Origin of the sequence: Rhodococcus sp. 05-2255-1e, assembly GCF_002259025.1 — a bacterium.
Lineage (GTDB): Bacteria > Actinomycetota > Actinomycetes > Mycobacteriales > Mycobacteriaceae > Rhodococcoides > Rhodococcoides fascians.
The window spans coordinates 1-56057 of record NZ_NOZE01000032.1 but is presented as its reverse complement, the minus strand read 5'-3'; the positions used below and the strand labels follow the sequence as shown (position 1 = coordinate 56057).

Sequence of the window (56057 nt, the reverse complement as noted above, 5' to 3'; positions counted from 1 at the left end):
GCCGACTATCCACCAGAGCATCGGGACAGCATGACAGGTTCCGTGACAGTTGACCATCGATTGGCACGTTTACATTGTGCGAAGCCGGTCACGTATGCGGTTTGGCCGACTGCCTCGAACGGGCGCATAGGGCGAGGAGAGGGGGTTGCGTGGTTGCGCGAGCCGACCGACCATTGGGTCACACGATGCTACGCAGGGCTGGCCCCCACGCGCGTTGATCCGCTACCCGCCCATACCTCGCATGTCTTACGCGTGCCATCCTGAAGAGAGCCTGTATTCTGCGACGCATGGGAGACCACCAGTGGCGAGCCTAAGCTCAGTCCGTATACCTAAGGACGCGTTACCGGTACTCGTGCGCATAGCCGAGCTTCCGGATGCGGAGTTCGACGCGCTCGCCGGAGCACTCGCAGGGACTTCGGTCAGCAGTGTGAACGCACTCCAGCGGGCAGTTTCCGATGCCGTCGGCACAGTGTGGCAGCGCGATGATGAGGTTGAGTCCTTCGTCACGCATCTCATGTCCATGTCGTCTTTGGGTGCCAGCCATGACTTTAAGCCCGACGAACTCGCCCGGACGGTCGTCAAGCGAGTGGAGGATTCCGTAGGTGGCGACGCTCGGTTGAGGCTGATAGACCGATTGGCCGCATTGTTGTCAGCACCGAAGTTCTTCGGTTTCAGCAAGGCACTTGATGTTTCGTCTGAGTTCGACCAAGTTTTGCACGTAGCTCGACTCGTAACGGATATACGTCCTGTCTTCGATCCGGACCCGTCGATTGACCCAATCGGTGCCGTCGTCGTACACAACCTTCGACTTGACTACTTTCACGAGGGGCGAATCAAAACTGCGTCGTTCGCTCTGAATGACCACGACTTAGCCCAGCTTAAGTTGGTAGTGGAGCGAGCGCAGGCGAAGCATGCGACCCTCACTCGGCTGTTGTCGTCGTCGAATCTGACCGAATTTGACGTGGCAGGCGAGGGCGATGAGTAGAACGCACACTTCACCCGGATACTTTGTCGATGACCCCAACGATTTTCATCAGCCAGAATATGAGGCGTTCGAGCGAAGCTACGCGGCGCATGACTACCTGACTGTTGTCGGCTTCGGAGCGGCCTCAGAACATCTTCACGGTGTGTTTACGTCGGCGTCGCACGAGCCTGCTGCACGTAGCGCAACGCGGGTTGTCCAAAATCGCTACACCCTCCGTGATGACGCAGCCTGGGCGATTGTGCATTGGCACCCACGTTTCGCAACCACGGAGACCTACACAGCGGGCCTGTGGTCTGGGCGCAGGCTTGCTCAAGCGAACTACGCAGACGCATTGGGTGACGTACGCGACGAATTCAACGCGTACCGCGACGAGTGGAGAAGACAAAGTGAGTATATGTCTTCTGTGACCGAGATGATCTTGCTTCCCGCGTACCAGCGAATCATCGGTCTAGGAAAGCCCGCTGTTCCGTTGATCGTCGACGAGCTTCGCGAGGGGGTCGATCACTGGTTCTGGGCACTCAGTGCAATCACCGGCACCGACCACGCCGCTGGGGCCACAACCATGAGCGAGGCTGCCGCCCGTTGGATTGCGTGGTACGACAGCCAGACATGAGTACCGGATCAGGAAGCCACACCCATCTCGAGGAACAATTCCCACGACTCACGGGGACTGCGTTCGAGGTCACATCGCCACCGACGCCCGAGTACAACTGCATCGCGTGGGCCGCTGGCGATAACAGCCGGTGGTGGTGGCCCGGCGCACCCCCGGTAGCGCCGTACCACTGGCCAGCGGGGTTGAGTTCAGACCTTACGGTGCCCAATTTCCAGCAAGCGTACGAGTCTGTGGGCTATCGCGTATGCGCTAGCGGAATGCTCGAAGCAGACCGTGAGAAGATCGCGGTGTACGCCAAAAATGGAGTTCCCACGCACGCGGCTCGACAACTTGCCGACGGTACTTGGACGAGCAAGTGCGGAAAGTCCAATGACATCACGCACATGGACACCGAACATGTGGGTGGCGACATCTACGGCGAGGTGGCCTTCTACATGGCCCGAGCAAGATAGCGGTCCGCGCCGCGAAATCGCGCCTTCGGCCCAGTTATTCTTGCGCTAAGGCGTGGGCGCTACAGGCGGGGCCTATCTAGCCAACAATCCGCGGGTGCCAGGCTTCGGATCCGTTGTGTTTTAACGGGTTTCGGCTACCCAAAGTTGTTGCACTCATGGTTTTACGTGTTCGGGTACGTGCCAGCATGGCTCCGAACACGATCATCGACCCGGCCCGTATCGTCACTGTGCGAGGCCGTGAACTCGGGAAGTACCGCCTCGGCCATGTGCGCTACGAGACCGAGAAATGGGGCCGGATCATCGCCGCCCTGGATGAGGGGCGGCCCGTTCTCGTCGCTCCGGTCGACGGGGCCGATGGGTTCGATTTGGCTGTGGCCGAGGCCGCCGAGTTCGACGTTCTCCCAGTCGTCTCGGATGGCGTCTAGGCCGTTATCCGTTTTATAGAACCTGCTCGTGGCCGCTTTCGGGGACGGTTCCGATCAGGTCATCAGAGTGGCATCCGAGAGTTTTAGCGAGAGACTGGGCGTCCAGAACCACCGGGATCTGGTCGTGGGTGAGTTCGCGTTCCAAGTCAACGATGCCCGACCGCCTACCCGCTTGGTCCACGGTCATTCCGGCCTCGGCGCACTGCTCGCGTACTGCCCGCTCGTTCCACATAACCACGATGCAACCACAATAGGGAAGGGCTCGGAGGCTACTCGGGGAATGTGCCGACCGGGCGGTTCCACTGTCGTCTGTCTGGATGAACGAGGGGTTGCGATCCGAGCAAACGGTTCCGGCATCGTGCTACGCGGTGACAGACTCGCGACCATGGCAGACACGGTGAAGCATTTCAGGGTTGTGAGCTACGTAGAAGGCGAGCGCAGCGAGCGTGACTACAAGGGGACCTACGAGATTCACGCCTCGGGTGTGCTCGTCGTCAATCCCGCGAGCGGCAAGTTTCAAGATATCTACGGTGCCGGTGGTTGGGTGAAGCTCACTGACTTAACGCCCGATGACCCTGCGGATACTCGGATGGTGGTGTTCCGGTAGTTCGGGATCGGACCCCTGGCGGGTACTGTTTGGAACTCCCAAGGCCTAGGCCCAATTTCCGACCCCCGTCGTATCAGTGTGAGGACGCGGCCTTGGACTTGCAGGCTGCGACGGAGACGACGAAGGCCCGTGCGCCGGACGCAATAGAGCAAGCATTCGCTGGGCTCGGTGGTTGACGAGATGCACTAATCCAACGCGATGGTGAGTCGGCAGACGGCCGCCAACGCGAGCTATGTCCGCGCCACCTGCGCGTCTAGTACCCGAAGCTGAGTGAAAACCCGGAGCGCGCCCTGTCGGCCGGCACGGTGGCCGGTGCTCGGTCGCATATGGTCACTTCGTAGAACTCGCGCCCCTCTACGACAGTGACATTCGCGTAGAAGTGGCAGGCTCCATCGGGCTGGAGTGACCCGCCCCCGAGTGCGGCCGTCCCCACGGTTGTCTCCGATTCGTCTCGCACAAGAACCGGGGAGCCTTTGCTGACACCGTTCGAGTCACAACCGCCTGCAATTGGTGTGACGAACTTGGGTGCAATCTGGGCTGTGACCCTGAGGTCGAACGACTCAAGTTCGGCCGGCGGCTCGGGTCGGTGGAGCAGCCTGCGAGGACAAGTGCGGCCAGCGCCGCCACGAGAACAATCCGCATGGTCGGTCAGGCTATGGCACGGTACAGGTCCAAGCTCTCAATTGACCGACTGAGAAACCCGCCCTGGGATACTTGACAGCATGACCGACGGCAACACGTTCACTCCGCCCGCCGACGAGGGACAGGCAGGTTGGGTCTTGCGTCCGGACGGCCGACTCGGCTACCGCCACGAGGGCTCTGACGAGGCTTGAGTCTGAGCAGTCTGCCGTGAGTGATGGAGTGTAAACGGTTGCGCCGCAACGCCGGCAAACGACACACGGCTGGGTGCTGCGAATAGTGTTTATGGGTGAACCGCCGTAGCGCCCACCAAAGTTGACTCGCCAGTGTCGGAGGTTTTTCCGGGCGTGTGTGGAATGCCGTTGGGGGTCGGAAAAGAATGCACGCCATTTGCTTCTAAAACGGCGATATCGGCTGCCTGCTGGGTGGATTGAGCTGCGACCCACATCGTGAACTGCTTTCCCGCGTCCGCGCCTTCAGTGCCAGCGTAGTTTGCATTACATACAAAGTCGTTGCTCGGCAGGACCTTGCATGGTCCTCTCTCAATGTAAGCGGGTCCGAACTCATCACCATTGGTCAGTTGGTTGAAGGACCAAAGGACGTTGTCCCCGATATCCTCTACCGTGCCCCGTATGGCATATCGGCTGGTTACGCCAACCCATTCAATAGATTGAATACGGATGGATGGCGGACCGCCGTCTGTGTCTGCGTCGCTTCCAATGCTTGTGGCTGCTAGGCCAGCCCCGACCGTGGCCGCACCGCCGAGAATTCCAGTCACGAAGGCAGCCGCGATGGAGGGGTGTTGCCACCATTTTCTGGGCGGCGGCGGTGGGGGAGTCACCCGGAGTACCGTACCTGCACCCGCACGTCCATGGTGGTCTAAGTGTCGCTGCGTATCTAGATCATTCACTCGAATGACGTTGCGAAGAAATGAGAATGCACTCGTTTGATGGTGTCGGACTTTGTCTGGTACTCCTTACCGATGACACCTGCTGGCTGGTACCCGGATCCCGCGAACCCACAAATGATCCGGTACTGGAACAGCCATGAGTGGACAGCGGAAACCAAGCAAACATCGCCACCCATCTCCCAGCTTGCACCCCACGCAATGCAGGTCTCAACCACACCATCCCCGTCGAAGAAGACGACAAGAACGATCTGGAAGGTCTGCGGGGTGGTCGCAGCCATTCTCATTGTCGGCAACATCGTTTCGTCAATAGGAAACGATTCACCCCGCAGAGTTGCTGCGCAATCGCCAGCAACGTACGAGGAACGGCCGTCACTTACGTCTCCAGTCCCAAGCCAACCATCCCAGCCCTCTGCGAGCCCAAGAGAAACCATCACGTTCACTGACGGTTTGGCGGCGACTGTCACCGCCGTCACCGAGGGCACGTCGTCCAATCAATTCGACCCTGACGGCCCCTTTACAGTGATCTCCGTCGAACTACGCAACACCGGTACGGAAACGCTGGACGCCGCAGACTGGTACACCCCGTACCTCAACTACGGCCCTGGTGGACTTGCGGCGGACGATGCGCTCATCGCGGGGACGGTCAATGGTGTGGAGACAAACGACCTGAAGGGGTCGGGGCTAATCCCGCCTGGCGGGGTGGTGACGGTGAACTCGGCGTACGACGTTTCGATTGCTCAGTTGTCGCCGGCGACGATCACCCCGCAGTGGCCGGGACGTCGCCTCTGGACGGGCGATTTCGCGGCCGCGTTTGGCGGATAATTGCGCATTCGCTTCTCCTGTTCCGGCCTGTTGAGGCATCCACGTCACTGGCGTGCGGTAAGCCTCTGACCTGTATCTACGTCGGGATCGGCCTCAAGCCTGGAGGCGAGTTGGTGAAGCTGATTGCATTGACTGTGCTCCATCGCTGTCGTTCATTCGCTACATCTGTTGTGTAAGAGGAATATTCGATAAATTTCACATTTCTCCTTAGCGTCGAATCATGGCTTCTATAAGACGACGCAAGACGACGCAAGACGGTGTGTCCCGGTACGACGTCCTGTGGCGGGAAGGCGGCAAGCAGACGTCGGCAGTGCTCGATGACTATGACAGCCGAGACGAAGACGAGGACGGTGAGGACGGCCCAGAGTCCGCAGTCAGTCCGCAGTTACCCGTTTCTTGTAAACGCGTACCAACCCGACCAATACGCAGAAGGCCTGCTCAGGAGCTTGTCCAATAGCTGCCAGCGTCAACAAACGCCCAGCGATGAGTTCCGCTTCAACGTGTAGCTCTGCTCGAGCGGCCTCGTGTGGTGGCTCGATTCGTATCGGGACAAACCCGGAGTGTGGCACACTCTCGGCGGTGAACAGGTCGCTGACGCTCTACGCCGAAGCCACAGGTGCCAACTGCATCTCATCGCGGATAGAGACACCATCCAGCCCTGAGATTCGCGTGACAACCGAGTCGAACTACAGCCTGGACCACTCCGTGAATCCCTGGCTTCCTCCGCTGTTGGCAGCAGGTATGCGGCACAGGTGGGACGTCGACTTCGACGCTCCCGTGGACTCGGTGGCACTTCGCAATGCGTCGAAGGCTCAGAGTGTTCTTCGCAGCTGGTACCCGAGGCGGTTTCACAAGATATCGATTGCGGCAGAACCCGTACACAGCGTCTCCGAGGCGAAGGGCGTCGGTTGCTTCTTCAGCGGAGGCGTCGACAGCTTCTATTCGGCGATCACCCAGTCCGAACGTATTACCCACCTGATCTTCGTGCATGGATTCGATATCCACATCGACGACGAGGAGTTGGCGTCGAAAGCCTTGGCAGGGGCCCGAGAAGCGGCTGCTGATCTGGGCAAACCGTTGATCGAGATCAAGACCACGGTCAGGTCGGCGCTGGGCGATCCCCTGCAGCTCGAATGGGGTGGGGTCTTCCACGGCCCGGCGCTGGCGCATGTCGGTCTGGCATTGTCGGAGCACCTGAGCACGGTCATCGTCCCGTCGTCCTACAGCTACCGGCAGTTACATCCATGGGGGTCCCATCCGGATCTCGACCCCTTGTGGTCCAGTGGTGCCGTCGCATTCGAGCATCATGAGCTCGAACAAGACCGCTACGGAAAGATCCGTCGCATCGGCGGGAACGAGACCGCGATGAACCACCTGCGGGTCTGCTGGGAGAACCCCAACGGCAGCTTCAATTGCGGGCGTTGTGGCAAATGCACTCGCACGAAAGTCGGTTTGGCACTTGCAGGTGCCGAGAGCGCGACGCTCCCGGGCTCAATCGATAAGGACGCTGCGCGTCGGATGAAACTGATGGTCTGGGACCGACGCCAACTGCGGGACGGTCTTGCGGCGATCCAGAAGTCGGGAACTCTCGACGCCGGCGTGCGCAAGGCTTTGAGGAAAGCCATTCGCCGCAGCTACTTCCATTCGGCCGCTCTGTCTCTTCGTAGCCGCATCTGACCGTCTGAGCGTTTCGGTTCGCGGGACGACGCAAATCGATCAACCGTCTACGGTCCGGGTGACCAGTACCCGCCACCGTTCGCGCCGTCGGAGACGCAGAACATGTCGAATCCGTCCGGCGACAACGCAATTCCTCTCGCTGAGGGGTCACATTCCGACCCTGCCTCCGCATTGCCGTCGATGATCGGTGCCGACTGCACCCAATGCGCGCGAGTCGACCCTGCATAGGTGCACTTCAGGAACGTGCCATCGGCAAAGGTTCCGCGATTGTCGACGCCCGGATCGCATGGTCCGTCCACCTCGGGCAGTGCGGCCGAGGGGGCCTCGGTCGCGTCGACGGTGGTCTCGACCGGAGTCGGTGGCTCCGTAGTGGGAGGAACCGTGAAGAGTGCGGTCGCCGGTAAGGAGTACGGAACAAGTGTTTCGACGGATGCCGACCTGCTCGGCGTGAGAGATCCGAAACCGTAGACGACAGTTGCGACCACGAGCAGTTCGATCGCTCCGATTGCCAAGCCCGCGATGGCAATTCCACGACCGGCAGGTCATTCGGTGCGAACGCTACAGGTATCGGTGTCGGCCAGGTGACAGTTGTCGTCTGCGCGCATGATCGACCGTCGGCTACGCTCCGAAGCAGTCGAACAGGAGGACATGGATGGGCCTGGAATACCTCGAGTCGTTGGTACATCGAACCGCCACAGCGGGGGAGCCTTTCGAGCGTGGAGCCGACGAGTCGGAACTCGGATACCTGTCCGCATTGGCCGCGAGGCCCGGCACGAAGTCGATCTGCGAGGTCGGGTTCAATGCCGGCTTCTCGAGCTGGGCGTTCCTCGAAGCCTCTCCCGACGTGACCGTCGTATCCTTCGATCTGGCCGCATACGCGTACAGCGATGCCGCGAAAGCCCATGTCGACGAACATTTCCCGGGCCGACACACCCTGATCCAGGGAGATTCGCACACCACCATCAAGGCTTATGCCGAGCAACACCCGGACGCGCACTTCGATGTCATCTTCATCGATGGTGACCATTCTGTGGAAGGTGCCCGCGCAGACCTCGACGATCTCCGTGCGCTCGCCACCCCGGAATCGGTTGTCATCATGGACGACATCACGCCGTGGCTCTGGTTCGGCGAAGGTCCGACGCAGGCCTGGCAAGAGGCCGTCGACGCGGGTCGAATCCTGCACACCAACTACTTTCGCGACGGCGAACCCGTCGACGCGGTGACTCCTCCCGCCGCGCGTGCCTGGGCCGAGGGCCGTTACCCCTTCTGAAAACGGACGGGGTGTCGACCAGCGTTCATCGTCGACTGTCGGACACGGCCTGCCGAACCATGTCGGCGGCCGCGTCGGGTGTCGCTGCGAACTGAACGTTGTCGAACCGGTGCAGGTAGGCGTCGTAGATGCCGGACACCTTCCTGTTCGCGTTGTCCATCGCCACGACACGCTTGCCCATCATCGCGGCCAACACGGCAGCATGCAACCGATCGGTGAGTACCACGGGCGCGAGATTCAGAATGCGCTGCGCCACACGGAGGTTGAGCTTCGCTGTCTGCTCGTACGAGCGAACGAGAGCGGGGTACAGCAAACGATTCGCTTTGGGGAAGTTGTATGCGATTCGGGTCGGCAGCGTCACCACCGTCGAGATCGCCAGATCCCTTCCGTGCAGACCCCAGTCGTACTGGACGGACGACGCGTCGACGTTGACCGAAGCATGACCGAGGCTTTCGGAATCCTCGCGCACGAGTTTCACGACGTCCACTGCAGAGCCTTCGGCGCTGTGTGCGATTTCGGCACCGAAAGCCATGTCCGGACAGTATTCGACGCGGTTGTTCGGGAAATGGGCGAGCGCCAGCTCGTACGAACGCTGTTCACGCAGCATGAGGGTGAGGTCCGGGTGCTGTGCGTAGAGGGCCGCGGTCCTGTGCATGGCGTCGGAGTCGGAGTAGTCGATGCTTTGGGGGAGGCACACGATCTTGTTGCGAGGGAACCGCGCAACGATTGCTTCACGAAATTTCTGGTCCATCGGCCAGCGGTCACCGAAATTTCCTCCGCCCTGCAGAAACAGGGTCCCATCACCGACTCGTTGTTCGAGCAGATCGTGGTTGTGGGTGAACGGATCGGACACGTAGTCGACGTGCACGTCCAACCGCTTCAGGTACTCGACCTCACCGGCGTAGATGAGCGAGTCACCGGCATTGAAGTGATTCGGAAAGTCCAAGTGAGCCACCCGATCTCCGGGTTTGGCATGCTGCCGCATGACGGCCATGGTCTCTTCGCGTATCGCGTCGACTATCTCGTATGTCATCGGGGACTCCGTCGCAGGCCGCGGCCGAGCGCGGCCACCCGAATTCGGAGTGCGCCGTAGTGTATTCCGATGTAGTGGGCCCACAGACCGCTGGGCATCGGTCGTAGTACCTTCGGCAACCACGGATTGCGAATTGTCGCGAGATACAAGATTGCCGCAGTGTGCGCGGGAATCCGGGCAAGTGACGACGGATGAGGGCAGCCCGCAGCACGGTGCTTGGTCGACAGTTGGTACGACGTGCGTCCGTACGCGCGGCCTTGCAAGAACGATCGACGAACCGTAGTTCTGATGCGGTAGGCGACCGACGCATCCGCGGCATGTCCGAGAGTGAATCCTGCTTGCTGAAGCCTCCACGAGTAGTCGACGTCTTCGGCACCGCCCACGAGGTCTTCGTCGAAGCCTCCGACCTCGTCGAAGACTCGCCTCCACAGCGCGAAATTGCTTCCCGGGGCATACGGCAGGTAGGCGGTGGGAAACAGGGTGCCGTTCGGCGGGTTGTCTCGCCACGCCGTCACCTCGGGCGGATTGAGGGAATCGTGTTCGATTGCGCCGCCCACGGCGTCGTAGCTGTCGAGTGCGCGCACCATGGCAGTCAGCCACGTCGGAGAAGCGACGTCGTCGTGGTCGACGAAGGCGATGATGTCGCCCCGCGCGGCTTCCACGCCGACGTTGCGGGCGTAGGAGACGCCACGCTTCGCGGAGGCGTCGACGATGCGCATCGACAGAGGTAGAGGCAATTCTTCGAGATGTGAGCGGAGGCCGTCGGTCGAGCCGTTGTCGCTGACGATGAGCTCGACATCGCCTGTGTAGTCCTGCGCAGCGAGCGCGTGGAGCTGCTCGTTCAGTTCGGGCAAACCGTTGTACACGGGGAGGACGATGGAAACCAGACTGATACGCACGTTGTGACCCTACAACGAAATCCGGGTGCTGTTTGGTTAGGCATCCCAACCGTAGGAGTGGGGATCACACAACTCGAAGGGTTGTGTGGCACCGCCATTTACACACACAGTCCGACTGTCACCTCGGACCGATGTGGCTACGACTTTCCGCGCAGTCTCTTCTCCAACGGCGTCGGAAACGACGGGACCACCGCGGTACCGTCGAGCAGGGCGGTGATCCGATCGGCCTCTGCTGCAACCTCTTTCGATACCGCAGACCCGACGTCCTCGAGTACTTCCGTGACCACCGAACCGGTGGAATCCACGGCCCATCCGCCGACGATGCGTCCCTCCCACCAGATGGTCGGACCGATATTTCCGAAGGTATCGAACAGCGGGGCCTTGTGTTCGCCGAGATACCAGTGTCGGTGCTTCCACCCCATCGGTGTGGGATCCAAGGCGGGAAGCAGCATCGCCCGAGATGGGTAATCCTGGAACACTGTGTCGGTCAACATGATTCCGTCACCCTCGGCCAGTTCGACGGCCACGGTGTCGAGTTCGGCGACCGCTCCACGGGTCTGCGTCTTGTTCCATCCCGTCCACCATTGCAGGTCGTCCAAGGTCGCCGGTCCGAACACGTCGAGCCAGCGCCGGGCCGCATCGGCTCGGGCGGAGGGCTCGTCCAACTCGGGAATCCCGTTGGGCCACCACTGATCGATCGGTGCCCAGGCATGTCGGCGCGACGTCCACGCGCCGCGCGGCTCGACCCGCACCAGCTTTCCCTCCGCGGCCATCATCACCAACACTTCGGAGGTCACATAGCGTTTGACGTCGTACACCTTGTCCGTGGTCGGCAGCAGAGCGGTCTTCAGTCCAGGGACTGCTGCGGACAGCTCAGCCCCGGTCGCCGTACCCATCGAGCGTAAAACGGCATCGGTCTCGGCTTCGGTTGCCGCCAGCCAGGATTCGACGTCGTCGATCACCGGTTCGGTCGGCAGCGTCGACACCTGCTTGATCAACCGGGTTCGCATCGTGCGGGCAACTCCGAGGCTGGCGGCAGCGTGGATCATCGGAACGTCGTCGTGCGCGACGACGAACATCGTGCGACGCATCGCCATCAAGCGAACCAAGCTACGACGTTCGTACATCGCGTCACGAACGTCCGACAATCCCAGCGAGCGGGCGCGTGCCAGCACGGAGAGATACACCGTAGCCGGATCGGTGGCATGCAGTGCGAGCAACGACGACACCACGGATTCGGCACTCGGGGCGTCGGACAAGTGCTGCGCGACGAGCCGCTGTCGCCGCTGGACGTCGGTGATCTTCACGGGCTCAGTGTGACTGCTCGCGGGGAGCGGGACCGACGAAACCGGTGAGAAGCGCGTCGGCGATATCGGTCATTCCGTGCGCGCGGGCATCGTCGGCGGCTCCGCCGTGGTCGTACTCGACGCGCTCGAACGACACCGTCCAGCTGCCTGTGTCGTGATCGTCGAGCACCGCGTATCGGGCGTGCGGAGACCCCGATTCCATGACGTGGGGGTAAGGCTGATCGTCGTCGTATGCGGGTGCGCCGACGCTACCCGGATTCACGACGAGCGTGCCGCTGGGGAGAGTCCACTGGCGCTGCAGATGGGTGTGGCCGCAGGCGATGACAGATCGATCCGTGAAACCTGCTGCCCTTTCGATGATTTCGACCTCGGTTGCCTCGCGAGAGCCGTGAGGGTCCACCGAGTGCAGGAAGTACTGCTGATCATCGGTGGGTGTTCCGTGTACTGCGAGGATTCCGTTACCCAGCTCCAGCGAGAACGGGAGCGAACCCAGCCAACGTCGATGCTCGTCGTCGAGTTGATCGTGGGCATGCCGATCCCAACTGCCCATGGAATCGGGCTCCTGCTCGAGGAGGTAGCGATCGTGATTGCCGGCGATGGTGGAGAAACCCAGTGCCATCAATCGATCCGCAGTTCGGCGCGGATGCAGTCCGCCGGAGAGCAGATCGCCGAGGTTCACCACGGAGTCGACGCATTGCTGTTCGATGTCTTCGAGGACGGCGTCGAGCGCCGCGATGTTGCCGTGAATATCGGCAATGAGAGCTACTCGCACAAGCACAGGATCGCAGCGCGGGCATTCGACTGCAACACGGCAACCCTCGTCGAGCGTTGGAGACTTCGCCCTCGGATCTCCGTCTTCGATGGGTGATTTCTCCATAGACCCTTGCCTGATGGGTCCCTAGTGTGGTCCAAGTCACTTCCGTTCGATGGAAAGCCGAGCCCATGCCTGCAGTCACGACGAAGCCCGAGATCGAAACCAGGGTGGTCAAGAAGGTCGCTCGACGCATCATTCCGTTCCTCGGGGTGGCCTACTTCGTCAACTATCTCGATCGCACCAACATCGGTCTCGCCAAGCTGACCATGAGCGACGAGCTGGGGCTCACCGAGACGATGTTCGGATTGGCGTCCGGGCTGTTCTTCATCGGCTACCTGCTGTTCGAGGTGCCGAGCAACCTGGCCCTGCACAAGTTCGGCGCACGCCGCTGGATTGCACGCATCATGGTCTCGTGGGGAATCGTGGCCGCCGCCATGGCATTCGTGCCGACGGCAGGGTGGCTGTACGGGCTCCGCATCGTTCTCGGCATCGCCGAAGCGGGCTTCTTCCCCGGTGTCCTGCTGTACATGACGATGTGGTTCCCGCGGGCCTATCGAGTTCGGCTGATGGGCCTGTTCATGTTGGCTCTGCCGGTCTCCTCGGCGCTGGGTGCGCCTCTGTCCAGTGCGATCATTCAATACATGGACGGGCTGTTCGGACTCTCCGGTTGGCGCGTGATGTTCTTGTTCGAGGGCCTGCCGGCAATCGTTCTCGGTGTGATCACCTGGTTCTACCTGACCGATCGGCCGGCGCAGGCCACATGGCTGGACGACGACGAGAAGAATTGGTTGACAGCGGAATTGGAGTCCGAGGGCTCGTCGAAGAGCACGCACGTCACCGGCTCGGTCAAGCGGGCTCTCACCGACGCACGGGTGTGGATGCTCGGGCTGGTGTACTTCGGGATCACCTACGGCCTGTATTCGCTCAGCTTTTTCCTGCCCAGCATCGTCGCGGGTTTCAAGAAGACGTTCAACACCGACTTCTCTCTCGTGACAACCGGGCTGATCGTCGCGGTTCCGTTCGCGGTCGGTGCCCTTGCCATGGTGCTGTGGAGCAGGCATTCGGACCGTACCGGCGAGCGCACCTGGCATGTCGCGATCCCCACGTTGATCGGCGCGGTCTCCATACCGTTTGCGCTGTACATGGATTCGCCGTTCACCACGATGATCGCGGTGACGGTCAACGCAGTCGGAGTGTTCTGCGCGCTACCGGTGTTCTGGTACCTGCCCAGTGCATTTCTCACCGGGGCAGGTGCGGCCGCGGGCATCGCGATCATCAACTCGGTGGGCAACCTGTCCGGCTTCGGCGCGCCGTACGTGACGGGCTGGCTACTCGACGCAACCGGGAACGCGCGCGCCGGACTGTGGGTCGTAGGCGGCGTCATGATGGTGGCCGTCGGGTTGGTATTGGCGCTGCACCGTCGCACGGTGGACCACAGCACGAGCAGTGATGCGGGAGCGCCGGTCTCGCACTGACGACCGAGTGGATGTGTAGATCTGGGCATCCATGCGCGACAACGAGTCGTGGACGGGTCAGGAGCTGGGGGTTCATGGCGTGCACATGGCTCGGGGGAGCACGGTGCTTTCCGACGGATCAGTTGTCCTGCAAGGATGGCGCAATGACCGGTCAGCGACGTAAGGCCGCGTTCGCGGCGGGGGTAGTGGGTTTGCTGGTGGGGGTAGCGATTGCGATCCTGTGGCACACCTTAGTGGCACCGCGATTCGATTCCGAACGGTTGGCCGCTTCCTCCGAATCCTCGGTGGCAGTCGTGATGGGATATCTGGTCGAGTATTTCGAGCCGGCACCAACGTGGATTCCTACTGTGATCGTGTTCCCGGCGTTCTCGGCCATGGCGTTCTGCCTGCTCGGGTTTGTCTGCGCACGCAGTGTTGTACAACCCCGAGTTTCTATCGGTCTGGTTGGACTTGTCGGCATGATGACCGGCGGTCTGCTCGGCCTCTGCGCGGCTGCCTGGGCACATATTTCGCCGCCTACCTATTACGTACTCACCGATACGCGACCATTTCGTGTCGAGCTCAGCAGTCAGGGGTATTTGTGGTTCATTCTGCCGCTGTGTGGTGGGCTCGTCGGCTTCTTTGTGTCTGTATCGGCTGCAGCGCTTCTCAGGAAGAGGTCCAAAACCGGGACGGATGTCGGATAAGGGGTTTAGTCCCTCGACCGTTTGTGAACGGGTCTCTTTCGACTATGTGAACATTGGTATGCGGGCCCCTGGCGTACTGCTACGCGGCCTGCGAGACTGCGCGGACAGGAACCGACCGGGGAGAGGGTGCTGGACAGCATGTCGATTGCTTTGTGTGCCATCACGTTCGCTGTACTGCTTCACGTCGTGGCAGCTCGGATCGCAGCTCGTCAGAACGACGGCCGTAGGTTGCCTACTGTGAACGGCTCGTATCCGGTCAGACCTGCCCAGCGTGCCCGACGTGTCCAGGCTGCTGGATGGATACTGAGTATCGTCGGTGCGCTACGGATCGGCAATCATTTCTGGCTGACCGAGCCGTGGCTGGCGACAAGCCTCGTGGTGGCCGTTCTCTTGTTGGTCAACGGCCTGCCGAGTCTGCTGGTGACCGCGCTGCACAACGGCAATCTGCGCACTCAACCGTAGGATCTCAGCGCTTTCAGGACGCGAATACCTTGCCCGGATTCAGGATTCCGTGCGGATCCAGTGCTTTTTTCACCGCGCGGTGCATGTCCAGCACAACTGGGTCCAACTCCTGCGCCAGTCCGTCCATCTTGAGCAGTCCCACGCCGTGTTCGCCGGTGACAGTTCCTCCGAGTTCCAGTGCAGCGTCGATGATCTCGGCGAAGGCAGCCTGAGCGCGCTCGCGGGCCGGGATGTCGTCGTGCGGGGTGATGAGCAGCGGATGCAGGTTTCCGTCGCCCGCATGGGCGATGTTGGCGATCGTCGTCTCGTATCGCAGTCCGATCTGTTCGATACGCGACAGCATCTCGGGCACATGCTTCTTCGGCACACAGACGTCCTCGGTCAATACCGGTCCGAGTCGCTCCATCGCGGGATACGCCAACCGCCGAGCAGAGAACAGGGCGTCGGCCTCCTCCTGATCGGTCGATACCGCAGACCAGGTGGCTCCGGCCTCGTCGAAGCACGTCAGCATCTTCTCGGCTTCCTGGTCTCCGATGAGCCCCGGATCGTCGATCCGCCCGAGCAACACCACATTTGCCTCGACGGACAACCCCATGTTCTTCCAGGCGTCGACGGCGATGAGGCACTGCTTGTCGATCAACTCCAACGCCGACGGCGTCAATCCTGCGGCGGCCACTGCGGCCACGGCACGTCCGGCGTCGACGATCGAATCGAAGTACCCGGCAACGGTCCGTTGCGGATCCTGGAGCGGACGCAGTTTCAGGGTCACCTCGGTGATGATTCCGAGTGTTCCTTCGGATCCGACCATCAGACCCGCAAGATCGTATCCAGCAACGCCTTTCGCGGTCTTACGCCCGAGTCGTACCAATTCTCCGGTACCGGTGACGATCTGCATTCCCATGACGTAGTCGCGGGTGACGCCGTACTTCACGCAGCACAGCCCACCGGCGTTGGTGGCCACGTTGCCGCCGATCGTCGACCACGGCGCACTGGCCGGATCCGGCGGGTACCACAGGCCCTGCTCTGCGACGGCTGCTCTCAGGTGATCGTTGACGACTCCGGGTTCGACAACGGCATAACGCTCGAGTGCGTCGATCTCCTTGATGGTGTCCATCCCGTCGAGTGCGAGCACGACGCAGCCTTCGGTGGCGTTGGCTCCGCCGGACAAACCGGTACCCGCCCCGCGAGTGACGATCGGCGTTCCGTGGGCAAGACAGGCTCGAACGACGGTCTGCACCTCCTCGGCGGTCCGGGGCCGCACGACGGCAACGGGCAGCGAATACGGGGCCCACTCCGCCTCGTCGTGCTGGTAGGAGGCAATGACGTCCGGGTCGACCACGATGCGATCGGTGGGCAAGGCCTCGGACAGTTGTTCGACGAGCGTCATGTTCTCGACTCTAGCTGTGAGCTGGGTCTCGGCCAATGTAGGTTCTCTCTATGTCCGCGGAGAAGTCATGGATGGAACTTCTGCTCGACGACGCGTCGATCGATCGTCTCGAGGAGCATCGGAAGGCATTTCCAGGTGCCGAGGCGCACGCAGCTCTGCGGCTACGCGCCCTGCTGGATCAGCGACGTCAACGCAGCACGGAGTTGGCGGCACTCAACGACATCGCCGTGCGACTGACGACGGTGCGAGACAACCGTGCTCTTCTGCAAGAGGTCGTCGATCAGGCACGCAGGCTTCTCGGCGTCGACCTCGCCTACATGGGGTCCGTACAGGGAGACGAGTTCGTCATCGACGTCACCAGCGGAGCCCTGACTCCCCGGCTCGTCGGCCTTCGGCTCGAACAGGACGCAGGGCTGGTCGGACTCATCGTGCGCAGTGCGTCGCCGTCGTGGACCCCCGACTACCAGAGCGAGCCGGCGTTTCAGCACATCACCGGTGCGGACAGCGCGGCCCGCTCGGAGAACATGCGCGGTCTGCTCGGCGTGCCGTTGCGGGTGGGCGATCGAGTGATCGGCGCACTGTTTGCATGCAAGCGCCAGGAACGCGACTTCGCAGACAGTGAGATCGCCCTGCTCTCGGCGCTGGCCGCGCACGCGGCCATCGCCATCGAGAACGTACGGACCATCGATCGGCTAGAGACGCTGAATGCCGAATTATCGGAACGCACAGCCGAACTCGAACAGACACTGCAGTGGGACCGAACGTTGACCCAGGTGGTCCTGCGCGGCGGCGGCGTACGGACACTGGTGCGCGAGATTGCTGTATTGACCGAGCGTCCGGCGTACTTCGTTCCGGATGCCGCTGCGGTTCCCGCGGCACTGGCGGTCCACTCGGCGGAGGTCGACGAACTGCTACGCATGTGTGGCGACGGCAAGGACACCGTGTCGACGACGTCGATGACGGCTCATCGGGTGGCCGCAGCCGGTCAATTCCTCGGCGCGCTGATCTCGATCGGACCGGACGATGCCAGGACGCGTCTGCTGCTCGATCGAGCCGCGCCTGCAGTGGCCCTGTCACTCGCCGAGGAGCGGGCCGCCGCCGATTCCGCGCGGCGCGCCCAGGATGCGTTCCTGGTGGACCTGCTCTCGCACCCGGCGTCCACTCCGGATGCCGAACGGCGACAACTCCATTTGGCCGGACTTGCCCCCGACACGTCGTACTGTGTAGCCGTCGCGCAGGGTGCGTCGAGAACCAAGCTCGGCCGATTTCCGGCAGGATCTGTTGTCGCGGAGCAAGGTTCGCGCCTGATCGTGGTGGTGCCCGCGCACGATTCGGCGACGGTCACACCGATGTTCCTCGCCGGTGCCACCGTCGGAATCTCCGAGCCGAGCACCGGACCCGAGGCGCTGGCAAAGGGCTATCGGGAAGCTCGGCAGACCGTCGACGTGTTGGTCACCCTCGGCCGCGAGGGGGAAGCATGTTCGGCGCGGGGGCTGGGAATCTATCGAATTCTGCTCAGCCACTTGGCGCGTGAACATCTCGACGAACTCACGCAGGAAAAGTTGGGTCCGCTGTTGGCCGAGCAGAACAAGCGCGGGGTTCCGCTGATGGAGACACTCTCGACTTATCTGGCGCGTGGACGCCATCATTCGGCAACCGCGTCGGCTCTCGGGGTGCATGTCAACACGCTCTATCAACGACTCGACGCGATCGACCGTCTGATCGGAACGCACTGGCGCGACCCGGACAATGCTCTCGATCTTCAGGTCCTGATGCGGCTGCGCAGATCGGCCGACCTGCTGGGTCTGTGACGTCGATCGGGCTCTTCGGAACGTGGTCGGTGGGCGAAAGCGGCCGGCAGTCGAGCCCTAACTGACGTCAGATCTCGATTCCCGTTGCCTCGACCACATTCGCCCACAATGCATCTCGCACCCGCGCGGAATCTCCGCGCCAGGAGGGATAGTGCGTCGGCCGCGGCGCTCGGTCGTGCCAGAATGTGCCGGTGCTGGTCAACGCAGGATCAGCGGCCACGAGCCAGACGATGGTGTCGGCACCGTCGTCGGCGCTGCGCAGAATGGGCTTCATCACCGAATCGAACAGTGGCATGGAGCCGGTGACGCCCGGCGTGGACGCCCAGCCCGGGTGCATGCTGTGCACCACCGGATCGTCCTCGAGCGAAAAGCGTTCGGCCAGTTGCTCGGCCACCACCACCTGCATTCGTTTCGTTCGGGCGTACGCCGTCATGCCGGAGTACTTGCCGTTCTCGTACTCGAAGTCTGGGTTCTGAAGGGGCACCGCGTACATGCCGCCGCTCGATACGAACACCACCCGCGATCCGGCGTCGAACAATTCTCTCAGTCCCACCGTCAGTGCTACCGGTCCGAGAAGATGGGTGGCGAAAGCGGATTCGTGACCCTGCGCGGAGAGTCGTCGTGAATCGGGCATCACCCCGGCGCAGTGCACGAGTGCATGCACCGATGTCAGTTCGGACGCCAACGCCGCGATCAGGGCCGCCACCGAATCGAGATCGCTGACATCGCACTCACGCACCACGAGCGAGGCGTCGGGCACTTCGGTTCGGATCACAGCAGCGGCGGCGTCGAGCCGCTCGGCCGATCGTCCGACCAGGTGCACCCGCGCTCCGAGGCGGGCGAGCTGCTTCGCGGTAGCTGCTCCCAACCCCGAGGATGCGCCGGTCACCACCATGTCGATGGGGGAGGCGAACGGTAACGGATCGGCGGCCCAGAATCGCCGACGCACCGTGGCACCGATTCGGGAGTAACCGGGAACGACGGCTCTGTCGAGAATCGTGTCCACCGTGCGGCTCAGCAATGACATGCTGCGCCAGTACCCCAGGGAGTCGGGATGTATGCGCGTCGGCAGCGACTGCTCGATGCCATGATGAGTCCATGGCGCACACCACGGTCTCAGACGTCACCCGCGACATCCTCGCCGAACTGCCCGCCCATCGACGCGAGACGTTCGAGCTCCGCCTCGAACAGTGGTTTCCCGATCTGCACGACGCCGTCACGGCTGTCTACCCCGAGCCTGATGCAGTGGCTGCCACGCTCGTGGAGATCGCCGCCCGTGCGTACGCGGAGCGGTCCGAGGATCTGCACAGACTCGATCAGCGTCGACTGCTCGAACCCGATTGGTTTCAGCAGCCGGACATGTTCGGCTACGCCTGCTATGTGGACCGTTACGGCGAGACGCTGCGCGGAGTCGGTGAACGACTGGATCACCTGACCGATCTGGGTGTCACCTACCTGCATCTGATGCCGCTGCTTCGACCGCGGCCGGGCGACAACGACGGCGGCTACGCAGTGATGGACTATCGCGCGGTGCGAGAAGATCTGGGCACCAACGAGGATCTGCGTACTCTCGCCGAGACTCTGCGCGGACGTGGTATCAGCATGGTGGTCGACCTGGTCCTCAATCACGTTGCTCGCGAACATGAATGGGCTGTCAAGGCGCGAGCCGGTGATCCCGTGTACCGCGACTACTTCTTGATCTACCCCGATCGGACGACCCCGGATTCCTACGAGCGCACCCTCCCCGAGGTATTTCCGGACTTCGCGCCGGGCAGCTTCACGTTCGACGACGAACTCGGCGAGTGGGTGTGGACCACGTTCAACGAGTGGCAGTGGGATCTGAACTGGGCCAATCCGGCTGTGCTGGAGGAGTTCGCGAGCATCGTGCTGCACCTGGCCAACCTCGGGGTGGAAGTGCTCCGCCTCGATGCGATCGCATTTCTGTGGAAGCGGCTGGGCACCAATTGCCAGAACCAGCCCGAAGTGCATGCGATCACCCAGGCTCTCCGAGCGACCGCTCGCCTTGCCGCTCCGGCAACGCTCTTCAAGGCCGAAGCAATCGTCGGCCCACGCGATCTGTTGCCGTATCTGGGGCAGGGCAGACACACCGGGCGAGTATCGGACATCGCGTACCACAACTCGCTGATGGTGCAGGTCTGGTCGATGTTGGCCACGGGCAGTACGGCTTTGGCGCGTCATGCACTGGCGTCGTTACCGCCCACGCCACCGAGTGGCACCTGGGTGACCTACGTGCGATGCCACGACGACATCGGCTGGGCCATCGACGACGGTGACGCGGCGTCGCTCGGATTGTCGGGTGCAGGCCATCGGCATTTTCTGGCCGACTGGTACTCCGGCGAGTTCGATGGTTCCTGGGCCGAAGGGCTTGTGTTCCAGTACAATCCGGACACCGGGGATCGCCGGATCAGTGGAACCGCAGCCGCGCTCACCGGACTGGGCCCGGCCCGCCTGGATCCCGACGGCGCGTTCGGGCGAATCTTTCTGTCGCACGCCATCATTGCCGGATGGGGCGGCATTCCCGTCGTGTGGAGCGGTGACGAGCTCGGCTCCCCGGGAGACCCGAACTGGGCAGACGAACCGGCTCATGCCGAGGACAACAGGTGGGTGCATCGACCCCGCGTCACCGACGCCGACCGCGCCGGCCGATTTCAGCAGGGGAGCGACGCCCAACGAGTGTTCGACGGCATCGCTCGTATCGCGAAGGTGCGCTCCGGTCTACCGATGTTGCACGCCGAGGCACCGGTCGACGTCCAGACCGAATCCGACGACGGTCTGCTCGTGGTGCGCAGACGTCATCCCAGCGGCACCCTGGTGGGGCTCTACAACGTCACTTCTCAGCACCGCCCGTTCCCCCATGCGCAGTTGATCGAGCTCGGCATCCCGGCCCCCACCGAGGTTCTCTCGCAGCACGACCTGGCGGTCGACGACAACGGATCGGTATGGCTGCCGCCGTACGCGGCCTGGTGGATCGTCGACAGCCCGTCGCGCTAGAGGACGCATTACCGTGACCGAGCTGTTACCCTCCCCGGGACGGTGGGGCTGGATACGAACAAGGGGACAATCTCGATGCGCGGTCGGTTACGAAGTACGGTGCTCGCTCTGGTAGCGGTCATGGTCGCCACGATGGCAACGGTGCTGATGGGGACCGGTGTGGCGAAAGCCGACTCCGAGCTGGTCTACGTCTACTCGCCGTCGATGGACAAGAACATCCCGATCAAGGTGCTCCGAGCTGCCGGTGGCGGCCCTGCACCCACGCTGTATCTGCTCGACGGGCTGCGTGCGCCCGAGGACAACAGCGGTTGGCTCATCGAAACCGACGTCGAGAGCTTCTTCGCCGACAAGCACGTCAACGTGGTCATTCCGTTCGGCGGCGGCGGAACCTTCTACTCGGACTGGCAGCGCGACGACCCCAAGCTCGGACGGGTGAAGTGGGAAACGTTCCTCACCCAGGAATTGCCGCCCTTCATGGCCGATCGTTTCGGTAGCGACAACGTCAACAACGCCGTGGCCGGCCTGTCGATGAGCGGCACCTCGGCACTGAACCTGGCGGCTCACCGGCCGGACTTCTACAAGGCGGTGGCGTCGTTCAGTGGCTACCCGACGGCCAGCAGCCCCGGATTCGCTCAGGGCATCTCGGTCGCCGTCGGCGAGATGGGCGGCAACGCGCGCAACATGTGGGGCACCTGGCCGTCGGCAGACTGGATCCGCAACGATCCGTCGCTCAATGTCGGCGCGTTGCGCAACACGGCAGTCTTCGTCTCTTCGGGTAGCGGCTCACCGGCGACGGACCCGGTGTTCAACCCGGCCAGCAGCCGCTTCGACCCCGTCAAGTTCGCGCAGATGGTGCCGCTCGAAACCGCCGCAGGCATGAGCAGTCGGGCATTCGTTCCGTTGTTGCAGGCCGCAGGCGGTCGACCCAACGTCAAGATCACCGGCACCGGCGTGCACTGGTGGAACCACTGGCAGCAGCATCTGCACGAGGCGTGGTTCGAGACCATTGCCCCGGCAGTCGGCGGTTGATCGGCAGCGAGTAATCGATAGTCCAACCCGGGTGATTCTCGCTACGATTCCGACATGAATGCACCCGTCATCGCCGTGGACTACACGGTTCTCGACTGTCCCGATCCGGCAACGCTCGCCCGGTTCTACAGCACGATCCTCGGCTGGGAACCGGTGCGCGACGACGGAGATTGGGTGGTCGTCCACGGTCCGGGCGAACTGCGGTTGGCCTTCCAGAAGGCCCCCGACTTCACCCCGGTGGACTGGCCGAACGACGGCATCAAGATTCACCTCGATTTTGTCGTCGACGAGATGGAACAGGCCCGCGACTTCGTCGTCGATGCCGGAGCGACGTTGATCGACGATGCGCACGAGTCGTTCTGGGTGTACCGAGACCCGGTCGGCCACATCTTCTGTCTCTGCAAGCGAGACTGATCTGCGTTACGCGACCTGCGCGGCCGGTAGAGCTCGGCCGAGCCGCTCATCCTCTTGCTCACCGAGCCAGCGGGCGAGAACCTGGCATCCGGTGAGGCCGTCTGCGTACGGCTCCGACGCGTAGGCGATGTGCCGACCGCCACCCGAGTTGGTCCACACCCATCGTCTCCAGCCGAGCGACGTGGGCAGGTACCCGGCAACCTCGGTGGCCGCGGTGCGGAGGCGTCGAACATCCTTCGCCCACTGGGCCGGTCGTAGGCGAGTGCGAGTCGCGTTCTGAAAGCTGTTGCTGCGCACGAGTAGCCAGAGCTCGCGCAACCAGGTCTTGGGCGTGCGGAACGACATCCAGCGCGTCAGGTCGGCGATGTCGCGAACGAGGCTGTCGTCGCTGGCGTTGCAGATCATGTCCGACGCGAGAGCTATCCAATGGGTGGGAATCGACTCCGGCAGAGCCGGCCCGGTTCCGGCAACCCCGCGGCCGGTGCAGCCGGGCACCGCACCGGTCGGCTGCTGTGGATCCGAGACCAGACCGGCCGCGACGATGCGGCTGCCGTCGACGATTCCGTCGTGAACGAGGCCCAGTACTTCGCGAACGACCGTGGCTCCCTGCGAATATCCGATCAGAGCGAGAGGCCCAGTAGTGTTCTCGATCGCGCGACGCAGGCGACGAACTCCGAGTTCGGTGCTGTGCCGGTAGCTCAGTCCCCCGAACGCAACGGGCCCGTACGACGCCGGGTAGCCCACCCAGCGGCCGACGAAACGGTCGTCGAGTGCGCCGACGACACACGACAGGAGACCGGTGACGCGGGTCCGATGGTCGGCCGGACGCGATTCGCCGGTGCCGCCGACCGCGAGTACGGTTACCTGCTCCTGGTTCATGGTTACCGAGTGTGGCCGACGAACCTGAGCCGAACGCCCGACAAATGCTGAGAACTGTCTGGCATTGACTCGTTCAACTCAGTGCGGCACGTACGTCGTCGAGGCCGTCGCGCAGAAGTGTCTCGTAGCGATCCGGATCCGGTACGGCCGCTCGGTTGGACGTCACGCTGATCGCGACGGTGTCGCCGATACCGTGCACGCCGTGCGTGAGGCTCATGGCAGGGGAGAGGGCAGGGAACCCTGCCGTGAACCGAACGGGCCCGCCGCCGAGCGTGAGGTCCGCTGCACCGCGCGAAACACTGGAGACAACAGTGTTGCCCGTGACGGTCGGCGGCACCGCAGTCGGATCGAACTGTGCGACTCCCCACGCCGCCAGGAATGCCGGGACGTGGCGTTCTGTCTCGTTCTGAGATGCGCGGGCTGTCAGCGACACCGGGTGACCTGCTCGCGCTCTGCGCTCGGCCAGGTCTGCGGCCACGAGTCGGCTGCGAGTCCGCAGGTCCGGTTCGGCGGGAAACAAGCCGACGCCGACGTTGCCGAAGTTGTTGCGTGCGCCCACTGCAGCCGTCCGTGCGACGGTGACCTCAGCGGCGAGATCGGCCGGATTCTCGAGAAAGTGTTGTAGTGCAACGGAAATGGCGGTCAGAGCAGTGACGGTGATCGAGGTGTCGGCGAACTGGAGAGCCGACTTGGGCAGCACGATCGTTCGCAGATCCGTCCGGTCCGTAGGCGCAACGTCGAGAGTCGTCAACGCGCGAGAACGTGCAGGAGGAGGGACCGAACCCGACGCGGTATCTTCCTCCAATCGCAGTGCGTCGCGTCGCGCCCGAATGCCGGCGCGAGCCATGCGCACTACTCGCACAGGCAGAGTCAGGGCGGCGACGGCGGCGGTCAGGGGTGCGGGTGGCGCAGTCGGTGTAACGGGCCGAGAGGGCACGGGTTGTGTACCGAACAGCTCGCGAGCAGTTCGGGCGGCTAGTGTTCCGTCCGCGGCTGCGTGCGACAGTTGCAGAACAGCAACAAGACTCGGTCCGTCACAAGCAGGAGCTCCCGATACGTTCGGATACAGGTGCAGATGCCAGACCGTGTGTCGCGGGTCGACCTGACGCTCGAACGACGACGCGACGGCGTCGAGACATTCCTGCCACGTCCGGGGTTCGGGGTGAACGCTGATCGTGTCCGTGGCGGGGTCCATCGCAGTCCAGTGTGGACGCTCGAGACCGAACGGAACCTCTGTGATTCGGAGACCGAGCACCTCGATACCCGCGCTGCGAATGCGCAGCCGTCGCACCGTGGACTCCAGTGGTTCGCGCGCTCCCTCGAAGCAGTACAGCAGAAACTGGTCGCTGGGGACCTTCGATGCCATCCAGTACGCCTGCGCATCGACCGGGTGGAGGCGCGCAGAGCCCGACAACAGGGGTTCGGCGATCGCACAGGGCACACCAGAAGCTTAGGGCGTGCATCGCCGGTCGACGGTCTCGAAACAGACCGGTTTCGTTCTGTGAGCTGTCACGACGTTCGGCCCAGGACTTCTGCATCGGCCTCGGCGTTTTCGGCGTGAATCGACGCTAGCCTGATCCAATGCACCACCGCGCCCCGATATCACGACGCCCGCGCCGCCGCGGGCGGGTGTCGTGACACCGCGGGTCGCGTCGGGATATCGAGCAGGGCTTCGCTTTTCGACCAACGCGGCAGCATCGGCCGACTACGCCACCGATATCTCCTACACCGAATACGGGTCGTCCGCGTGCACCCTCGGAACAGCCGCGGACAACACCGTATTTCTCGCCCCGGCCTACACCGTCGACGGCGTCGGAGTTCTGCAGTCCTCCGATTTCGGACAATCCTGGCGAGCATCGGTGCCGGACGGCACGGTGAACACCGGCCGCCGAGCGCATATGTACTTCGACGATGCCGACGACCGGCTGTTTCTTACCGCCGGTCGCGTCGACTCGACACCGACGCGCATGTTTCGATCGGGCTTCGACCTCGGAATCAGCGACGACCGAGGTCGAACGTGGCGCTTCCGGAGAGTGGCATCCAAGGCCAGGACAGGTGCCAAGGTATTCGCCGGACCTCGGGTGTCCGCACCGGACGCGTCGTCTCCGTCTTCTGCTCGCGTGACGTACCTGTCCGCTCCTACGCCGTTCGCCCTCCGCGTGCGACCTCTGATCAACGCCACCCGCCAGGTGATCTGGCGTTCGTACGACGGCGGGACCAAATGGGAGGTAGCCGGTGGGTTCGACATCGACCCGAAAAACATTCCGGGACTTCCCGGTACGGATTACGTCGCATTCGGCACCGGTGTCGTCGGCCCGGACGGCACGGTCTACATCGGCGGCCGATACGGCCGTCGTTTCGCGGTGGCGGTCAGCCGCGACGAGGGTTTGACCTGGGATGTCCGCATAGTCCCCGGATCGGCGCTCGCCAAATATCACAACCCGTTGCACCTTCTGCTGCTCGCTTCCCGATACCTACTGCCGGAGTCGGTCGCCGTCGACTGCGACGGCACCCTGTACGCCCTCTGGCCGGACCGGGACGGATTGCTGCACGCTTCGTGGTCTTCCGACGGCGCGAACAGTTGGTCGAGACCCGTCGTGGTGTCCGCTCCTGGAGTGCGAGGTGCGCGGTTCGGTGCGATCACCGCCACCGGATCGGGGCGCGTCGGAATTTCGTATTACGGGCGTGAGGCCGGCCGCGCGTTCCACGGCTTCATCGCGCAGAGTCGCGACTTCCGCACTGCAGGGCCGGTTTTCGTCGGTGGAAAGTACAACGAACCCGATGCTCCGCTGTTTCCGTACGGGTTCCGTCGAGGTTTCCCCGGCTCCGTTTTCAGGCGATCTCTCGACGAGATGGTGCGGGTCCGGTTCGCGCCCAACGGAGATCTCGTGACCGGAGCGGTTATGCAGATGCGCGGGCGGAACCGCTTGCGTCCCTGGGCCGCACGCGCGCGGCGCACCGAGACGCAGGCGGTTCTGGGTCGGCTCGGCCGCATCGAACGTTCCTGATGCAGCGAAAAGCCGTGCAGCGCAGAGCTGCACGGCTTTTCGATCGTTCGATTGGACCTGAATCAGGCGACGTTCACCAGGCCGACCGTCGGGAAGAAGAAGCAACTCTTGTCCGAACCGTCGATTGCCTTGTGGTTCACGGTGCCGAACACCGCTGCCAGAACGGTTCCCGATCCGGTCTGCACGGGGACAGCGCGCGCACCGGCAGCGGGCAACGCATTGAGTGCGTTGACCACGAGGGGCCGGGCCAAGTCCTTGAACTCCGCCGGAATTCCGGAGTTGTCGAGGATCGACTGGGCCATGGTGGTGACCAGGCCGCCGAAGTCTGCGAAGCCGCCCTGCAGGGTGTTGACGTTGAACCACGCCACCTGCATGCCGGACTTGTCGGCCGAATCGTTGACGATGCCGGCCGGAACGAACGCGAACATCGTCTCGCCCTTGTCGACGGCATTGAGATCGGGAATCTGCAAGGACGGCACACCTGGGATTGTGGGGATGGCGGGTGCCTTCAGTTGCGGCCACGGTCCGCCGGCACCACCGGCGACGCCCGGCACGATTCCGAGCGGCGCGCCCGGTGTGGCGGCGCAGTTGATCGCAGCGGTCGGGTAGAAGAACGGCGTGATACCGAAGTCGGTGAGAGCCTTGTTGGCCGCGTCGAGGGCCGCGAAGGGGTCTGCGGAGGTGTTCTCGGCGACCGGGGTGCGCGAGTCGGCGATGGCATTCGCTGCGGCGAGCGAAGCACCGTCTTGCCCCTGCAATGCGGCGATCGCCCGGGCGAGCGGATCAGCGGGAGCCGGGTCCGCTGCCGCAGTGGCAGGAACGGCGAGCAATGCCGCGCAGGAGAGCGCGAGCGCGCCCGCCAGACGGCTGAGGCGACGAGACATGTGTGACTCCTGTGACTTATGTGGCTGATGTTGCGTGTGCGCTGATATCACCACACATCATCTTGGCGTCACAAGCTCAGCTGTAGACCGTTGTGCAATCGAGACGGACTCGCGCACCCTGCGTCAGCCGACGTCGATGCCGAAATCGCGCACGATGCCCTCTAGGCCGGACGCGTAGCCCTGACCGATTGCGCGAAACTTCCATTCGGCACCGCGGCGGTACAACTCGCCGAAGACCATCGCAGTCTCGGTCGACGCGTCCTCGCTCAGATCGAAGCGCGCGAGTTCGCGGCCGTCGGACTTGTCGACCACACGAATGAAGGCGTTGACGACCTGACCGAAGTTCTGCCCCAGCGCGTCCGCGTTGTGAATCGACACCGGGAATGCAATGGAATCCACCTCGGGTGTCAGCGCTGCAAGGTCCACATCGATGCTCTCGTCGTCGCCTTCGCCCTCGCCGGTGCGATTGTCTCCGGTGTGCTCGATCGCGCCGTCGGGGGAGCGCAGGTTGTTGTAGAAGACGAAGTAGTTGTCACTGAGCGCCTTCTTGTCGGTACCGAGGCCGATCGCGCTCGCGTCGAGGTCGAAGTCTCCGCCGGTGGTGGAGCGAACGTCCCAGCCCAGACCGACGGTGACCGCGGTCAAGTTCGGTGCTTCCTTCGTCAGTGAGACATTTCCGCCCTTGGCGAGAGTTACGCCCATGTCCAACCACTCCTTCACGCTGTCGTTCGTGCTTCGTCCTCCCCACCCTATTCATGACTGCGGGCGCGGTGCTCGAGTTGCATGTGTGAACGACGAGCCACGCGGGTGGGGTGTGAGCAGTGGGGCTGGCGGTGCACATGTGTTTGTGATGGGATACGACAAAACATCGAAAAGTAGCAGTGACGGCGCGTTTCGTTACGTAGGCGCGCCGTGGCAATCGAACGGCATGGGAGATTTTGTGCAGGTTTCGCGACGTGAACTGTTCAAGTACGCCGCGGCCGGCTCCGCAGCCGCCGTCGGCCTGGCCGCGTGGGGTTCGGCTACCGCTCACGCAGACGCGGGGCTGGGAACGCTCGTCGACTACGCGGGAGGGGTGCCGTCGGCGTCGGCCATCAAGAGCGCGGGCCATCTCGGAGCTGTCCGCTACGTGTCGGATCGGCGTCCCGACGCGACCTGGATGGTCGGCAAGCCGATGACCGCGTCGGAGGCGCAGTCCCTCACCGAGGCCGGCTTGGAGGTGGTCTCCAACTACCAGTTCGGTAAGGGTGCCACCGCGGATTGGCGAGGCGGGTACGTTGCGGGCGTCAAGCATGCGAAACGTGGACTCGAGCTCCATCTGGCGGCCGGTGGCCCGTCCGATCGGCCGATCTACGCATCGATCGACGACAACCCGACAGCCGTCGAGTTCGCCACCCTCATCGCGCCGTACATCTTGGGCTGGCAGTCGGTGATCGGAGCGGAGAACACCGGTATCTACGCGAATTCTCCGACCATCGAATTGGCGTCCGTCGCAGGACTGGGCCAGTGGTATTGGCAGCACAATTGGGGGACCCCGAAGGGGTTCGTACATCCCGAAGCGCACATTCACCAGATTCGTATCGACAAGGACACGGTGGGTGGAGTGAAAGTGGATATCAACAATGTCCTGAAGTCCGATTACGGCCAGTGGTCGAAATCCGGTGCCGACATCGTCTGAATACCATCCGTGTAATTCGGTGGTCTTTTCTCCGGCCGATAAGCACGAAAACAATTCGCCCCCGGCTTCGAGGAAGCCGGGGGCGAATTGTTTTGGTCTCGTGAGCTACGGAACGTAGACCGTGCCGATCGTCGGCAGGAAGTTGCAGCTGCGCGGCGGCGCTGCGGCGTCTTCCTTGGACTGAGTGGTGATCGATCCGGACACCACGGACAGCACGCGACCGGGGCCGGTGTCGGCGATGGCCGACAACGTCGCGGGGCCGTCGGCGTTGATCTTGGCTGCGCCGGTCAGGTCCTGGGTTCCCGATCGGCGGTTGTCGATGTTGAGCCACGTCACGGTGAGCGGAGCAGACTGCTGCGCGGCGAGAGGCGCGGTACCGAGGGCGGTGAACACGAAACCGGCCTGGCCTGCAGCCGGTCCGGGGGGCGGCAACGTGGCCGGTCCGGGAACGGCCAAGGCGGTTCCGACGGAATCTGCGGTGTCGGAGATGCAGCCCTTGCCCAGGGTCGGGTACAGGAACTGTGCGATGACGGGGCCGTCGGAGGGCAGCTCGGGCCCGCCGCCGCCGGATCCGTCCAGGAAGGTGATGACCGATTCCAGCAGCGACTTGACCTGGTCCGGAAGCTGCGCGGTTTCGAGAAGGGCGCGAGCCTGGCCGAGGAGATCTGCTGCGGGAGCGGCACCCACATCGGCCGGCCCTGCAGCTGCACCGACGATGGCAGGCGCGAAGGACGCGAGTGCCTCGATGTCGGAGAGGTTGGGCAGGGGTTCACCGGGAGCGGGCAGGAACTGGGCGATCAGCGCTGCGGGATCGGCCGGAGCAGCCGGCAGATCTGCCGGAGCCATGGGCACCAGAGGCTGAGCGGATGCGCTGGTCGGCACAACGAGTGCGGCGGCTGCGGCCACAGCCAGAGCTGTGACGACGCGACGCGTTCCGCGAGTACGAAGCACGGTGATATTCCCCATTCTGATCATGACGCAGGTCCACGGCGACAGCCGGTGCCCGAGGGGTCACTCTATGTAGAGCGATCCCGGATGTACAGCCGTAGTAGGTCCAGTCCTCCCCGGATGAACTCTATCGAGGATTCTATGGGCCACGCGCTGCGAATTCTCCGCAGAATCGAACAATAGCGTGTTACACGAGTGACCAGTGTGAAAGGTGATGTAAATGTTACGAGGGGATCGGCACGGTTAGGGTGGGTATCGATCGCCCTATAAGCTCGGCTGTCGATAAACGGCATCGATACCGAACGGAACCACACGCACCGTGAACCGACTTGTTCGGCTGGCCCCCGTTCTGCTGGCAGTTTCGGTGATCAGCCGATTCGTCTGGGCGTTCGTCACCCCCAACGGTATGAACCTCGTCGACCTGCACGTCTACGTCGAAGGCTCCGCTGCGCTGCTCGGCGACAACCTGTACGACTACACGTACTCGGTGCAGACCCCGGATTTCCCGCTGCCGTTCACGTACCCACCGTTCGCCGCCCTGGTGTTCTTCCCGCTGCACTATCTGCCGTTCACGGTGGTCGGCATCGTCTGGCAGGCCGCGACGATGATCGCGCTGTTCGCAGTGGTCCGGCTCGCCCTGTCGATGGTTCTCGGCGACGACCGGGCCGCCGAGAATCGCTGGGTGAGAATCGCCATGCTGTGGACCGCGCTGGGGCTGTGGTCCGAACCCGTACGCACCACCCTCGACTACGGCCAGGTCAATGTGTTCCTGGTGCTGCTGGCGCTACTCGCGGTACGCAGCTCGCGCTGGTGGGTGGCGGGCGGACTCGTGGGGTTCGCCGCGGGCATCAAGCTGACCCCGGCCATCACGGGCCTGTACTTCGTCGCCACTCGGCGGTGGAAAGCTGCAGCATTCTCGGCGGTGGCATTCGCACTCAGTGTCGCGGTCAGCTACGCGGTGCTGGGGCGTCAGGCGGCCACGTACTTCACCACGTTGCTCGGCGATGCCGACCGCATCGGACCCGTCGGCTCGGTCTGGAATCAGTCTCTGCGCGGAGCTCTGAGCCGGATCGTGGGCGAGGACGTCGGCCAGGGACCGCTGTGGATCGCCGCCGCAGTGATCGCCGTGGTCCTCGCTGTGCTGGCATGGCGAGCACTCGATCGCCGCGACTACCTGGGAACCCTGGTCATCGTCCAACTCCTGGGCCTGTTGGTGTCGCCTATCTCGTGGTCGCACCACTGGATCTGGGTGATTCCGATGGTGATCTGGCTGCTGCACGGGCCGTTGCGCGATATTGCCGGAGCCAAGATCGTCGCCGGCTACTGGCTGGTGACGGTCACGGTGGGGGTGCCCTGGTTGCTGAGCTTCTTCCAGGAATCGATCTGGACCATTCCCCGTCCCGGCCTCGAGGCCTGGGCCGGTGCCGTCGACGTGATCGGATCGGCTCTGTTCCTCGGCTGGGTCGCCTATGCGGGACGCATCAATTCGCGGTCAGTGCATCGATCCGACGCGCCAAATCCACGTCCTTCTGCGTGAGACCGCCGGCGCTGTGCGTGGACAGCGTGAACGTGAGCGTCCGCCACCTGATGTCGATGTCGGGGTGATGGTCCGCTTCCTCCGCGGCGTCGGCCACGCGGTTCACCACCTCGATCGCGGCGGGAAACGACGTCAGCTCGACGGTGCGAGTCAGAGATTTCTCCGCCACCGTCCAGTGGGTGAGCTGTGCGTCCTCGATATCGCGGTCGGTCAGCAATTCGGTCATAGAAAGATGGTGGCATGTCCGGTACCCCTACCGCTGTGGTTGTCGCGGCCGCGTTGATCGACGACGGTCGTCTGCTGCTCGCGCAACGAACTCGTCCGCCGGAGTTGGCCGGTCGGTGGGAGCTGCCCGGCGGCAAGGTGGAGCCGGGGGAGTCCGAGGACGCCGCACTGGCTCGCGAACTGCGCGAGGAACTGGGGGTCGAGTGTTCGATCGGTGCCGCGCTCAGTGGAGACGTCGAGCTTTCCGGTGGCATGGTGTTGCGGGCCTACCGAGCCTCGATCGTCTCGGGAACCCCTGCGCCGCTGGAGCATTCGGCTCTACGGTGGGTCGATGCCGCGACGCTGCCGACGGTGGATCTGGTCGATGCGGACCGACTCTGGCTGCCGGACCTACAGGAAATTCTGCTCACTTCGCCCGAGCGGTCTTCAGACCTTTCTTGAGGTCTTTCTTGGTCGCGCCCGCGGATTCCAACTTCTTCATTCGCATGATCACGACGGGGCATTTGATGCAACGAACTTTCTTGCGGCAGCATTTTTTCTTGGGCTTCATCCCCGAGACATCTGCGGCCTTTATCTTGCCCATGGGCACCAAGACTAATGGGTGGCGCAGGTCACAGACCTGAGGGTGGCGCGGGGCACTGCCGGACTACGGGTAAACTCGATCAGTCGCGAGAACCTCGCGGTGCAGCGCGCTTCTCTAGCGACATAAGCCCGCTAGCGAACAAGAGCCCGCATTCGACTCCAGGAGAATTTTTCGCGTGAGCGCCCCAAGCAGTGCAGACAACATCGACAGCACCACTACTTTTCGCAACGTCGCCATCGTTGCACACGTCGACCATGGCAAGACCACCCTGGTCGACGCCATGCTTCGGCAGTCCGGCGCGTTCGAGGAACGTGCCGAAGCGATCGACCGCGTCATGGACTCGGGTGACCTCGAAAAAGAAAAAGGCATCACGATCCTGGCCAAGAACACGGCCGTTCACAAGCGCAATGCCGACGGCACCATCACCGTCATCAACGTGATCGACACCCCCGGCCACGCCGACTTCGGCGGAGAGGTCGAGCGCGGCCTGTCCATGGTCGACGGCGTCGTGCTCCTCGTCGACGCTTCCGAGGGCCCGCTGCCGCAGACCCGTTTCGTGCTGCGCAAGGCGCTCGCCGCGTCGTTGCCGGTGATCCTGGTCGTCAACAAGACCGACCGTCCCGACGCGCGGATCGAAGAGGTCGTCTCGGAGAGCCACGATCTGCTGCTCGACCTCGCGTCCGATCTCGACGACGAAGCGTCCGAGGCAGCCGAGCTCGCCCTCGACCTCCCCGTTCTCTACGCCTCCGGCCGGGAGGGCAAGGCCTCGAAGGTCCAGCCCCAGAACGGACACGCTCCCGACGCCGAGAACCTCGACGAGCTGTTCGAGGTTCTGCTCAGCTACGTCCCCGCGCCCAAGGGCAACGTCGACGCGCCGCTGCAGGCACACGTCACCAACCTCGACGCGTCGGCCTTCCTCGGCCGCCTCGCCCTGGTTCGTATCCACAACGGCCAGCTCTCCAAGGGCCAGACCGTCAGCTGGATGCGTGAGGTCGACGGCGAGCCCGTCGTCCAGAAGGCCAAGATCACCGAGCTGCTCAACACCATCGGCGTCGAGCGCGTTCCCGGCGAGAAGGGTGTCGCAGGAGACATCGTCGCCGTCGCGGGCTTCCCGGACATCATGATCGGCGACACCCTCGCCGATCTGGAGAACCCGGTCGCTCTGCCTCGCATCACCGTCGACCAGCCGGCCATCTCGGTCACCATCGGCACCAACACGAGCCCGCTCGTCGGACGCGTCAGCGGCCACAAGCTCACCTCGCGCATGGTCAAGAGCCGCCTCGACCAGGAGCTCATCGGTAACGTCTCGCTCAAGGTCCTCGACATCGGTCGCCCCGATGCCTGGGAGGTCCAGGGTCGTGGCGAGCTCGCGCTCGCCATCCTCGTCGAGCAGATGCGTCGTGAAGGCTTCGAGCTCACCGTCGGCAAGCCCCAGGTGGTCACCCAGCAGGTCGACGGCAAGCTGCACGAGCCCTTCGAAGAGCTGATGGTCGACACACCGGAGGAATACCTCGGTGCAGTGACGCAGCTGCTCGCCGCACGCAAGGGCAAGATGGTCCAGATGACGAACCACGGCGCAGGCTGGGTTCGCATGGAATTCATCGTTCCCTCGCGTGGCCTGATCGGTTTCCGCACCGAGTTCCTCACGGACACTCGCGGCACCGGCATCGCGAACGCCGTCTTCCACGGTTACGCGCCGTGGGCCGGCGAGATCCGCGCCCGCCACACCGGCTCGCTCGTCTCGGACCGTCACGGCACCGTGACCCCGTTCGCGATGATCCAGCTGGCCGACCGCGGCACGTTCTTCGTCGAGCCGGGCGCAGACACGTACGAGGGCATGGTCGTGGGCATCAACCCGCGTCAGGAAGACCTCGACATCAACGTCACTCGCGAGAAGAAGCTGACCAACATGCGTCAGTCCTCCGCCGACGTCATGGAGACCCTGGCCAAGCCGAAGAAGCTGGACCTGGAAATGGCCATGGAGTTCTGCGCAGGCGACGAGTGCGTCGAGGTGACCCCCGAGGTCGTCCGCGTCCGCAAGGTGCACCTCGATTCCAACGAGCGCGCCCGTGAGCGTTCGCGCAGCAAGACGCGCGACAAGGCTGCTCTGTAAGACAGATCCTGTACGGCAGAAGCGACGTGTCACCATCGTGGGACGTCGCTTCTGCCGTACCTGTAGCCGATCACGAAGGAGATCCTCGTTGCGTAACGTACTGATGCCGGTGGTTCTGGCCTCCGCCACTGCCCTGGTACTCACCGCATGCACCGCGGATCCACCGCCACCGATCGAGAGCGTCGAAACTCCGGTCACCACGACGACCGTGCCGTCGAAGACCGGCGACCCCGTTGTCGTGGCGATCGACGACGTGGGCATCGGGTTCAACCCACACCTGCTGGCCGACCAGTCGCCCGCCACCGCCGCGGTCAGTTCGCTCGTGCTGCCCAGCCCGTTCCGTCCCACCCTGAACCCCGACACCGGCGTGACCACGTGGGAGCCGGACCTGTCGCTGTTGATCTCCGCCGAAGTGACGTCTCAGTCTCCGTTCACCATCCGGTACCAGCTACGCAACGAGGCCCAGTGGTCCGACAGCGCACCCATCGCGGCCGAGGACTTCCGGTACCTCTGGCAGCAGATGATCACGCAGCCGGGCGTCGTCGATCCGGCCGGCTACGCACTGATCAGCGATGTTGCCTCTTCGGGCGGCGGCAAGACCGTCGACGTCACCCTCGAGTCGCCGTATCCGGCGTGGCAGCGATTGTTCGCCGACCTCGTGCCCTCCCACCTGCTCAAGGATTCGCCCGGCGGCTTCGAGGGTGGCCTCACCGACAACGTGCCCGTCTCCGGTTCGCGGTTCAACATCAAGACCGTCGACCAGGGCCGGGACGAAATTCTGCTGGAACGCAACGATCGCTTCTGGGGCCAACCCGCCTCGCCCGACCAGATCCTCATTCGGCGCGGAGGCACCCCCGCACAGTTGGCCGATTCGTTGCGGTCGAGTGACGCTCAGATCGCACAGGTTCGGGGTGGGTCTGCGACGCGCGCGCAACTCTCGGCAATTCCCGGGGTCCGCACCGACACGATTTACCAATCACGAGTGTTGTCGATGACCGTGAACGGCCGAGCACCGAACATGTCGGAGTCGCTTGTGCGGCAGGGGATCATGGGTCTGCTGGACCCGAACCTGCTGGCCACGGTCGGGGCCGGAGGAGGGGCGACGGATCGCCGAGCAGCAGCGCAGTTGTCGTCGCCATCGGACCCCGGTTACACCGCGACCGCACCCGCCCCGATCGGCAGAACCGCGGCCCTCGACCTGCTTCGCCGCGCCGGCTTCGTTCCGACACCCGACGCGATCGTGACGTCGATGCCGAGCGCGAGCGCATCCACGACCTCTGCTGCGCCGCCGACCACCAGCGCGCCGACCACGAGCGCGCCGGCTCCCGGAGTGCCCCGACTCGCAGACGCCGGCGGTACCGCGCTGCGATTCGTCATCGGCGCCGTCGAGAACGACGACATCGCACTGGCCGTGGCCGGCACGGCCGCGGACGAGCTCGTCAGTGCGGGTATCGACGCGACCGTCACTCCGCTGCCCGCGGACGAGTTGTACTCGACGGCGCTGACCGAAGGCGGCGTCGACGCCGTGGTCGGGTGGACCAGTGCGGGCGTGGACCCTGCAACGGCCCTGGCCTCGCGCTTCGGCTGTGTTGTCGAGCCGGCTCCGGGGAGCAGCGGCAGCGTGGACGCCCCGCGCAATCTGTCCGGTCTGTGTGTTCCGGAATTGCAGCCGACGATCGACCGCGCCCTGATAACCGGCGTCGACGCGACGATCGTTGCCGAGGAGATCGAGCCCAAGCTGTGGTCTCTGGCGTCGACGCTGCCGATCATGCAGGACCAGTCCGTGGTGGCTGCGGTGCCGGGTATCACCGGCGTCTCGCTGACCGGGCCGGTCGAGGTCGGCATCTTCGCCGATGCCGCGAAGTGGATCCGGACGGTCCGGTGAACACCGTGCGCTTGCCTCGGGTGATCATCTTCGACGTGAACGAGACCCTGTCCGACATGGCTCCCATAGCGGCGCGATTCGCCGACGTCGGAGCGCCCGAGCACCTGTTCCCGACGTGGTTCGCAGGAGTGCTGCGGGACGGGTTCGCGCTCGCGGTCGCAGGTACCGCTCGGCCGTTCGCCGAGGTCGGTTCCGGTGTGCTCGAGGCGTTGCTGTCCGATGCCGCGATCGATCGCCAGTTGGATGATGCAGTGGACCACATCATGGCCGGTTTCGCCGAGCTCGAGGTGCATCCCGATGTGGTAGCCGGAGTGAATGCGCTTGCAGCGCAAGGCATTCGGATGATCACCCTCAGTAACGGGTCCGCGTCGCTCGCGCAGTCTCTGCTCGAACGAGCCGGCGTGCGGAGTGCTTTCGAGTTGCTGCTCTCGGTCGAGGACGCCGGACGGTGGAAGCCGCACGCCGATGCCTACTGCTACGCGTTGGAGCAGTGCGGTATCGAACCCGGCGACGCGATGCTGGTGGCCGTGCACCCCTGGGATATCGACGGTGCGCACCGGGCAGGCCTGTCGACGGCGTGGCTCGATCGCGAGAACCGTCCTTATCCCGACCATTTCGTGCCTGCCGATGTGACAGCGCAGTCGTTACCGGACGTGGCTCGAATGCTCGGCGAGCGATGAACGGCTGCCCGACCCAGAGACCCAGACAAACGATGACACAGCGAGTAGCGAGCGACGAGGCATGACGGAACAGGTTGTGACAGAGCAGGTTGTGACAGAACAAGCGATGACTCAGCCGCAGCGGTTGCTGCTGGTCCATGCGCACCCGGACGACGAGAGCATCACCACCGGCGGGACCATCGCCCATTACGTGCGCGCGGGCGTCGACGTCACCGTGCTGACGTGCTCGCTCGGTGAAGAGGGTGAGGTGATCGGCGATACGTGGGCCGATCTCGTGGTCGACCGAGCCGATCAGCTCGGTGGCTACCGAATTCTGGAACTGCATCGCGCACTCGCGGCGTTGGGCTGCAACCCGCCCCGCTTCCTCGGTGGCGCCGGCCGCTGGCGAGATTCTGGAATGGCCGGAACCCCGGCTGCTCTCAAGCCGCGCGCATTCGTCAACGCAGACCGGCAGGAGGCTCTCGGGGCGCTCGTGTCGGTGATCCGCGAACTCAGACCTCAGGTCGTCGTCGGTTACGACCCCGAGGGTGGCTACGGCCACCCCGACCATCAGCAGGTCCACTCCCTGGTGACCGAGGCGGTCGAGGTCTGTGGAACGGACGCCCATCCCGCGGCCGGAGCTCCGTGGGAGGTGGCGAAGTTCTACTGGACCGTCACCGGCCGCGATCAACTGGACGCGGGACTCCGGGCGATCGCCGATATCCCCGAGGGGTGGCGCATGCCCCTCGACGGCGAGTTGCCGAGTGTGGCCGAGGACATGATCACCACCAGCATCGACGTTCGCGGTGTGCTCGACGCGAAGACCGACGCGTTGCGTGCGCACGCCACTCAGGTGACGGTTGCGCCCTCGGGTGCCGAGTACGCACTCTCCAACGACATCGTTCAGCCGATCCTGCTCGACGAGCAGTACGTACTCGTGCGTGGCGTGCTCGGCTCCGACGGGGCGGGCAGGGAGAACGACTTGTTCGCGGGCGTACTAGGCTGTGTTCCGAATCACTGATCTCATGACAACAGGGGCGGAACACACATGTACAACTGGGTAGTGCAGGACGCAATCGTCGCGTTCGTCGATTCTCTCAAGCCGCAGTTCGGCGCACAGGCAGATCTGTACCAGTACGTTCTGGGTCAGATCGCCATGGGTGCGAGCAACTTGCTGACCTCGCTGGGCTATCCGCCGGTTTCCTGAGTGCCGGTGCCCGGTTTTTCGAATGCGATGCCCGGTTTTCGAATGCGGTGCACTGAAACGACCCGGGCCAAGGCAGTATTGGGCGCATGATCTCGAAGGCCGCATCCAATACTGTCGCCCTGGTGTCGTGGGCGACGGTCGCAGTACTGGTGTTCGACGGCTTCCTGTCCGGAATCCTGTCGGTCTTCTTTCTCCCGACCTATGTGGGGTCGGTGCAGCTTCCCATCAGCGCGTTGCTCGGGGGCATCGCGAACGTCGCTCTGGTTCTGGCCGCGCGTAAGGTCGCCGAACGGCCGATCTGGGTGGCGTCGCCGCTGATCGGATGGTTCGTCGCAGTAGTGCTGTGCATGTTCGGCGGCCCCGGCAACGATGTTCTGCTGCTGGCCGACTGGCGCACGATGCTGCTCATCGTGGCCGGTGCCGGGCCTGCCGGTGTGCTGCTGTTCATGTTCAGAATGAAAGCCATCACAGCAAGCGTGCGTGCCGACCCGCATTCCGGAGCACGTCCTCGATCATCGTCGGAGTCAGCAGTCCGGTGAATGTGTTTCGCTGACTGACGTGGTAGCTGGCGAACACGGTGATCGAGCCCAGATCGAGCTGCGTGCCGTGCCCGAATTTCGGTGCGGGCCTGGGTATTTCCCACCCGTTCGCGGCGAGAATCGGTAGCAGCGACTGCCAACCGAACGCCCCGAGCACGAGAATCGACTTCAGTCGCGGACGCAGCAAGCGCAATTCGTCGTCGAGCCAGGGGCGACACCGATCGCGCTCGGCGGGAGTCGGCTTGTTCTGCGGCGGAGCGCAGTGCACGGGGGCTGCAATACGAACTCCGTTGAGCGTCAGCCCGTCGCCGATGTGCGTCGCGGTCGGTTGGCTGGCGAGCCCGACGGCATGCATGGCTCGGTAGAGCACGTCTCCGCTGCGGTCCCCGGTGAACATCCGTCCGGTGCGATTGCCGCCGTGGGCGGCCGGGGCGAGCCCGACGATCAACATCGACGCATCGGCCGGGCCGAAACTGGGAACGGCTCGCCCCCAATACGTTTCGTTGGCGAACGCGGCGCGCTTCTCGGCAGCGACCTGTTCGCGCCACTGCACCAGCCGTGGACAGGCGCGACACTGGGACACCGCCAGGTCGAGTTGCGCGATGGTCTGCGGGCGCTCCTTCTTCATCGGCTCCTTCTTCATCGGCTCCTTCTTTATCGGCTACGTCTTCACGTGCTGCGTCGAAGCCAGACGTCCCCGGCACCCGGTGTGACGGCGTCGATCATGGCCCACGCGTTCTCGATGGGTATGTCGACCACCTCGTAGCGTCCGACGCCCGCCGGTGTCGCTGCCACGACGGTGGCCACGCCGGCGCGACGTTGGAAGAACGTCTGCCGCACCGTCCAACCGATGATGCCGCCGGCTTCGAGGCTGTGCCGGGTGCGGTCGAGCGATCCGTGCTGGGTGATCAGCCAGCCGGGCAGGACGGCGTGCCCGAGGCCGCGGTAGCGGTCGTGAGCGACTCCGACGGCGGCCACGAACAGCACGGCCACGGCGATCCACGCGAGGATCGGGATCGGTGCGCCGAGAGACTGCGCAATTCCCAGTCCGGCCGCGACGACGAGCAGCGGTAGAACCGCCCGGGTGTAGCGGCGTCGCCGCGCGGCAGGTCCGTGCTGCAGAAGCGGGCGGTCGGCATTGCCGTGCATGCCTGCATCGCCGAGCACCGTGGTCATCATGCGCAGCGCCTCGGCCCGCGGAGCCTGGGGAAGCAGTAGCGACGATTCCTTCTTCTCGGCGCTCACTCCGGTCATGATGGCGTCGAGTCGGGCCCCGCCGACCGACCTCAGTAGTAGAGGCAGCGACAGAGAAGTGCCGCGCAGTCTCTTGCGGTCGAGGGTCGACTGACGGGTGCGGAGCAGCCCGTGGCTGACGTGCAACGTGCGACCCTGGTCGGTGACGGTCAGGTTGCCGTAGGTGATCAGGTATCGAACGCAGGCGAAGATGCTGGACACCACGAGGAGCACAATCAGTGCGAGGACGACGAACAGGGCGATGCCGAACCGTTGCGCCGATTCGACGCTGTTCGAGATCACCGACGTCTCCGCCAACGTTTGTCCGATGCCGTACTGGAACAGCACGCCCACTGCCGCGGCGATGGTGACGATGCCGGTGATGGAGAATGGCGCGAACCGCACCCACGAGAATTGCCAATGTGCAATCTCGACGCCGGGGTCGTTTGCGGCAACGGGCATTCCGTCGCTCGGCGTTGTTCGGCCCGACACCCGCTGCAGCAGTTCACCGCGAAGCTCCGGCACCAGTGACGTGTCGAGGGCGTTGAGCTCGAAAGCCTCGCCTTTGCCCGCCTGCTGGCCGGTCCCGATGCGGAGAATGGACAGGCCGAGCACTCGGTGCAGTACGTTCGCTTCCACGTCGACCGACCGAATCCTGTTGCGCGGGATGGACAGTACTTTCTTCTGCAACACCCCGGTGCGCAGTTGTACGTGCACCGGCCCGATCCGGTAGCTGGTGGTGAACCAGCGCGCAATCGCGAACACGACGACGACCGCGAGGATGCCCAGACTCCAGTAGTGATTACCGCTCTGACTGCCGACGAAGAACGAGATCAGCAGTACCGGCAGGATCTTGATGCCCTCGTTCACCGGATGCACCAACAACATTCGCTTGTCCAGGCGCAACCACGGCTGCTCCTCTTCGACTGCCAGCAACTCCGCCTGATCGGTCATGTGGCATCTCCGACGGTGCGGCCGGCGATATCGGTCAGTCGCGTGACGGTCTCGTCCGCAACGGCCTGATCGAGTGCGGTGATCTTCACCGCGCCCGCCGACGATGCCGTCGTCACGGTGACCGTCGCCAACCCGAGCAGGCGATCGAGTGGTCCGCGCTCGGTGTCGACGGTCTGCACCCGCGAGATGGGGGCGATGCGTCGTTCTTGGCTGAGCCAACCGGTGCGGGTGTACACGGCGGTGTCGCTGATCTCCCAGCGGTGCACGCGGTAGCGCCACTGCGGCACGATCGCGAGGTGCAGTGCGGTCAGCACGACCGATGCGACGAGGGCGGTGACGTGCAGCCACGACGTCCGGTTCGAGTCGACGAAAAACCAGACGATCTGAGCGATGAACACCGGTAGCCACAGCAGTCCGGCGCTCAGTGTCCAGAGCAGACGCGCACGGGGAGAAGGCTGCCACTGTGGGTCTGTCATCGTTGTCACGGTACAAACCTAGCGCTGCCCCGTCGTGCGCGTTGTGCGCCCTTCCGGGTACGCAAAACGCGCACAAGGGCCGCAGGCCCACCCGCGGGTGGCACGTGCGTACCAAGAAGGCGCATGATCGACTGGTGACTTCGCAGCCTGATACCGCTCCAGCCGCCTCCGCCATGCGTCGCGTTCTGCGTCGCGCCCGCGACGGGGTGTCGCTGAACGTCGACGAGGCAACCGTCTTGCTGCACGCTCGCGGTGACGACCTCGTGGATCTGATGGCGTCGGCGTCCCGGGTTCGCGATGCCGGGTTGGAGTCGGCGGGCCGTCCGAAGACCGTGTCGTATTCACGCAAGGTGTTCGTGCCCATCACGCGGTTGTGCCGCGACAAGTGCCACTACTGCACGTTCGTCACGGTGCCGGGCAAGCTCAATGCCGCCGGGCACGGGATGTTCATGGATCCCGACGAGATCATCGACGTCGCCCGCAAGGGTGCCGAGTTGGGCTGCAAGGAGGCGCTGTTCACGCTCGGCGACAGGCCGGAGGAGCGGTGGCCCGAGGCCAAGGCGTGGCTGGACTCGCGCGGCTACGACTCGACTCTGGACTACGTGCGCGCGATGTCGATCAGGGTGCTCGAGGAGACCGGCCTGCTGCCGCACCTCAATCCCGGAGTGATGTCGTGGCAGGAACTCTCGCGCCTCAAGCCGGTGGCCCCCTCGATGGGCATGATGCTCGAGACCACCTCGCGTCGGCTGTTCGAGGAGAAGGGGCAGGCGCATTACGGCAGTCCCGACAAGGATCCCGAGGTTCGGCTGCGCACGCTGACCGACGCGGGCCGGCTCAACATTCCCTTCACGACGGGCATCCTCGTCGGTATCGGTGAGACGTTGCGGGACAGGGCCGAGTCCATCATGGCAATTCGTAAGGTGCACAAGTCTTTCGGTCATGTGCAAGAGATCATCGTGCAGAACTTCCTGGCCAAGTCCGATACCGCGATGCGGTCGGTGCCCGACGCCGGTCTCGAAGAATTCCTGGCGACCATCGCGGTGACGCGCATGGTGGTCGGTCCGTCGATGCGAATTCAGGCCCCGCCGAACCTCGTCGCAGCGGAGGAGACCGCCGCGTTGCTCGGCGCAGGCGTCGACGATTGGGGCGGTGTCTCGCCGCTGACTCCCGACCACGTCAATCCCGAGCGGCCCTGGCCGAACCTCGACACTCTCGCCGAGTTGTCGGCGGCCGCCGGTTACACGCTCGTGGAACGTACTGCCGCGCAGCCGCAGTACGTGTTGGCCGGTGCACCGTGGATCGACCCGCGAATCTCGGCACACGTGCGGGCAGTGGCCGACCCGGAGACCGGGATGGCACGCGAGGGCGTCAACCCGACCGGTCTGCCGTGGCAGGAGCCGGACGAGGAATGGGAGTCCTCGGGACGGGTGGATCTGAACACCGAGATCGACACCCAGGGCCGCAACACCGAGACGCGCTCGGATCTGGCGAATGCGTTCGGCGACTGGGATTCCATTCGTGAGCAGGCGCGCGATCTGGCCGGTCTCGAACGAGTCGACCGCGACCTGGTGTCGGCATTGACAGCAGCGGAGAAGGACCCGGCCGGTCTGTCGGACGAGCAGTACCTCGCACTGGCGACGGCCGAAGGCCCCGGCATGGACGCCGTTGCCGCGCTCGCCGACGATCTGCGTAAGCAGGTCAACGGGGACACCGTCACCTACGTGGTGAACCGGAACATCAACTTCACCAACATCTGCTACACCGGATGCCGTTTCTGCGCGTTCGCGCAGCGCAAGGGCGACGCCGACGCGTTCACGCTGTCCACCGCCGAAGTCGCCGACCGTGCGTGGGAAGCGCACGTCGTCGGGGCCACCGAGGTGTGCATGCAGGGCGGCATCGACCCCGAACTGCCGGTGACGGGATACGCCGATCTGGTCCGTGCGGTCAAGGCGAAAGTGCCGTCGATGCACGTGCACGCGTTCTCGCCGATGGAGATCGTCAACGGGGCCTCTCGCGGCGGCCAGTCGATCCGCGAGTGGCTCACCGAGCTGCGGGCAGCCGGCCTGGACTCGATTCCGGGTACCGCCGCGGAGATCCTCGACGACGAGGTGCGGTGGGTGCTCACCAAGGGCAAGCTCCCCGCAGCCGAATGGATCGAAGTGATCACCACCGCGCACGACGTGGGCCTGCGATCGAGCTCGACGATGATGTACGGCCACGTCGACAATCCGTCGCACTGGGTAGGGCATCTGAACGTACTCAAGAAGATCCAGGACAAGACGGGCGGGTTCACCGAGTTCGTGCCGCTGCCGTTCGTGCACCAGTCGTCGCCGCTGTATCTGGCGGGTGCCTCGCGGCCCGGCCCGACCAACCGCGACAACCGCGCGGTACATGCCCTGGCCAGGATCATGCTCCACGGCCGTATCGACAACATTCAGACGTCATGGGTGAAATTGGGAATCACGGGTACACAGGCGATGCTGAACGGAGGCGCGAACGATCTGGGCGGGACCCTGATGGAAGAGACGATCTCGCGCATGGCGGGTTCGCAGAACGGTTCGGAGAAGACCGTCGCGGAACTGCACGAGATCGCCGACGGCATCGGACGACCGGTTCGTCAGCGCACCACCACGTACGGCCCGGCACCGGCGGTGTCGGTCGCCGGCCTGATCTGACCTACAGGTCTTTACCCGAAACGGAGTTTGCCCGACATGGACGACCGTCGAGTCGCCGCGGTACTGAGCAGTGCCGTCGCCATCATTCATCCCGTGCTCGACATCCTGGCCACGCGTGACCCGATCGGACTGAAAGGACGGACGTTCCGCGAGTCCTCCGCGGACGATTCGACCCTCGACAACGTCATCGACTTCCTGGCCAAGGCGTTCGACACCACCGACTTCCCGGGTACCGCCGGCTGGGAGAAGCTCGACAGTGATGCTCGTTCGCAGTGGTGGGTCAATCGCATCGGAGCTCTCAACACTGTCGCCGTCGCCTTCCCCGGCGTCTTCGGCATCCTGGTCAACCGTTTGCCGATCCAGGATCTGCTCGGGTTCGCCAACCAGGCGATGGTGCTCGTCGCCGTGGCTCGCGAATCCGGAGTGACCGACCGCGAGACGCACGTGGCGCTGCTCGGGTCGGTGCTGTGCAAGCGTGACCTGACATCCTTGGCCGACAGTGCTCCTGCGAAGGAGGAAGAATCGCCGAAATCCGGCCCGTTCGCACTGCTGCGCGGAATGTGGCAGATCGCCAACGTGCTGCGTGACGTGGCAGGCGAGTTGGAGAAGCGCCCGCATCCACGCGGGTTCTATCGGGTACTCGGAGCCATCCCGCTCGTCGGTGGCGTCGCCGGATATCTCGGTGAGCGGGGCGCGCTGTCGCGCGCTGCCAAGCAGGGACGCAAGTGGCTCGCCGCCCACAAGACGGCGTCGGCATCGGTGACCCAGCCCGCGAAGCAGCTCCGGCGATAGCAGGCCGGAGCAGGTGAGGTCACCCTGGTCGGATTGTCCCAGGTTCGGACCGCGATACTAGGATGCTGAGGGCGCGAGAGCGCCCACGATCTATACAAGGAGGGGAGAGCAGCAGTGACCTACTCGATTGCAGAACCGTGCGTAGATGTACTGGACAAAGCGTGCATCGAAGAGTGCCCGGTGGATTGCATCTACGAGGGTAACCGAATGCTGTACATCCACCCCGACGAATGCGTCGACTGCGGAGCCTGCGAACCCGTGTGCCCCGTCGAGGCCATCTTCTACGAAGACGACGTGCCCGAGCAGTGGAGTGCATACGTCAGCGCCAACGTCGATTTCTTCGACGATCTCGGATCTCCGGGTGGCGCAGCGAAACTCGGCAAGACCGACTACGACCCGCCGTTCATCAAGGCTCTGCCTCCCATGGGCGAGAACTGACGCCTTGGCACGCAGAGCGGTGGCAGCGACGCTGCCCGACTTTCCGTGGGACTCGCTGACCGCTGCCAAGGAGAAGGCGTCGGCGCACCCGGACGGCATCGTGAATCTGTCCGTCGGCACGCCCGTCGACCCGGTCGCCGAGGTAATTCGGGTTGCGTTGAACTCGGTGGCCGACGAGCCCGGTTACCCGACGACCGTCGGTACCGCCGCGCTGCGGGAGGCCGCGGTAGCGTCGCTCGAACGTCGCTACTCGATCACCGGTATCTCGACCGACGCGGTGCTTCCTGCCATCGGCACCAAAGAAATGATCGCCTGGTTGCCGAGTCTGCTGGGTCTGGGTGCCGATGATCTGGTCGTCATCCCCGAACTGGCGTATCCCACATACGAAGTGGGTGCGCTGCTCGCCGGTGCACGAATTCTTCGTGCAGACGGACTGAATCGTCTCGGCCCTGAACGCGCCTCGCTGATCTTCGTCAACTCGCCGTCGAACCCGACCGGCAAGGTGCTCGGAGTCGAGCACCTGCGCAAGGTCGTCGAGTGGGCCCGCGAGCGCGACGCCATCGTCGTCTCCGACGAGTGCTACCTGGGGCTGACCTGGGAAGCCGACGCCGTCTCGGTGCTCGACCCGCGCGTCTGCGACGGCGATCACACCAATCTGCTTGCTGTGCACTCACTTTCGAAGACCTCGAATCTGGCCAGCTACCGCGCCGGTTTCGTCACCGGCGACGCTTCCCTGATCGCCGAATTGCTCGAGGTTCGCAAGCACGCAGGGATGATGGTGCCGCTCCCCATTCAGGCCGCCATGACCGCGGCCCTGGCCGACGACGAGCACGAAAACATCCAGCGAGAGCGATACCGCGCTCGCCGAACGACTTTGAAGTCTGCCGTCGAGGCAGCCGGATTCCGCGTCGACCACTCGGAGGCCGGGCTCTACCTGTGGGCCACCCGCGACGAGCCGTGCCGCGACACCGTCGACTGGCTCGCCGAACGCGGGATCCTCGCCGCACCGGGAGAGTTCTACGGACCGAACGGTGGCAAACACGTCCGCATCGCACTCACGGCCACGGACGAACGTATCGAGGCTGCGGCGGCTCGCCTGCGCGGTTAGCCGAGCTTCCTGGTGCGCTGAGTGTTTCAGTGCCGCTGAGTGTTGTGGTGCGCTGAGTGTCCACAATTCGGCCCGATCGACGGGATCCCGCTTCTCGATGTGAATTGTGGACGCTGAGCTCAGTTGGCTTCGGCCCCGCTGACGCCGCTGAAGCGTGTGAGCTCGAGGTGCGCTGAGTGTCCACTATTCGGCCCGATCGACGGGATCCCGCTTCTCGGTACGAATAGTGGACACCGAGCTCAGTTGGCCCCTGATCTGGGCGGGTGTTCTCATGTACCCATGACCCTCAGCCTGCTGCTCAGCTTCGCCGGTGTGTGCTTTCTGCTGGCGATTCTGCCCGGGCCGGATTCGTTTCTGGTGCTCCGCTACAGCATCGGCGGCCTCAAGCCAGGCGTCGCTGCAGCGATGGGTGTCGCGATCGGCGGACTGTTCTGGGCCGTGCTGGTCGCCGTCGGGCTGGCGGCGATCGTCGAGCAATCCGCGACGGCATACCGCGTCGTCAAGGTTCTCGGTGGGCTGTATCTGCTGTATCTGGGCGTGAAGGCTTTCCGGGCGCGACGTAAGAACAAGGTGGACGGCGAGCCGCTCCTGCCCGTTGCTGCGTCCGCGGTGTCGGCGTTCGGTGCCGGAGTTCTCTCGTGCGCGCTCAACCCGAAGGTCGGACTGTTCTACCTAGCGGTGGTGCCGCAATTTCTCACTGTGGTCACGTTCGCCGGTGCCATGACGCTCGGTCTGGTCGAGGTGGTTGTCGCTGCCGTGGTGATGGGAGTGTTCTCAGTTCTCGCCTCACGCGCTGTGACGCTGCTGCGTAAACCGGCCGTGACCGACTGGCTGGACCGCATCAGCGCTGGATTCCTCGTCGCCCTCGGAATCGGAACGGTGGCGTCCTCGGCCTAGTTGCGGTGGACCGTCAGTCGAGGTCCGGCTCGCCGACGTCCCATCCGCCGCGCCTGATGCGCAGGATGTAGACCAATTCGTTGCTGCCGAAGGCTTCGACGGTGGTGAACCGCTTCGGTTCGGCGTTGACCTCGGGGTTGCGCGCGTGCGCCTCCTCGTAGAGCTGAGTCGCTCGGAGGTCGGCCAACTCCACTCGCGTCCAGAAATCGTCGGACTGCACCGAGTAGACCAGTCGCGGCGCTCCGTCACTGACGTGCGCGAGGTCGATGTCCTCGTCGTCGGAGTCCTCGTCCTCGAGGTCCAGGTCGAGGTCGTCTTCGGAATCGACGTCCTGTTCGGCGTCGGTTCCGATCAGATAGACACCCGCCTGCAGGTCACCGGCGGCGACCGTCATGTACTCGGCGTAGTCGCCGGTGTCGATTCCGTCCACGTCCATGTCTGTACGGTAGCCATGTGCTGCTTCGTTCACTGAACCCACTCGCCGTTGCGCGGGGAGACGATATTCCCGACGCCGTCACGATCGACGGCATCTCGCTCTCTCGTGCCGACATCCTGGGAGCGGCGACTTCCGTAGCCGAGCGCATCGGCCGGGCAGATCGGCTCGCCATCCACGCGACGCCGTCGGTCAAAACGGTGCTCGCCGTCGTCGGTGCGTTGATTGCCGGTGTCACCGTTGTTCCCGTCCCACCGGATGCCGGCTCGGCCGAACGTGAGTACATCCTCCGCGATTCGGGTGCGCAGGCGTGGCTCGGCGAAGCGCCGCCGGACACCGCGGGTCTGACGGTTCTGCCGGTGCGGCAGCATGCGCGGTCGTGGCACAGCTACCCTGAGCCGCAGCCGTCGTCGATCGCGTTCGTGCTCTACACCTCCGGCACCACAGGCCCACCGAAAGGTGTGCTGATTTCTCGCAGCGCCATCGCGGCCGGGCTCGACGCGTTGGCGCAGGCCTGGAGCTGGACGTGGAAAGACACTCTGGTGCACGGTCTTCCGCTGTTTCACGTGCACGGACTGATTCTCGGGTTGCTCGGCCCACTGCGAGTCGGCAGCCCGCTGATCCACACCGGCAAACCGACTCCCGAGCTCTATGCGGCAGCGCGGGGTTCTCTGTATTTCGGGGTGCCGACGGTGTGGTCGCGCGTCGCCGCGGATGAGACGTCCGCCCGCGCCCTGTCCCACGCCCGACTACTGGTGTCCGGCAGTGCGCCGCTCCCGGTTCCGGTGTTCGAGAAGCTGCGTGAGTTCACCGGTCAGGCTCCCATCGAGCGGTACGGCATGAGCGAAACCCTCATCACCATCAGCACCCGCGCCGACGGTGAACGTCGGCCAGGATCGGTGGGACTGCCCGTCGCAGGCGTCGAAACCCGACTGCTGGGCGAGAAAGGCGACATCCTGCCGCACGACGGCGAATCCATCGGCGCATTGCAGATCCGCTGCCCCATGTTGTTCGACGGCTACCTGAACAATCCCGAGGCGACGGCGAAGACCTACACCGAGGACGGGTGGTTCGACACCGGGGACGTCGCGCTCATCGAGCCCGACGGGTTCCACCGCATCGTCGGGCGAGCCTCGACCGACCTGATAAAGTCCGGCGGCTATCGCGTCGGCGCGGGGGAGATCGAGACCGTGCTGCTGGGGCACCCGAGCGTGGACGAAGTAGCTGTCGTCGGCCTGCCCGACGACGATCTGGGTCAACGCATCGTGGCGTTCGTCGTCGGTACTGAGGTCGAGGATCGAGTACTCATCGACCTGGTGGCCACCGAACTGTCGATCCACAAGCGGCCCCGGGAGATTCGCGTCGTCGACTCGCTCCCGCGCAATGCCATGGGCAAGGTGCAGAAGAAGCTCCTCGGCTGACTCCGCGTTGTGAGCGCGGGTCGGGTGCAACGCGCTAGCTTCGAGTCATGAACCTCGACGGCGCACGCATTCTCGTATTCGGTGCCAGTGGCGGGCTCGGCGGCCCGATCGTCGAGCAACTCGCCCAGGCCGGCGCGCGGCTGACCATCAGCGGACGCAGCCTCGAGTCCGCGGAGCATCACACGGTGAATGCCGATCTGACGCTCCCGGATTCGGCTCGCTCGGTAGTCGCGGAGGCCGTCGAACACAACGGCGGTCTCGACGGGATCGTGATCGCCGCCGGTGTCGTGGCGTTCGGCTCGGTCACCGAGGTCGACGACGACACCGTCGACGAGTTGCTGCTGCTCAACTACCTGGCACCGCTGCGCATCATGCGTGAAGCGCTGACCACTCTGGATCAGGGTGGATTCGTGCTCAACATCAGTGCGGTGGTCGCAGACAAGCCGATGCCCAACATGGGTGCCTACTCGGCGAGCAAGGCCGCGGCGAGTGCGCTGCTGAAAAGTGTTCGCACAGAGGCCCGGAAGTCGAAGATCCGTATCGTCGACGTGCGGCCTCCGCACACCGAGACGGGGCTGGCGACGCGGCCGATCGCCGGGCAGGCACCGACACTTCCGCAGGGCCTGACGCCGGAGGCAGTGGCCTCACGGATCGTCGCCGCGATCACCGACGACGAAACCGACGTCGGCGCAGACCAGTTCTCTTAGGCTATTGTCGGCACCGTGACCGAGACACATGTGACCGACGCGGGCAGAAGGCTCGTGCGTCGTCGCACCATCGATCTGTGCCTGGTCTGCACTTCTTCCTGTTCGTAACTGTCGATCGAACCCAGCCCCGACGAGCTCCACGCGCTCCTCGGGTCGTTCCGGCAACCTTTTTCGACGAACAGGATCACTCATGACCACATCTGTCTCCCATCTCGGCGGCGTCATCGCTGCCACCGACGACGCCGTGCAGGCCGACGCGAAGAACGCTCACGCTGTATTCCGTGCCTCCGCCACCGCGCACGATGCCGTCGCCAGCACCGTCACACTCGGCAAGTTCAGCGTCGAGGTCGACGAGCCTCCGGCCCTCGGCGGAGAGAACACGGCCGCCAATCCCGTGGAGTACTACCTCGCGTCGCTGCTGTCCTGCCAGGTGGTCACCTACCGCGTCTGGGCCGAGAAGCTCGGTATCGTCGTCGACGACATCAAGGCGAAGGCCGAGGGCGACCTCGACGTACGTGGCTTCTTCGGGTTCGACGACGACGTGCGGCCGGGATTCGGTGAGGTGCGCGTCGTCGTGACGGTCACCGGGCCCGAGACCCGTGAGCGGTACGAGGAATTGCAGCAGGCCGTGGACGATCACTGCCCGGTACTGGATCTCACGCGTAACCCCACGCCGATCCACACCGTCCTCGAAACGGCCTGACGTCATGAGCGAGCGAACATTCGGCCTGCGTACCAGAGCAATTCACGCCGGCGCGCGGCCCGACTCGGCAACCGGTTCGCGTGCGGTGCCGATCTATCAAACGGCGAGCTACGTGTTCGAGGATTCTGCTGACGCAGGGGATCTGTTCGCTCTGCAGAAGTACGGCAACGTCTACAGCCGCATCGGTAACCCGACGGTCGCCGCCTTCGAGGAGCGCATCGCGAGCCTCGAAGGCGGCATCGGAGCGGTCGCGTTCGCCAGCGGGCTCGCGGCCGAGTTCGCGGTGTTCGCCGCGCTGGCCGGCACCGGTGATCACATCGTCGCGGCAGCCGGACTCTACGGCGGAACCGTGACGCAACTCGACGTCACACTGCGGCGCTTCGGCGTCGAGACCACCTTCGTTCCCGGCACGGACCCGGCCGATTATGCGGCGGCGGTAACAGATTCGACCAAGTTGATCTACGCGGAGGTCATCGGGAACCCCTCCGGTGAGATCGCCGATCTCGAGGGTCTCGCCGCGGTCGCGCACGATCATGGGATCCCGCTGGTGGTCGACGCGACGATGGCGACACCGTGGTTGAGCCGGCCGATCGAGTTCGGAGCCGACCTCGTCATCCACTCGGCAACGAAGTTCCTCGGCGGTCACGGCTCCACGCTCGGCGGCGTCGTGGTGGAGTCCGGTCGATTCGATTGGGGCCGAGGCAAGTTCCCGCAGATGACCGAGCCGGTGGCCTCGTACGGGGGCCTGTCGTGGTGGGGCAACTTCGGGGAGTACGGATTTCTCACCAAACTGCGCAGTGAGCAACTGCGCGACATCGGTGCAGCACTGGCTCCGCACTCTGCCTTCACGCTGATCCAGGGCGTCGAGACGTTGCCGCAGCGCATGGACGCGCACGTGGCCAATGCGCGCGTCGTCGCCGAGTGGCTCGAGTCGGACCCACGCATCGAGTACGTGAGATGGGCTGGGTTGCAGAGTCATTCGCACCACGATCGCGCCGCGAAATATCTGCCCTCGGGTCCGGGCGCGGTGTTCGCATTCGGCATCGAAGGTGGTCGGGACGCCGGCCGTACGTTTGTCGAGAGCGTCCAGGTGGCCAGCCACGTCGCGAACATCGGCGACGTACGCACCCTGGTCATCCACCCGGCCAGCACCACCCACCGACAGCTCAGCGATGATCAACTGGCCGGCGCGGGGGTGGGGCCCGAACTCATTCGGATCAGTGTCGGCCTCGAAGACGGTGAGGACCTGCTGTGGGATCTCGATCAGGCCTTGACGCTGGCAACCGGGAAGGCGCGGTCATGAGCGAACGAACCTGGCAGGGACCCTCCGCTCAGGACCGTCAGCGGATCTTGCGTGAGACGAAAACCGTCGCGATCGTCGGTGCGTCCAAGAACCCGTCGCGAGCAAGCTATTTCGTCAATCGGTATCTGTCCTCGACAAGCAACTACGAAATATTTCTCGTCAATCCGACGGTCTCGGACATCGAAGGAACGACCGTCTATCCGACTCTCGCGGATCTACCGAAGAGTCCGGACCTGGTCGACGTCTTTCGCAAGTACGACGATCTCCCGGAGGTGTTGAGCGAAACCATTGCTGCGCAGGCGAAGACGATCTGGTTGCAGCTCGGGTTGTGGCACGAGCAGGTGGCCCACGACGCCGAGGCAGCCGGATTGAACGTCGTCATGGACCGGTGCCTCAAGATCGAACACGCCCGCTTCCACGGCGGGCTGCACTTGGCCGGATTCGACACGGGAGTGATCGATTCGCGTCGAATGCGGGGTTAGGGGTCAGGCCTTCAGTAGGCGACCGCTGATTATCGTGGCCAACGATCGTGGCGCGAGACGCACACTGCCGGCGCTGATCTTGTTGGACAGACCGGACACGACGCTGGCAGGGGTACGGCGAGAATCCAAGGCGCGCATAGCCGTCGAGACCACCTGCTCGGAGGTCTGGAAGTTGCCCACTGCGGCATCCTCGGATCCGACGACGTCGAAGAACTCGGTGCGCGTCGGGCCGGGGGAGAGAGCGAGGATCTTCAGCGGTGACGTGCGGTACTCGTAGGCGAGCGCCTCGGTGAAGTTCAGTACGAAGGCCTTCGTCGCCCCGTAGACCGCCATGTTCGGAGTGGGCTGGTACGCAGCGGTACTCGCGATGTTGATCAACGCGCCGGTCAGATTCGGCAGAAACGCATGTGTCAGATCCACCAGCGCACTGACGTTCAATGCGATTTCCGACGCCACCCGCGCCGGATCCTCGTCGCGAAAGCGCCCGTGGGTCCCGAATCCTGCATTGTTGATCAGCGTCGTGGGTGTTATCCCTTTGTCGGCCAAGTTCTTTCGTAGTGACTCGCCGATGCCCGGTACGCCCAGGTCCATGGCGACGGCGGTCGCGGTGACGCCATGGTCTGCTTCGATGCGGCGGGCAAGCGTCTCGAGTCGGTCCGCCCGTCGTGCCACGAGGACGACGTTTTCGCCGCGTGCGGCAAAGCGATGGGCGAATTCCTCGCCGAGGCCGGAGCTCGCCCCGGTGATGAGTGCTGTGGATGTCATGCGAGCAAATGTAGGCACTGTCAGCATTGTTGTCAACGCCAACATCGCCTAGGGTGAGTCCATGGCAACGGAGCGCTACCACCACGGTGATCTGCGCGCGGTGCTCCTGGAGGAGGCCGAGCAGAGCATCGCCCGCGACGGCGTAGATGCGCTGTCGCTGCGGCAGTTGGCCCGAGACGTGGGTGTCAGTCACGCAGCCCCTGCGCGCCACTTCCGCGACAAGCAAGCACTGCTGGATGCGTTGGCGCTGCACGGCTTTCAGGAAATGAATCGGCGAATGGTCGACGCGGCCACCGGTCCAGGAGAGCTGCTGGCCAAGTTTCGTGGTGTCGCCCGCGCCTACCTGGGTTTTGCCGTCGAACACCCGCAGCTCTTGGACGTCATGTACAGCACCAAGCATCACCCCGAGGCCAGCGAACAACTCAAAGACGTTGCGCACGAAAGCATGGCGGCGACGGAATCCTTGCTGCACGCTGCGATGGACGCGGGAGTCATCACCGAAGCATCGCCTGCCGTCCTCGCCCGCGTCGCGTTCGCGAGCGTCCACGGACTCGCCGTGCTCACCGTTGGCGACCTCCTCGACGGCATGCCTGCCGATGACCTGCTCGACGCCACGGTCGACACCCTGCTCCGCGGATTCACTTAGCCGACAGCGTTCCGCGGGCTCCACTCCCGCCCGTCCGGGTCATTCCGCAGGCTCCACTCCCACCCTCGGGTCATTCCGCGGGCTCCACTCCCGCCATCGGGTCATTCCGCGGGCTCCACTCCCGCCATCGGGTCATTCCGCGGGCTCCACTCCCGCCATCGGGTCATTCCGCGGGCTCCACTCCTGTGTCGCTAAGTTGTCGGTATGACCGAATACGACCTGCAACGCTTCGTCGACGCCCAGGATCCCGTCTGGAACGTCGTGGTCAAGGAGTTGAAGGCAGGCCGGAAACAGACTCACTGGATGTGGTTCGTGTTTCCGCAGTTGGCCGGCCTGGGCCGCAGTGCCACCGCTCAGCACTTCGGCATCGCAGACCTGACCGAGGCCGAGCTGTACCTGTCCCACGAAGTTCTCGGGCCACGCCTGAAGAAAGCCGCGCAGCTCACTCTTGCGGTCGAGGGCAGCACGGTCGACGAGATCTTCGGTTACCCGGACAATCTAAAGCTGCACTCGTCCATGACGCTTTTCGCCGAAGCTACCAAGGGGCAGTCCGTTTTCGTCGAAGTGTTGCAGAAGTATTTCTCCGGCGAATTCGATGGCGCAACACTCGACTTGCTCGACGAGCGATACCGCTAGCATCGCATCCATGACCACTCCACTCGCCGGATCCATTGCCTTCGTCCATGCCGCCTGGCACCTGGACATCGTCGATTGTGCGCGGGTGGGTTTCTCCGCCGAACTCGAGCAGTTGGGCCATGCCGACACCGCGGTCGACGTCTTCGAGGTGCCTGGAGCATTCGAGATCCCGCTGCACGCGCAGCGGCTCGCCAGAACCGGAAAGTATGCGGCGATCGTCGCCGCAGCGCTCGTCGTGGACGGCGGAATCTACCGACACGACTTCGTCGAAACGGCGGTGATCGACGGGCTGATGCGGGTGCAGCTCGACACCGACGTCCCCGTGTTCTCGGTGGTTCTGACTCCTCATCACTTCCACGAACACGCCGATCACACCGCCTTCTTCGCCGCGCACCTCGAAACCAAGGGTGCCGAGGCCGCGCGCGCCGTGGTGAAGACCCTGGCTTCGCTCGGAACCATCGGCTGACGCTGCCGCAGGCAGATCGGTGGGCGACGTGCGATCCGTGCTCGCGGAGCTCGAACGGCGGGAACCGATCTTTCACCGCCGTGAGTACGGCATCACGCGTGACGATTTCGATCGTCTGACCGATGTCGATTTCTGGGAGGTCGGTGCGTCCGGTACCCGATACGACCGTGACGAGGTGTGGGCCGTTCTCGAAAAGCGCTATCGGGAGGACCCGTTCGGCGACCGCGATATCGACTGGGAAGCCAGTGAATTCGAGGTCCGTGAGACCGCCTCGGACACGTATCTGTTGACGTACTCGCTGCTGCAGATGGACAGACGCACCCGGCGAGCGACACTCTGGCAGCGACGGGCAGGGGAGTGGACGATTCTGTATCACCAGGGGACCCTCGTGCAGTAGGTCATCCCTCTTAGCATGTACCACCGACAGGTTCCGGTTCGCGAATCCTCATGCACAGCAATAGTTTTCGATTGCACCATCATTGCGCATCGAACACACGTTCGATACACTTGGTTCATGACAACGGAGATCTGGCAACTGAGCGAGAGCGAACTCCTCGCCGACGTTGCTGATGTCTCCCACACGATCCAACTGTTGGAGGCCCGGCGGATTGCTCTGGTCGCCGACATCGACACCCGCGTGAGCCGAGAGAAGCTCGGCTTCCCCGGACCCGCAGGCTGGCTGACCTCCACCACCCTCCTCACCCCGAGCAAAGCGAACAAGATCGTGGCCCTCGCTCGCGGGTTGAAGAACTTCCCCGACATCGCCGACGCCGTGAACACCGGCGTCATGTCCGTCGACCACGCCGCCCTGATTCTCACCTTCGCCGAAACACCACCGAAGAACCTCCCGCAAGAGGGTCGCGACATCGCCCGCAAAGCCATGATCACCGCCGCAACCGGACCCGGCGCACGCACCGACATCATCCGAGAAGCGATCACCAAACTCGAGGACACCTACGGCGGCAACAAGCCACTACCGGAAGACACCGACCGCAACGAACTCTTCGCCTCGAAAACCCTCAACGGACGTCTCGTGGCGAAGATGGAT

58 protein-coding genes and 1 pseudogene are annotated in these 56057 nt (G+C 64.1%); 41 read left to right on the top strand and 18 right to left on the bottom strand.

Translation table 11 applies throughout. The features are described 5' to 3' along the window. The first annotated feature begins 427 nt into the window (after positions 1 to 427). The 8 genes and pseudogenes from CH262_RS18955 to CH262_RS18910 all read left to right on the top strand — a co-directional run bounded on the left by CH262_RS18955 (position 428) and on the right by CH262_RS18910 (position 7130). The gene (locus tag CH262_RS18955; protein WP_143547133.1) at positions 428 to 985 is read left to right on the top strand and encodes a hypothetical protein; all 558 of its coding nucleotides are present in this window, start codon (positions 428 to 430) and stop codon (positions 983 to 985) included. After that, positions 978 to 1598, top strand: coding sequence for a hypothetical protein (locus tag CH262_RS27360; RefSeq protein WP_143547132.1), 621 nt, complete (start codon positions 978 to 980; stop codon positions 1596 to 1598). The genes CH262_RS18955 and CH262_RS27360 overlap by 8 nt, the downstream gene beginning before the upstream one ends. Continuing rightward, positions 1595 to 2050: a DUF7689 domain-containing protein gene (locus CH262_RS28515; protein ID WP_441344385.1), complete on the top strand. Its 456-nt coding sequence runs from the start codon at positions 1595 to 1597 to the stop codon at positions 2048 to 2050. Before CH262_RS27360 ends, CH262_RS28515 begins: the two co-directional genes overlap by 4 nt. Positions 2051 to 2235: 185 nt before the next feature. Beyond that, on the top strand, positions 2236 to 2475 hold the full coding sequence (locus tag CH262_RS27715; RefSeq protein ID WP_094718162.1) for a hypothetical protein: 240 nt from the start codon (positions 2236 to 2238) through the stop codon (positions 2473 to 2475). A gap of 385 nt (positions 2476 to 2860) precedes the next feature. Further along, positions 2861 to 3082: a hypothetical protein gene (locus tag CH262_RS18930; RefSeq protein ID WP_143547131.1), complete on the top strand. Its 222-nt coding sequence runs from the start codon at positions 2861 to 2863 to the stop codon at positions 3080 to 3082. Between the two features lie 1588 nt (positions 3083 to 4670). Further along, a pseudogene (locus CH262_RS28455) lies at positions 4671 to 4763 on the top strand (DUF2510 domain-containing protein); the annotation flags it as partial. Between the two features lie 315 nt (positions 4764 to 5078). Beyond that, positions 5079 to 5453: a hypothetical protein gene (locus tag CH262_RS28180; protein ID WP_256988873.1), complete on the top strand. Its 375-nt coding sequence runs from the start codon at positions 5079 to 5081 to the stop codon at positions 5451 to 5453. Between the two features lie 669 nt (positions 5454 to 6122). Beyond that, positions 6123 to 7130 (top strand): hypothetical protein, encoded by a 1008-nt coding sequence (locus tag CH262_RS18910; RefSeq protein ID WP_256988872.1) that lies wholly within the window; start codon positions 6123 to 6125, stop codon positions 7128 to 7130. A 47-nt stretch (positions 7131 to 7177) separates the two neighbouring features. On the opposite strand, the gene CH262_RS18905 is transcribed toward CH262_RS18910, so the two are convergent. Next, on the bottom strand, positions 7178 to 7642 hold the full coding sequence (locus CH262_RS18905; RefSeq protein ID WP_094718156.1) for a hypothetical protein: 465 nt from the start codon (positions 7640 to 7642) through the stop codon (positions 7178 to 7180). 140 nt (positions 7643 to 7782) lie between these two features. Between CH262_RS18905 and CH262_RS18900 the strand changes: the two genes are divergently transcribed. Then, positions 7783 to 8400 (top strand): O-methyltransferase, encoded by a 618-nt coding sequence (locus CH262_RS18900; protein WP_094718155.1) that lies wholly within the window; start codon positions 7783 to 7785, stop codon positions 8398 to 8400. 25 nt (positions 8401 to 8425) lie between these two features. Here the strand turns inward: CH262_RS18900 and CH262_RS18895 are convergent, their stop codons facing one another. The 4 genes from CH262_RS18895 to CH262_RS18880 form a co-directional block, all read right to left on the bottom strand. Further along, complete coding sequence (locus CH262_RS18895; RefSeq protein WP_094718154.1) at positions 8426 to 9433, bottom strand: polysaccharide pyruvyl transferase family protein; 1008 nt, start codon at positions 9431 to 9433, stop codon at positions 8426 to 8428. Then, positions 9430 to 10332: a glycosyltransferase family 2 protein gene (locus tag CH262_RS18890; protein ID WP_045840718.1), complete on the bottom strand. Its 903-nt coding sequence runs from the start codon at positions 10330 to 10332 to the stop codon at positions 9430 to 9432. Before CH262_RS18890 ends, CH262_RS18895 begins: the two co-directional genes overlap by 4 nt. A gap of 137 nt (positions 10333 to 10469) precedes the next feature. Then, positions 10470 to 11639 carry a winged helix DNA-binding domain-containing protein gene (locus tag CH262_RS18885; RefSeq protein WP_032386280.1) on the bottom strand — a complete coding sequence of 390 codons (1170 nt, stop codon included), beginning with the start codon at positions 11637 to 11639 and terminating at the stop codon, positions 10470 to 10472. A gap of 4 nt (positions 11640 to 11643) precedes the next feature. Then, complete coding sequence (locus CH262_RS18880; protein ID WP_045840720.1) at positions 11644 to 12411, bottom strand: metallophosphoesterase family protein; 768 nt, start codon at positions 12409 to 12411, stop codon at positions 11644 to 11646. 170 nt (positions 12412 to 12581) lie between these two features. Between CH262_RS18880 and CH262_RS18875 the strand changes: the two genes are divergently transcribed. The 3 genes from CH262_RS18875 to CH262_RS18865 all read left to right on the top strand — a co-directional run bounded on the left by CH262_RS18875 (position 12582) and on the right by CH262_RS18865 (position 15076). Beyond that, positions 12582 to 13928, top strand: coding sequence for an MFS transporter (locus tag CH262_RS18875; protein WP_094718153.1), 1347 nt, complete (start codon positions 12582 to 12584; stop codon positions 13926 to 13928). Between the two features lie 143 nt (positions 13929 to 14071). Beyond that, positions 14072 to 14614 (top strand): hypothetical protein, encoded by a 543-nt coding sequence (locus tag CH262_RS18870; RefSeq protein WP_032386283.1) that lies wholly within the window; start codon positions 14072 to 14074, stop codon positions 14612 to 14614. Positions 14615 to 14752: 138 nt separating this feature from the next. Continuing rightward, positions 14753 to 15076, top strand: a complete 324-nt coding sequence (locus CH262_RS18865; RefSeq protein ID WP_032386699.1) for a hypothetical protein — start codon at positions 14753 to 14755, stop codon at positions 15074 to 15076. A 13-nt stretch (positions 15077 to 15089) separates the two neighbouring features. Here the strand turns inward: CH262_RS18865 and CH262_RS18860 are convergent, their stop codons facing one another. Next, positions 15090 to 16463, bottom strand: a complete 1374-nt coding sequence (locus tag CH262_RS18860; RefSeq protein ID WP_094718152.1) for an FAD-binding oxidoreductase — start codon at positions 16461 to 16463, stop codon at positions 15090 to 15092. 71 nt (positions 16464 to 16534) lie between these two features. On the opposite strand from CH262_RS18860, the gene CH262_RS18855 reads away from it, so the two are divergent. Further along, the gene (locus tag CH262_RS18855) at positions 16535 to 18274 is read left to right on the top strand and encodes a helix-turn-helix domain-containing protein (RefSeq protein WP_094718168.1); all 1740 of its coding nucleotides are present in this window, start codon (positions 16535 to 16537) and stop codon (positions 18272 to 18274) included. A 67-nt stretch (positions 18275 to 18341) separates the two neighbouring features. Here the strand turns inward: CH262_RS18855 and CH262_RS18850 are convergent, their stop codons facing one another. After that, positions 18342 to 19301, bottom strand: coding sequence for an SDR family NAD(P)-dependent oxidoreductase (locus CH262_RS18850; RefSeq protein WP_094718151.1), 960 nt, complete (start codon positions 19299 to 19301; stop codon positions 18342 to 18344). A 71-nt stretch (positions 19302 to 19372) separates the two neighbouring features. Here CH262_RS18850 and CH262_RS18845 point away from each other — a divergent pair, with 71 nt between their 5' ends. The 3 genes from CH262_RS18845 to CH262_RS18835 all read left to right on the top strand — a co-directional run bounded on the left by CH262_RS18845 (position 19373) and on the right by CH262_RS18835 (position 22729). After that, positions 19373 to 21286 carry an alpha-amylase family protein gene (locus CH262_RS18845; protein WP_094718150.1) on the top strand — a complete coding sequence of 638 codons (1914 nt, stop codon included), beginning with the start codon at positions 19373 to 19375 and terminating at the stop codon, positions 21284 to 21286. Between the two features lie 75 nt (positions 21287 to 21361). Beyond that, positions 21362 to 22315 (top strand): alpha/beta hydrolase, encoded by a 954-nt coding sequence (locus CH262_RS18840; RefSeq protein WP_032369664.1) that lies wholly within the window; start codon positions 21362 to 21364, stop codon positions 22313 to 22315. 54 nt (positions 22316 to 22369) lie between these two features. After that, the gene (locus CH262_RS18835; RefSeq protein WP_048315997.1) at positions 22370 to 22729 is read left to right on the top strand and encodes a VOC family protein; all 360 of its coding nucleotides are present in this window, start codon (positions 22370 to 22372) and stop codon (positions 22727 to 22729) included. A 6-nt stretch (positions 22730 to 22735) separates the two neighbouring features. Here CH262_RS18835 and CH262_RS18830 read toward each other — a convergent pair whose 3' ends face one another. Continuing rightward, on the bottom strand, positions 22736 to 23608 hold the full coding sequence (locus CH262_RS18830; RefSeq protein ID WP_094718149.1) for a PE-PPE domain-containing protein: 873 nt from the start codon (positions 23606 to 23608) through the stop codon (positions 22736 to 22738). Between the two features lie 73 nt (positions 23609 to 23681). Further along, positions 23682 to 25049 (bottom strand): WS/DGAT domain-containing protein, encoded by a 1368-nt coding sequence (locus tag CH262_RS18825; RefSeq protein ID WP_094718148.1) that lies wholly within the window; start codon positions 25047 to 25049, stop codon positions 23682 to 23684. Positions 25050 to 25242: 193 nt separating this feature from the next. Here CH262_RS18825 and CH262_RS18820 point away from each other — a divergent pair, with 193 nt between their 5' ends. Next, entirely contained in the window at positions 25243 to 26616 is a 1374-nt protein-coding gene (locus CH262_RS18820; protein ID WP_094718147.1) for a sialidase family protein, read from the top strand. Between the two features lie 62 nt (positions 26617 to 26678). Here the strand turns inward: CH262_RS18820 and CH262_RS18815 are convergent, their stop codons facing one another. Beyond that, the gene (locus tag CH262_RS18815) at positions 26679 to 27500 is read right to left on the bottom strand and encodes a hypothetical protein (RefSeq protein WP_032365349.1); all 822 of its coding nucleotides are present in this window, start codon (positions 27498 to 27500) and stop codon (positions 26679 to 26681) included. 123 nt (positions 27501 to 27623) lie between these two features. After that, positions 27624 to 28202, bottom strand: coding sequence for a TerD family protein (locus CH262_RS18810; RefSeq protein WP_032390340.1), 579 nt, complete (start codon positions 28200 to 28202; stop codon positions 27624 to 27626). Between the two features lie 226 nt (positions 28203 to 28428). Between CH262_RS18810 and CH262_RS18805 the strand changes: the two genes are divergently transcribed. Next, complete coding sequence (locus tag CH262_RS18805; protein WP_032369659.1) at positions 28429 to 29178, top strand: DUF1906 domain-containing protein; 750 nt, start codon at positions 28429 to 28431, stop codon at positions 29176 to 29178. Positions 29179 to 29283: 105 nt separating this feature from the next. Here CH262_RS18805 and CH262_RS18800 read toward each other — a convergent pair whose 3' ends face one another. Beyond that, positions 29284 to 30144: an Rv1157c family protein gene (locus CH262_RS18800; protein WP_045840775.1), complete on the bottom strand. Its 861-nt coding sequence runs from the start codon at positions 30142 to 30144 to the stop codon at positions 29284 to 29286. Between the two features lie 301 nt (positions 30145 to 30445). Here CH262_RS18800 and CH262_RS18795 point away from each other — a divergent pair, with 301 nt between their 5' ends. Further along, positions 30446 to 31663 (top strand): mannosyltransferase, encoded by a 1218-nt coding sequence (locus CH262_RS18795; protein ID WP_094718146.1) that lies wholly within the window; start codon positions 30446 to 30448, stop codon positions 31661 to 31663. On the opposite strand, the gene CH262_RS18790 is transcribed toward CH262_RS18795, so the two are convergent. Then, entirely contained in the window at positions 31608 to 31889 is a 282-nt protein-coding gene (locus CH262_RS18790) for a 4a-hydroxytetrahydrobiopterin dehydratase (protein ID WP_032390337.1), read from the bottom strand. The genes CH262_RS18795 and CH262_RS18790 overlap by 56 nt on opposite strands. A 14-nt stretch (positions 31890 to 31903) precedes the next feature. Here CH262_RS18790 and CH262_RS18785 point away from each other — a divergent pair, with 14 nt between their 5' ends. The 7 genes from CH262_RS18785 (at position 31904) to CH262_RS18755 (ending at position 38874) form a co-directional block, all read left to right on the top strand. Then, on the top strand, positions 31904 to 32329 hold the full coding sequence (locus CH262_RS18785; RefSeq protein ID WP_032381364.1) for a (deoxy)nucleoside triphosphate pyrophosphohydrolase: 426 nt from the start codon (positions 31904 to 31906) through the stop codon (positions 32327 to 32329). A 317-nt stretch (positions 32330 to 32646) separates the two neighbouring features. Beyond that, positions 32647 to 34584 carry a translational GTPase TypA gene (gene typA / locus CH262_RS18775; protein ID WP_032365354.1) on the top strand — a complete coding sequence of 646 codons (1938 nt, stop codon included), beginning with the start codon at positions 32647 to 32649 and terminating at the stop codon, positions 34582 to 34584. 103 nt (positions 34585 to 34687) lie between these two features. Further along, positions 34688 to 36469, top strand: coding sequence for an ABC transporter family substrate-binding protein (locus CH262_RS18770; RefSeq protein ID WP_094718145.1), 1782 nt, complete (start codon positions 34688 to 34690; stop codon positions 36467 to 36469). Continuing rightward, positions 36466 to 37149: a haloacid dehalogenase type II gene (locus CH262_RS18765; protein WP_256988871.1), complete on the top strand. Its 684-nt coding sequence runs from the start codon at positions 36466 to 36468 to the stop codon at positions 37147 to 37149. Before CH262_RS18770 ends, CH262_RS18765 begins: the two co-directional genes overlap by 4 nt. A gap of 106 nt (positions 37150 to 37255) precedes the next feature. Next, positions 37256 to 38149 carry an N-acetyl-1-D-myo-inositol-2-amino-2-deoxy-alpha-D-glucopyranoside deacetylase gene (mshB, locus tag CH262_RS18760; protein WP_032381415.1) on the top strand — a complete coding sequence of 298 codons (894 nt, stop codon included), beginning with the start codon at positions 37256 to 37258 and terminating at the stop codon, positions 38147 to 38149. A 27-nt stretch (positions 38150 to 38176) separates the two neighbouring features. Beyond that, on the top strand, positions 38177 to 38335 hold the full coding sequence (locus tag CH262_RS27710) for a hypothetical protein (RefSeq protein ID WP_008714214.1): 159 nt from the start codon (positions 38177 to 38179) through the stop codon (positions 38333 to 38335). Positions 38336 to 38421: 86 nt separating this feature from the next. Further along, complete coding sequence (locus CH262_RS18755) at positions 38422 to 38874, top strand: hypothetical protein (RefSeq protein ID WP_094718144.1); 453 nt, start codon at positions 38422 to 38424, stop codon at positions 38872 to 38874. Here the strand turns inward: CH262_RS18755 and CH262_RS18750 are convergent. From CH262_RS18750 to CH262_RS18740, 3 genes are read right to left on the bottom strand one after another with little or no spacing between them, the layout of a single operon-like run. Beyond that, positions 38801 to 39517 (bottom strand): uracil-DNA glycosylase, encoded by a 717-nt coding sequence (locus CH262_RS18750; protein ID WP_256988870.1) that lies wholly within the window; start codon positions 39515 to 39517, stop codon positions 38801 to 38803. The genes CH262_RS18755 and CH262_RS18750 overlap by 74 nt on opposite strands. Positions 39518 to 39543: 26 nt before the next feature. Beyond that, a complete protein-coding gene (locus CH262_RS18745; protein WP_094718143.1) occupies positions 39544 to 41061 on the bottom strand; it encodes a PH domain-containing protein in 1518 nt (505 codons plus the stop codon). Next, the gene (locus CH262_RS18740; RefSeq protein WP_032386298.1) at positions 41058 to 41537 is read right to left on the bottom strand and encodes a PH domain-containing protein; all 480 of its coding nucleotides are present in this window, start codon (positions 41535 to 41537) and stop codon (positions 41058 to 41060) included. The genes CH262_RS18745 and CH262_RS18740 overlap by 4 nt, the downstream gene beginning before the upstream one ends. Positions 41538 to 41671: 134 nt before the next feature. On the opposite strand from CH262_RS18740, the gene CH262_RS18735 reads away from it, so the two are divergent. From CH262_RS18735 to CH262_RS18715, 5 genes are all read left to right on the top strand, one after another. Further along, on the top strand, positions 41672 to 44212 hold the full coding sequence (locus CH262_RS18735) for a bifunctional FO biosynthesis protein CofGH (RefSeq protein ID WP_256988869.1): 2541 nt from the start codon (positions 41672 to 41674) through the stop codon (positions 44210 to 44212). 36 nt (positions 44213 to 44248) lie between these two features. Further along, complete coding sequence (locus CH262_RS18730) at positions 44249 to 45004, top strand: hypothetical protein (protein WP_094718141.1); 756 nt, start codon at positions 44249 to 44251, stop codon at positions 45002 to 45004. 114 nt (positions 45005 to 45118) lie between these two features. Continuing rightward, positions 45119 to 45442, top strand: a complete 324-nt coding sequence (gene fdxA, locus CH262_RS18725; protein ID WP_027498080.1) for a ferredoxin — start codon at positions 45119 to 45121, stop codon at positions 45440 to 45442. Between the two features lie 4 nt (positions 45443 to 45446). After that, positions 45447 to 46550, top strand: a complete 1104-nt coding sequence (gene dapC / locus CH262_RS18720; RefSeq protein WP_032390334.1) for a succinyldiaminopimelate transaminase — start codon at positions 45447 to 45449, stop codon at positions 46548 to 46550. Between the two features lie 279 nt (positions 46551 to 46829). Further along, the gene (locus CH262_RS18715; RefSeq protein ID WP_094718140.1) at positions 46830 to 47447 is read left to right on the top strand and encodes a LysE family translocator; all 618 of its coding nucleotides are present in this window, start codon (positions 46830 to 46832) and stop codon (positions 47445 to 47447) included. A gap of 13 nt (positions 47448 to 47460) precedes the next feature. Here the strand turns inward: CH262_RS18715 and CH262_RS18710 are convergent, their stop codons facing one another. Further along, the gene (locus CH262_RS18710; RefSeq protein WP_027498077.1) at positions 47461 to 47883 is read right to left on the bottom strand and encodes a hypothetical protein; all 423 of its coding nucleotides are present in this window, start codon (positions 47881 to 47883) and stop codon (positions 47461 to 47463) included. Positions 47884 to 47900: 17 nt separating this feature from the next. On the opposite strand from CH262_RS18710, the gene CH262_RS18705 reads away from it, so the two are divergent. The 5 genes from CH262_RS18705 to CH262_RS18680 all read left to right on the top strand — a co-directional run bounded on the left by CH262_RS18705 (position 47901) and on the right by CH262_RS18680 (position 52496). Continuing rightward, positions 47901 to 49301: an acyl-CoA synthetase gene (locus tag CH262_RS18705; protein ID WP_179275044.1), complete on the top strand. Its 1401-nt coding sequence runs from the start codon at positions 47901 to 47903 to the stop codon at positions 49299 to 49301. Positions 49302 to 49348: 47 nt separating this feature from the next. Then, the gene (locus CH262_RS18700; RefSeq protein ID WP_094718138.1) at positions 49349 to 50008 is read left to right on the top strand and encodes an SDR family NAD(P)-dependent oxidoreductase; all 660 of its coding nucleotides are present in this window, start codon (positions 49349 to 49351) and stop codon (positions 50006 to 50008) included. A gap of 190 nt (positions 50009 to 50198) precedes the next feature. Beyond that, the gene (locus CH262_RS18690; RefSeq protein WP_094718137.1) at positions 50199 to 50711 is read left to right on the top strand and encodes an OsmC family protein; all 513 of its coding nucleotides are present in this window, start codon (positions 50199 to 50201) and stop codon (positions 50709 to 50711) included. A gap of 4 nt (positions 50712 to 50715) precedes the next feature. After that, positions 50716 to 52014: an O-acetylhomoserine aminocarboxypropyltransferase/cysteine synthase family protein gene (locus CH262_RS18685; protein ID WP_032400870.1), complete on the top strand. Its 1299-nt coding sequence runs from the start codon at positions 50716 to 50718 to the stop codon at positions 52012 to 52014. Beyond that, a complete protein-coding gene (locus CH262_RS18680) occupies positions 52011 to 52496 on the top strand; it encodes a CoA-binding protein (RefSeq protein WP_094718136.1) in 486 nt (161 codons plus the stop codon). The genes CH262_RS18685 and CH262_RS18680 overlap by 4 nt, the downstream gene beginning before the upstream one ends. A 3-nt stretch (positions 52497 to 52499) precedes the next feature. Here CH262_RS18680 and CH262_RS18675 read toward each other — a convergent pair whose 3' ends face one another. Then, positions 52500 to 53261, bottom strand: a complete 762-nt coding sequence (locus tag CH262_RS18675) for an SDR family NAD(P)-dependent oxidoreductase (protein ID WP_256988868.1) — start codon at positions 53259 to 53261, stop codon at positions 52500 to 52502. A gap of 61 nt (positions 53262 to 53322) precedes the next feature. On the opposite strand from CH262_RS18675, the gene CH262_RS18670 reads away from it, so the two are divergent. From CH262_RS18670 to CH262_RS18650, 5 genes are all read left to right on the top strand, one after another. Next, positions 53323 to 53907 (top strand): TetR/AcrR family transcriptional regulator, encoded by a 585-nt coding sequence (locus CH262_RS18670; protein WP_094718134.1) that lies wholly within the window; start codon positions 53323 to 53325, stop codon positions 53905 to 53907. Positions 53908 to 54111: 204 nt separating this feature from the next. Next, positions 54112 to 54543 (top strand): DUF1810 domain-containing protein, encoded by a 432-nt coding sequence (locus CH262_RS18665; RefSeq protein WP_032369640.1) that lies wholly within the window; start codon positions 54112 to 54114, stop codon positions 54541 to 54543. Positions 54544 to 54553: 10 nt separating this feature from the next. After that, the gene (locus CH262_RS18660; RefSeq protein ID WP_094718133.1) at positions 54554 to 55009 is read left to right on the top strand and encodes a 6,7-dimethyl-8-ribityllumazine synthase; all 456 of its coding nucleotides are present in this window, start codon (positions 54554 to 54556) and stop codon (positions 55007 to 55009) included. A gap of 28 nt (positions 55010 to 55037) precedes the next feature. After that, positions 55038 to 55406, top strand: a complete 369-nt coding sequence (locus tag CH262_RS18655) for a nuclear transport factor 2 family protein (protein WP_256988867.1) — start codon at positions 55038 to 55040, stop codon at positions 55404 to 55406. A gap of 117 nt (positions 55407 to 55523) precedes the next feature. Beyond that, positions 55524 to 56057 (top strand): DUF222 domain-containing protein (locus tag CH262_RS18650; RefSeq protein WP_143547130.1); only part of this gene is annotated, 534 nt, incomplete at its 3' end.

Coding starts and splice junctions, on each gene's coding strand:
- CH262_RS27360 (WP_143547132.1), top strand. CDS start 978: ATGAGTAGAACGCACACTTCACCCGGATACTTTGTCGATGACCCCAAC.
- CH262_RS28515 (WP_441344385.1), top strand. CDS start 1,595: ATGAGTACCGGATCAGGAAGCCACACCCATCTCGAGGAACAATTCCCA.
- CH262_RS27715 (WP_094718162.1), top strand. CDS start 2,236: ATGGCTCCGAACACGATCATCGACCCGGCCCGTATCGTCACTGTGCGA.
- CH262_RS18930 (WP_143547131.1), top strand. CDS start 2,861: ATGGCAGACACGGTGAAGCATTTCAGGGTTGTGAGCTACGTAGAAGGC.
- CH262_RS18900 (WP_094718155.1), top strand. CDS start 7,783: ATGGGCCTGGAATACCTCGAGTCGTTGGTACATCGAACCGCCACAGCG.
- CH262_RS18895 (WP_094718154.1), bottom strand. CDS start 9,433: ATGACATACGAGATAGTCGACGCGATACGCGAAGAGACCATGGCCGTC.
- CH262_RS18875 (WP_094718153.1), top strand. CDS start 12,582: ATGCCTGCAGTCACGACGAAGCCCGAGATCGAAACCAGGGTGGTCAAG.
- CH262_RS18870 (WP_032386283.1), top strand. CDS start 14,072: ATGACCGGTCAGCGACGTAAGGCCGCGTTCGCGGCGGGGGTAGTGGGT.
- CH262_RS18865 (WP_032386699.1), top strand. CDS start 14,753: ATGTCGATTGCTTTGTGTGCCATCACGTTCGCTGTACTGCTTCACGTC.
- CH262_RS18860 (WP_094718152.1), bottom strand. CDS start 16,463: ATGACGCTCGTCGAACAACTGTCCGAGGCCTTGCCCACCGATCGCATC.
- CH262_RS18855 (WP_094718168.1), top strand. CDS start 16,535: ATGGAACTTCTGCTCGACGACGCGTCGATCGATCGTCTCGAGGAGCAT.
- CH262_RS18850 (WP_094718151.1), bottom strand. CDS start 19,301: ATGTCATTGCTGAGCCGCACGGTGGACACGATTCTCGACAGAGCCGTC.
- CH262_RS18845 (WP_094718150.1), top strand. CDS start 19,373: ATGGCGCACACCACGGTCTCAGACGTCACCCGCGACATCCTCGCCGAA.
- CH262_RS18840 (WP_032369664.1), top strand. CDS start 21,362: ATGCGCGGTCGGTTACGAAGTACGGTGCTCGCTCTGGTAGCGGTCATG.
- CH262_RS18835 (WP_048315997.1), top strand. CDS start 22,370: ATGAATGCACCCGTCATCGCCGTGGACTACACGGTTCTCGACTGTCCC.
- CH262_RS18830 (WP_094718149.1), bottom strand. CDS start 23,608: ATGAACCAGGAGCAGGTAACCGTACTCGCGGTCGGCGGCACCGGCGAA.
- CH262_RS18815 (WP_032365349.1), bottom strand. CDS start 27,500: ATGTCTCGTCGCCTCAGCCGTCTGGCGGGCGCGCTCGCGCTCTCCTGC.
- CH262_RS18810 (WP_032390340.1), bottom strand. CDS start 28,202: ATGGGCGTAACTCTCGCCAAGGGCGGAAATGTCTCACTGACGAAGGAA.
- CH262_RS18805 (WP_032369659.1), top strand. CDS start 28,429: ATGGGAGATTTTGTGCAGGTTTCGCGACGTGAACTGTTCAAGTACGCC.
- CH262_RS18800 (WP_045840775.1), bottom strand. CDS start 30,144: ATGGGGAATATCACCGTGCTTCGTACTCGCGGAACGCGTCGCGTCGTC.
- CH262_RS18790 (WP_032390337.1), bottom strand. CDS start 31,889: ATGACCGAATTGCTGACCGACCGCGATATCGAGGACGCACAGCTCACC.
- CH262_RS18785 (WP_032381364.1), top strand. CDS start 31,904: ATGTCCGGTACCCCTACCGCTGTGGTTGTCGCGGCCGCGTTGATCGAC.
- CH262_RS18770 (WP_094718145.1), top strand. CDS start 34,688: ATGCCGGTGGTTCTGGCCTCCGCCACTGCCCTGGTACTCACCGCATGC.
- mshB (WP_032381415.1), top strand. CDS start 37,256: ATGACTCAGCCGCAGCGGTTGCTGCTGGTCCATGCGCACCCGGACGAC.
- CH262_RS27710 (WP_008714214.1), top strand. CDS start 38,177: ATGTACAACTGGGTAGTGCAGGACGCAATCGTCGCGTTCGTCGATTCT.
- CH262_RS18755 (WP_094718144.1), top strand. CDS start 38,422: ATGATCTCGAAGGCCGCATCCAATACTGTCGCCCTGGTGTCGTGGGCG.
- CH262_RS18750 (WP_256988870.1), bottom strand. CDS start 39,517: ATGAAGAAGGAGCCGATGAAGAAGGAGCGCCCGCAGACCATCGCGCAA.
- CH262_RS18745 (WP_094718143.1), bottom strand. CDS start 41,061: ATGACCGATCAGGCGGAGTTGCTGGCAGTCGAAGAGGAGCAGCCGTGG.
- CH262_RS18740 (WP_032386298.1), bottom strand. CDS start 41,537: ATGACAGACCCACAGTGGCAGCCTTCTCCCCGTGCGCGTCTGCTCTGG.
- CH262_RS18730 (WP_094718141.1), top strand. CDS start 44,249: ATGGACGACCGTCGAGTCGCCGCGGTACTGAGCAGTGCCGTCGCCATC.
- CH262_RS18715 (WP_094718140.1), top strand. CDS start 46,830: ATGACCCTCAGCCTGCTGCTCAGCTTCGCCGGTGTGTGCTTTCTGCTG.
- CH262_RS18710 (WP_027498077.1), bottom strand. CDS start 47,883: ATGGACGTGGACGGAATCGACACCGGCGACTACGCCGAGTACATGACG.
- CH262_RS18700 (WP_094718138.1), top strand. CDS start 49,349: ATGAACCTCGACGGCGCACGCATTCTCGTATTCGGTGCCAGTGGCGGG.
- CH262_RS18690 (WP_094718137.1), top strand. CDS start 50,199: ATGACCACATCTGTCTCCCATCTCGGCGGCGTCATCGCTGCCACCGAC.
- CH262_RS18685 (WP_032400870.1), top strand. CDS start 50,716: ATGAGCGAGCGAACATTCGGCCTGCGTACCAGAGCAATTCACGCCGGC.
- CH262_RS18680 (WP_094718136.1), top strand. CDS start 52,011: ATGAGCGAACGAACCTGGCAGGGACCCTCCGCTCAGGACCGTCAGCGG.
- CH262_RS18675 (WP_256988868.1), bottom strand. CDS start 53,261: ATGACATCCACAGCACTCATCACCGGGGCGAGCTCCGGCCTCGGCGAG.
- CH262_RS18670 (WP_094718134.1), top strand. CDS start 53,323: ATGGCAACGGAGCGCTACCACCACGGTGATCTGCGCGCGGTGCTCCTG.
- CH262_RS18665 (WP_032369640.1), top strand. CDS start 54,112: ATGACCGAATACGACCTGCAACGCTTCGTCGACGCCCAGGATCCCGTC.
- CH262_RS18660 (WP_094718133.1), top strand. CDS start 54,554: ATGACCACTCCACTCGCCGGATCCATTGCCTTCGTCCATGCCGCCTGG.